47 protein-coding genes (1 of these 47 running past the window's edge) are annotated in these 57,671 nt (G+C 68.7%); 29 read left to right on the plus strand and 18 right to left on the minus strand.

Features of this window, described 5'->3' with window-relative positions:
* A partial coding sequence (locus BM009_RS18940; protein WP_093298869.1) for a cellulase N-terminal Ig-like domain-containing protein occupies positions 1 to 1,854 on the minus strand: 1,854 nt, incomplete at its 3' end.
* 601 nt (positions 1,855 to 2,455) lie between these two features.
* Here BM009_RS18940 and BM009_RS18945 point away from each other — a divergent pair.
* The 4 genes from BM009_RS18945 to BM009_RS18960 are packed head-to-tail and all read left to right on the plus strand — an operon-like array spanning position 2,456 to position 7,095.
* Entirely contained in the window at positions 2,456 to 2,962 is a 507-nt protein-coding gene (locus BM009_RS18945; RefSeq protein WP_093298590.1) for a 2Fe-2S iron-sulfur cluster-binding protein, read from the plus strand.
* On the plus strand, positions 2,959 to 3,948 hold the full coding sequence (locus BM009_RS18950) for an FAD binding domain-containing protein (RefSeq protein ID WP_093298591.1): 990 nt from the start codon (positions 2,959 to 2,961) through the stop codon (positions 3,946 to 3,948). The genes BM009_RS18945 and BM009_RS18950 overlap by 4 nt, the downstream gene beginning before the upstream one ends.
* Positions 3,945 to 6,284 carry a xanthine dehydrogenase family protein molybdopterin-binding subunit gene (locus tag BM009_RS18955; RefSeq protein ID WP_093298593.1) on the plus strand — a complete coding sequence of 780 codons (2,340 nt, stop codon included), beginning with the start codon at positions 3,945 to 3,947 and terminating at the stop codon, positions 6,282 to 6,284. Before BM009_RS18950 ends, BM009_RS18955 begins: the two co-directional genes overlap by 4 nt.
* A 52-nt stretch (positions 6,285 to 6,336) precedes the next feature.
* Positions 6,337 to 7,095 carry an HAD-IIB family hydrolase gene (locus BM009_RS18960; RefSeq protein ID WP_093298594.1) on the plus strand — a complete coding sequence of 253 codons (759 nt, stop codon included), beginning with the start codon at positions 6,337 to 6,339 and terminating at the stop codon, positions 7,093 to 7,095.
* A gap of 18 nt (positions 7,096 to 7,113) precedes the next feature.
* Here the strand turns inward: BM009_RS18960 and BM009_RS18965 are convergent, their stop codons facing one another.
* Positions 7,114 to 7,950: a 23S rRNA (adenine(2030)-N(6))-methyltransferase RlmJ gene (locus tag BM009_RS18965; protein WP_093298596.1), complete on the minus strand. Its 837-nt coding sequence runs from the start codon at positions 7,948 to 7,950 to the stop codon at positions 7,114 to 7,116.
* Between the two features lie 175 nt (positions 7,951 to 8,125).
* Complete coding sequence (locus tag BM009_RS18970) at positions 8,126 to 8,704, minus strand: pseudouridine synthase (RefSeq protein WP_093298597.1); 579 nt, start codon at positions 8,702 to 8,704, stop codon at positions 8,126 to 8,128.
* A gap of 159 nt (positions 8,705 to 8,863) precedes the next feature.
* Here BM009_RS18970 and BM009_RS18975 point away from each other — a divergent pair, with 159 nt between their 5' ends.
* The 6 genes from BM009_RS18975 to BM009_RS19000 all read left to right on the plus strand — a co-directional run bounded on the left by BM009_RS18975 (position 8,864) and on the right by BM009_RS19000 (position 16,765).
* Positions 8,864 to 9,448, plus strand: coding sequence for an RNA polymerase sigma factor (locus BM009_RS18975; RefSeq protein ID WP_254772359.1), 585 nt, complete (start codon positions 8,864 to 8,866; stop codon positions 9,446 to 9,448).
* Positions 9,445 to 10,422: a FecR family protein gene (locus BM009_RS18980; protein ID WP_254772360.1), complete on the plus strand. Its 978-nt coding sequence runs from the start codon at positions 9,445 to 9,447 to the stop codon at positions 10,420 to 10,422. Before BM009_RS18975 ends, BM009_RS18980 begins: the two co-directional genes overlap by 4 nt.
* A gap of 124 nt (positions 10,423 to 10,546) precedes the next feature.
* A complete protein-coding gene (locus BM009_RS18985) occupies positions 10,547 to 13,726 on the plus strand; it encodes a TonB-dependent receptor (RefSeq protein WP_254772361.1) in 3,180 nt (1,059 codons plus the stop codon).
* Between the two features lie 108 nt (positions 13,727 to 13,834).
* Positions 13,835 to 15,370: a tryptophan halogenase family protein gene (locus BM009_RS18990; RefSeq protein WP_093298599.1), complete on the plus strand. Its 1,536-nt coding sequence runs from the start codon at positions 13,835 to 13,837 to the stop codon at positions 15,368 to 15,370.
* 25 nt (positions 15,371 to 15,395) lie between these two features.
* Entirely contained in the window at positions 15,396 to 16,112 is a 717-nt protein-coding gene (locus tag BM009_RS18995) for a SapC family protein (RefSeq protein WP_093298600.1), read from the plus strand.
* A complete protein-coding gene (locus BM009_RS19000) occupies positions 16,109 to 16,765 on the plus strand; it encodes a DUF6445 family protein (RefSeq protein ID WP_093298874.1) in 657 nt (218 codons plus the stop codon). Before BM009_RS18995 ends, BM009_RS19000 begins: the two co-directional genes overlap by 4 nt.
* A 43-nt stretch (positions 16,766 to 16,808) precedes the next feature.
* On the opposite strand, the gene BM009_RS19005 is transcribed toward BM009_RS19000, so the two are convergent.
* Both BM009_RS19005 and BM009_RS19010 read right to left on the minus strand, forming a co-directional pair.
* Positions 16,809 to 17,699: a LysR family transcriptional regulator gene (locus tag BM009_RS19005; protein ID WP_093298602.1), complete on the minus strand. Its 891-nt coding sequence runs from the start codon at positions 17,697 to 17,699 to the stop codon at positions 16,809 to 16,811.
* A 30-nt stretch (positions 17,700 to 17,729) separates the two neighbouring features.
* Entirely contained in the window at positions 17,730 to 20,012 is a 2,283-nt protein-coding gene (locus BM009_RS19010; protein WP_093298603.1) for a S9 family peptidase, read from the minus strand.
* Positions 20,013 to 20,150: 138 nt separating this feature from the next.
* Here BM009_RS19010 and asd point away from each other — a divergent pair, with 138 nt between their 5' ends.
* The 5 genes from asd to treF all read left to right on the plus strand — a co-directional run bounded on the left by asd (position 20,151) and on the right by treF (position 27,038).
* A complete protein-coding gene (gene asd, locus BM009_RS19015) occupies positions 20,151 to 21,002 on the plus strand; it encodes an archaetidylserine decarboxylase (RefSeq protein ID WP_093298605.1) in 852 nt (283 codons plus the stop codon).
* A 106-nt stretch (positions 21,003 to 21,108) separates the two neighbouring features.
* A complete protein-coding gene (locus BM009_RS19020) occupies positions 21,109 to 21,624 on the plus strand; it encodes an RNA polymerase sigma factor (RefSeq protein WP_254772362.1) in 516 nt (171 codons plus the stop codon).
* Complete coding sequence (locus BM009_RS19025; protein WP_093298608.1) at positions 21,614 to 22,603, plus strand: FecR family protein; 990 nt, start codon at positions 21,614 to 21,616, stop codon at positions 22,601 to 22,603. Before BM009_RS19020 ends, BM009_RS19025 begins: the two co-directional genes overlap by 11 nt.
* 102 nt (positions 22,604 to 22,705) lie before the next feature.
* Positions 22,706 to 25,393: a TonB-dependent receptor gene (locus BM009_RS19030; protein WP_093298609.1), complete on the plus strand. Its 2,688-nt coding sequence runs from the start codon at positions 22,706 to 22,708 to the stop codon at positions 25,391 to 25,393.
* A gap of 73 nt (positions 25,394 to 25,466) precedes the next feature.
* On the plus strand, positions 25,467 to 27,038 hold the full coding sequence (gene treF, locus BM009_RS19035) for an alpha,alpha-trehalase TreF (protein ID WP_093298611.1): 1,572 nt from the start codon (positions 25,467 to 25,469) through the stop codon (positions 27,036 to 27,038).
* 16 nt (positions 27,039 to 27,054) lie between these two features.
* Here treF and BM009_RS19040 read toward each other — a convergent pair whose 3' ends face one another.
* The 6 genes from BM009_RS19040 to BM009_RS19065 all read right to left on the minus strand — a co-directional run bounded on the left by BM009_RS19040 (position 27,055) and on the right by BM009_RS19065 (position 35,440).
* Positions 27,055 to 28,227: a sensor histidine kinase gene (locus BM009_RS19040; protein WP_093298612.1), complete on the minus strand. Its 1,173-nt coding sequence runs from the start codon at positions 28,225 to 28,227 to the stop codon at positions 27,055 to 27,057.
* Positions 28,228 to 28,234: 7 nt separating this feature from the next.
* Positions 28,235 to 29,056, minus strand: a complete 822-nt coding sequence (locus BM009_RS19045) for an alpha/beta fold hydrolase (RefSeq protein ID WP_093298614.1) — start codon at positions 29,054 to 29,056, stop codon at positions 28,235 to 28,237.
* Positions 29,057 to 29,921: 865 nt separating this feature from the next.
* Positions 29,922 to 30,857, minus strand: a complete 936-nt coding sequence (locus BM009_RS19050) for an alpha/beta hydrolase (protein WP_254772363.1) — start codon at positions 30,855 to 30,857, stop codon at positions 29,922 to 29,924.
* A gap of 30 nt (positions 30,858 to 30,887) precedes the next feature.
* Positions 30,888 to 32,564, minus strand: coding sequence for a GH39 family glycosyl hydrolase (locus BM009_RS19055; RefSeq protein ID WP_093298615.1), 1,677 nt, complete (start codon positions 32,562 to 32,564; stop codon positions 30,888 to 30,890).
* A 91-nt stretch (positions 32,565 to 32,655) separates the two neighbouring features.
* Complete coding sequence (locus BM009_RS19060; RefSeq protein ID WP_217644223.1) at positions 32,656 to 33,192, minus strand: DUF3142 domain-containing protein; 537 nt, start codon at positions 33,190 to 33,192, stop codon at positions 32,656 to 32,658.
* Positions 33,193 to 33,364: 172 nt separating this feature from the next.
* The gene (locus BM009_RS19065; RefSeq protein WP_093298618.1) at positions 33,365 to 35,440 is read right to left on the minus strand and encodes a PA5441 family protein; all 2,076 of its coding nucleotides are present in this window, start codon (positions 35,438 to 35,440) and stop codon (positions 33,365 to 33,367) included.
* Positions 35,441 to 35,696: 256 nt separating this feature from the next.
* Here BM009_RS19065 and BM009_RS19070 point away from each other — a divergent pair, with 256 nt between their 5' ends.
* The 14 genes from BM009_RS19070 to der all read left to right on the plus strand — a co-directional run bounded on the left by BM009_RS19070 (position 35,697) and on the right by der (position 50,517).
* Positions 35,697 to 36,617 carry a hypothetical protein gene (locus BM009_RS19070; RefSeq protein WP_093298620.1) on the plus strand — a complete coding sequence of 307 codons (921 nt, stop codon included), beginning with the start codon at positions 35,697 to 35,699 and terminating at the stop codon, positions 36,615 to 36,617.
* A 216-nt stretch (positions 36,618 to 36,833) separates the two neighbouring features.
* On the plus strand, positions 36,834 to 38,096 hold the full coding sequence (locus tag BM009_RS19075; RefSeq protein WP_254772364.1) for a YceI family protein: 1,263 nt from the start codon (positions 36,834 to 36,836) through the stop codon (positions 38,094 to 38,096).
* Between the two features lie 78 nt (positions 38,097 to 38,174).
* Positions 38,175 to 39,626, plus strand: a complete 1,452-nt coding sequence (locus tag BM009_RS19080; protein ID WP_093298621.1) for an aldehyde dehydrogenase — start codon at positions 38,175 to 38,177, stop codon at positions 39,624 to 39,626.
* 9 nt (positions 39,627 to 39,635) lie between these two features.
* Positions 39,636 to 40,109 carry a DUF3237 domain-containing protein gene (locus BM009_RS19085; RefSeq protein ID WP_093298622.1) on the plus strand — a complete coding sequence of 158 codons (474 nt, stop codon included), beginning with the start codon at positions 39,636 to 39,638 and terminating at the stop codon, positions 40,107 to 40,109.
* Positions 40,110 to 40,135: 26 nt separating this feature from the next.
* Positions 40,136 to 40,972 (plus strand): p-hydroxycinnamoyl CoA hydratase/lyase, encoded by an 837-nt coding sequence (locus BM009_RS19090; protein ID WP_093298624.1) that lies wholly within the window; start codon positions 40,136 to 40,138, stop codon positions 40,970 to 40,972.
* Between the two features lie 17 nt (positions 40,973 to 40,989).
* The gene (locus tag BM009_RS19095; RefSeq protein WP_093298625.1) at positions 40,990 to 43,125 is read left to right on the plus strand and encodes an acetate--CoA ligase family protein; all 2,136 of its coding nucleotides are present in this window, start codon (positions 40,990 to 40,992) and stop codon (positions 43,123 to 43,125) included.
* A gap of 42 nt (positions 43,126 to 43,167) precedes the next feature.
* Positions 43,168 to 44,466: an MFS transporter gene (locus tag BM009_RS19100; RefSeq protein WP_093298627.1), complete on the plus strand. Its 1,299-nt coding sequence runs from the start codon at positions 43,168 to 43,170 to the stop codon at positions 44,464 to 44,466.
* A gap of 32 nt (positions 44,467 to 44,498) precedes the next feature.
* A complete protein-coding gene (locus tag BM009_RS19105; protein WP_093298628.1) occupies positions 44,499 to 44,909 on the plus strand; it encodes a GNAT family acetyltransferase in 411 nt (136 codons plus the stop codon).
* A gap of 6 nt (positions 44,910 to 44,915) precedes the next feature.
* The gene (locus BM009_RS19110) at positions 44,916 to 45,263 is read left to right on the plus strand and encodes an ArsC family reductase (RefSeq protein WP_093298630.1); all 348 of its coding nucleotides are present in this window, start codon (positions 44,916 to 44,918) and stop codon (positions 45,261 to 45,263) included.
* Positions 45,264 to 45,401: 138 nt separating this feature from the next.
* Positions 45,402 to 45,779, plus strand: a complete 378-nt coding sequence (locus BM009_RS19115) for a hypothetical protein (protein WP_093298631.1) — start codon at positions 45,402 to 45,404, stop codon at positions 45,777 to 45,779.
* Positions 45,780 to 46,047: 268 nt separating this feature from the next.
* Complete coding sequence (gene panB / locus BM009_RS19120; protein ID WP_093298633.1) at positions 46,048 to 46,908, plus strand: 3-methyl-2-oxobutanoate hydroxymethyltransferase; 861 nt, start codon at positions 46,048 to 46,050, stop codon at positions 46,906 to 46,908.
* A 73-nt stretch (positions 46,909 to 46,981) separates the two neighbouring features.
* Positions 46,982 to 47,698 carry a tetratricopeptide repeat protein gene (locus BM009_RS19125; RefSeq protein ID WP_093298634.1) on the plus strand — a complete coding sequence of 239 codons (717 nt, stop codon included), beginning with the start codon at positions 46,982 to 46,984 and terminating at the stop codon, positions 47,696 to 47,698.
* Complete coding sequence (locus tag BM009_RS19130) at positions 47,695 to 49,026, plus strand: PQQ-like beta-propeller repeat protein (RefSeq protein WP_093298636.1); 1,332 nt, start codon at positions 47,695 to 47,697, stop codon at positions 49,024 to 49,026. The genes BM009_RS19125 and BM009_RS19130 overlap by 4 nt, the downstream gene beginning before the upstream one ends.
* Positions 49,027 to 49,149: 123 nt before the next feature.
* On the plus strand, positions 49,150 to 50,517 hold the full coding sequence (gene der, locus BM009_RS19135; protein WP_093298637.1) for a ribosome biogenesis GTPase Der: 1,368 nt from the start codon (positions 49,150 to 49,152) through the stop codon (positions 50,515 to 50,517).
* A 172-nt stretch (positions 50,518 to 50,689) separates the two neighbouring features.
* Here the strand turns inward: der and bfr are convergent, their stop codons facing one another.
* The 7 genes from bfr to BM009_RS19170 form a co-directional block, all read right to left on the minus strand.
* The gene (gene bfr, locus BM009_RS19140; protein WP_093298639.1) at positions 50,690 to 51,172 is read right to left on the minus strand and encodes a bacterioferritin; all 483 of its coding nucleotides are present in this window, start codon (positions 51,170 to 51,172) and stop codon (positions 50,690 to 50,692) included.
* 70 nt (positions 51,173 to 51,242) lie between these two features.
* Complete coding sequence (locus tag BM009_RS19145) at positions 51,243 to 51,413, minus strand: (2Fe-2S)-binding protein (RefSeq protein ID WP_010545522.1); 171 nt, start codon at positions 51,411 to 51,413, stop codon at positions 51,243 to 51,245.
* Positions 51,414 to 51,446: 33 nt separating this feature from the next.
* A complete protein-coding gene (locus tag BM009_RS19150; RefSeq protein ID WP_093298640.1) occupies positions 51,447 to 52,691 on the minus strand; it encodes a DUF418 domain-containing protein in 1,245 nt (414 codons plus the stop codon).
* A gap of 9 nt (positions 52,692 to 52,700) precedes the next feature.
* A complete protein-coding gene (locus BM009_RS19155) occupies positions 52,701 to 53,354 on the minus strand; it encodes a nitroreductase family protein (protein ID WP_254772365.1) in 654 nt (217 codons plus the stop codon).
* A gap of 54 nt (positions 53,355 to 53,408) precedes the next feature.
* Complete coding sequence (locus BM009_RS19160; RefSeq protein ID WP_175488126.1) at positions 53,409 to 53,825, minus strand: hypothetical protein; 417 nt, start codon at positions 53,823 to 53,825, stop codon at positions 53,409 to 53,411.
* A gap of 92 nt (positions 53,826 to 53,917) precedes the next feature.
* On the minus strand, positions 53,918 to 54,949 hold the full coding sequence (locus BM009_RS19165) for a sensor histidine kinase (RefSeq protein WP_175488127.1): 1,032 nt from the start codon (positions 54,947 to 54,949) through the stop codon (positions 53,918 to 53,920).
* 112 nt (positions 54,950 to 55,061) lie between these two features.
* A protein-coding gene (locus BM009_RS19170; RefSeq protein ID WP_175488128.1) for a sensor histidine kinase crosses the window boundary here: on the minus strand, positions 55,062 to 57,671 show its 3' portion. Its footprint extends 303 nt past the window's final position; 2,610 of the gene's 2,913 nt are visible here — the last part of the coding sequence; its start codon lies beyond the right edge, outside the window; its stop codon occupies positions 55,062 to 55,064.

Raw genomic sequence — 57,671 nt, forward strand, 5'->3', positions numbered from 1 at the left:
CTGCGCAGAGCGCGGCGAAGTCGAGTCGTCGCGGCCGTCGCCGGCCTTGATGACGCCCTGCTGCTGCTTGGCCCAGAGTGCCTCGGCGGCGTGGAGCGCTTCGGCTGCCATCGCCGGATCGCTCTGGGCAAGCGCGCGGCTCGCACCGGCGAGCCCCGCCGCGACCATCAGGTTGTTGGCCGGAAGGTCGGTGGTGAACGCCCAGCGGTCGTCCTGCGCGCCCGAGGCGCCGTTCTTGCGCTCGGCGGGCTTGAGCGACGGATCATAGGTCAGCCCGTCGGTCTGCGAGCCGGCGTCGCCGAGATGCGCATATTGGCGCAGCGTCGGGTCGACGATCCCGACGATCGCGTGCCCGAACACCTTGTACTGCGCGAGCAGCTGCAGCGCGCCGTGGCGGATCTGCTGCAGCGAGTCCTCGACGCCGTCGGGCTTGCGGATCTCGACCGCGCGCGCCGCTTCGTCGACACTGGTTTCGTCCCAGTCGAGACCGAACAGCTCGCGGGCCCAGACCAGGTCGCGCACCACCATCGCGTTTTCGGGGGTTTGGATGTCATAGTCCCCGGCGTCCTGGAAGCCGCCCACGGCGAGGCCGGGGATATGCTCGCCGGCCTTGAAGGGCGAATCCAGGTTGGCGCCCATCTTGTAGCCGTCGAAATGCGTGATGTTGGGCGGTGCCTGGCGTGCGTCGTCGAGATGCGAGGGCGCCGACCAGACGCGATATTGCTCGCGGATGCCGACATGATCCATCTGCTCGGCGAGGAACGTGTCGAGCGAGGTCTGCCAGATGCGCGCATAGGCATCGGGCGCGATGCGGAACGGGTTGGTCGTGACGCCCGCATAGCGGATGGCGTAGATGCCGGGCGTGCGGACGCTAGAGAAGTCGAACGCCGCATAGTCGTAGCGGGTCCAGTGTCCGCGCGGCAGCGTGCGCGCGCGCAGCACCGGCTCTTCGCGGCCATCGGCGGTGAGCCGCACCAGCTCGGCCTCGGCCGGTGCCTTGAAGTGCGGATCCAGCTCGATCAGCGCTACCTTGGGCCGGTTGGGCGTATAGCCCGCCTGGTTGAACGAGACGACCGGCGCGCGCACCCAATCCTTGATGACATTGGGCCGGACATGCCAGACGATGGCATTCTCCTTCGCGCCCTCGGCGATCATCGATCGGACGACGAACCAGCCATTCTGCGCGCGCGCACGGGCATCATAGAGTGTCAGCGGGCCCTGATCGGAGGTGATGGTGACGCGGGTCATCGGGTCTTCGGGGGCCAGCGTGACCGATTTCCCGCCCGACGTCAGCGGCAGCGGGTCTCCCGAGCCGTCCTTGGCCATCGGGCCGGTCGGGTGGCGCGGGAACAGCCCGGGGGCGGCGTCCATCAGATAGGTCTTGCCGAAATAGGCGCTCGGCAGGAAATCGAGGTTGAAGCCGGCCTTGCCCACCAGCGCTGCGGGCAGCGGGCGATCGAGATCGACGGCGATGCGGAAGCCGTCGCCCTCGGCGGTGACCTTCACCGTATAGTCGAGCTTCACGTCCTTGTAGGTGGAACGGACCACCAGCTGGTTGGGCTCCGTGCCGCGGGTGCGGCTGACAAAGGCGGGGACGGGGGCCCATTGTTCGGGCGTCTTGTCGAGGCGCACCGCGCCATCGGTAGCGATGCGGTTGCCGTGCAGCACGATCTGGATGCCGGCATTCTTCTCGTCGAAGAAGATCGGGCTGAACTGGTTCTGGTCGGCGATGACCGTCAGGCCCTGCCTCTCGAGCGTATCCGCCGGCGTGAGCGTCAAGGATTGGGCCATGGCCACGCCCGAGACGGCGGCCGCTGCCGAGGCGAGCAAGGCGGACAGAACCTTACGGTGCATGCATCTCTCCTGTGATTTTATCGTTGCCGGTGTCGCGCTCGATGGGTGGGCAGCCGGTCGGAAGGGGGGCGGGCACGCGTATCGCCGCGCCTGTTTCTGCCAGCCACGCTTGGCCGCGCAGCCATGGATGCCGTGGAATCAGCCGCTGCCGGGTGTCCGTTCGCGGCGCATCGAAGCCGCTGGCGCCGGACTTCGGGCGTTGCACGGCCATCGCAGCGAAGTTGAGGCGCGCCGGTTCGTATCTTGGACGATCGCATGCATGTCGACGCGCGACACAGCCCTTTTGCCAAATTCGCGAATCACGACCGCGCTCTCCTGATGGCTTTTGTTTTTTGCCATGCTAAGGGTAGCGCTACCATTCGGCAATTAGCTTTGTGTCGTCTTGCCTTGATTGCCGCGGGCCGGTTGAATTCGCATGATTGCGAAAGTATTTGGCGACAGTTCGTCGAAGCATCCGGCTGCTCCGCGTCGCGCGCCGGAAACCGCCACCTCGACTGCGTCGATCTTCGCACGTCGCGGCGAGAGCAGGACATGGCGAGGGTGGCACCAATTGCCCTGCCTGACGTTACCACCGCGCGGGATCTGCCGCCGGAGAATCGCGATGTCGCTGACCGTGAATGGAGCGAAAGTATCGGCACCCGCCGATCCCCGCACCTCGTTGCTCGACCTGTTGCGGGAGGAACTGCACCTCACCGGCACCAAGAAGGGGTGCAACCAGGGCGCGTGCGGCGCCTGCACCGTCTTGGTCGATGGCGAGCGTGTCCTCGCGTGCCTGACCCTGGCCGTGCAGGTCCAGGGCCGTGCAGTCACGACGATCGAGGGACTGGCGGGCGCAGGCGCGCTCCATCCGTTGCAGGTCGCCTTCATCGAGCATGACGGCTTCCAGTGCGGCTATTGCACGCCGGGCCAGATCTGCTCGGCGATCGGCATGGCGGCGGAGGCGGAGCGGGGCGTGCCGAGCCACGTGACCGACGATCTTTCCGCCACGGTGGCGCTTACCCGCGAGGAAATCCAGGAGCGCATGAGCGGCAATCTGTGCCGCTGCGGCGCGCATAACGGGATCATCGATGCCATCCGCGCCACGCTGGCGACGGAGATCGTCGCATGACGCCCTTCACCTATCTGCGTGCGGCCGATGCACCCGAGGCGGCGCGCCTGGGCACGGACGCCGGCACCGCCTATCTGGGCGGCGGGACCAACCTGGTAGATTTGCTGCGGGAGACGGTGGCCCGGCCGGAGCGCCTGGTCGATGTCAGCGCGCTGCCCGCGAGCATCGAGGAGACGGACGGCGGCGGCCTGTTGATCGGCGCGGCGGTGCGGAACACGGCGCTCGCCGAGCATCGCGCGGTGCGGGCGCGCTACCCGATGCTGGCGCGGGCGATCCTGGCGGGCGCCTCGGCGCAGATCCGTAACATGGCGACCGTCGGCGGCAATCTGCTGCAGCGGACCCGCTGCACCTATTTCTACGACACCGACGGTGCGCGCTGCAACAAGCGGGTGCCCGGATCGGGCTGTGATGCCCGCGAGGGCTTCAACCGCATCCACGCAGTGCTGGGCGCCTCCGAGGCGTGCGTGGCGACGCATCCGTCGGACATGTGCGTGGCGCTGGCGGCGCTGGATGCCGCCGTCCATGTGACGGGGCCTGACGGCGATCGCAGCATCGCGTTCGGCGATCTGCATCGCCTCCCCGGCGACGCGCCGGAGCGGGACACGAGCCTGGCGCCGGGCGAGCTGATCGTCGCGGTGGAACTGCCGCCGCTCGCCTTCGGGCGCACGTCCACGTACCGCAAGGTGCGGGATCGGGCCAGCTACGCCTTCGCGCTGGTCTCCGTCGCCGCGGCGCTGGAGCTGGATGGCGATCGCGTCGCCGATGTGCGGATCGCGTTCGGCGGGGTCGCCCACAAGCCCTGGCGCGCGGCAAAGGCGGAGGCGGCCCTGCGTGGGGGCCCCGCCACGCACCAGGCCTTTCTGGACGCCGCGGCCGTTGAGTTCGAAGACGCCCGGCCGCTCCGCGACAACGCGTTCAAGCCGGCACTCGCCGGCCGTGCGCTCGCAGCCGTGCTGCAGGCCCTCGCATCGGGAGAGACGGCATGAGCATCGTCGAGAATGCCAAGCAGGCGGCGCAGGGGCTGGTGCAGAGCGCGATGGAAAAGCTGGTGCCGCTCGCGCCGGACAGCTGGATCCCCGGCGGCGTGCCGGACCCGCTGATCGCGCGCAAGCACGGGCTGATCGGCAAGCCCCTCTCCCGCCTGGATGGCGCGCTGAAGGTGACCGGTACCGCGCCGTTCGCGGCGGAGTATCGCTTCGAGAACATGGTCTATGCCGCGCTCGCCTATGCCACGATCGCGCGCGGCCGCATCGCGGAGATCGACAGCGCGGCGGCGGAGGCGGCGCCCGGCGTGGTGCTGGTGATGACCCACCGCAACGCACCGCGCATGGCGACGCCGCCCGCGTTCGGCTCCTCGCCGACCGGCGTGGGGCCCGCCGACCTTCCCGTGCTGCAGGATGATCGCGTGCACTGGAACGGCCAGCCGGTCGCCTGCGTGCTCGCCGAGACCCAGGAGCAGGCGGACCACGCCGTGACCCTGCTGCGGATCACGTACGACGTGGAAGCGTCGACGACGTCGCTCGCCGAGGCGAAGGCGAAGGGGATCGAGCAGGGACTCTTCATGGGCCATCCGCTGCTGAACGAAGTGGGCGATGCCGAGACCGCCTTCGCGGCCGCGCCCCACCAGGTCGACCAGATCTATCGCACGCCGCGGCACAACCACAATCCGATCGAGCCGCACGCCGCGACGATGGCGTGGATCGGCGACACGCTGATGATCCACGATGCCAGCCAGATGGTGTCGCAGCAGGCACAGACGCTGGCGGACGTCTTCGGGCTGGAGACGGAGCAGGTCCGGCTCACCTCGCCCTATGTCGGCGGCGGCTTCGGCAGCAAGGGGCTGTGGGATCACCAGATCATCGGCGCGGCGGCGGCGCGTCTCTCGGGTCGACCGGTGCGCATCGCGCTCTCGCGCGAGGGCGTGTACCGCGTGGTCGGCGGGCGCTCGCTGACCGAGCAGCGCGTGGCGCTCGGCGCGCGCGCGGACGGAACGCTCGAGGCGCTGATCCACACCGGCCTGTCGGTGATGACGCCCCACAACAACATGCCCGAGCCGTTCATCCTGGGCAGCCAGGCCGCCTATGCCGCGCCCAACATCCTGCTCAAGGTGGAGGTGACGCGGATGAACATGCTCGCCAACACCTTCATGCGCGCGCCGGGCGAGGCGGTGGGCACCTTCGCGCTGGAATCCGCCATCGACGAACTCGCGGTGCAGCTGGGCATGGATCCAGTCGAACTGCGCCTGCGCAACGAGCCGGAAAAGGACCCCATCAACGGCCGGCCCTTCTCCTCGCGCCACATCGCCGAGGCCTGGCGGAGCGGCGCCGAACGCTTCGGCTGGGCCGATCGTCCGGCCGCCGCCACGCGGCGGGACGGGGAGTGGCGCATCGGCCTGGGCTGTGCGACCGGCACCTATCCCTATTACCGCATGCCCGGCGCCGAAGCCCGGATCACGCTGTCGCGCGACGGCGAGGACGTGCGCGCCAAGGTGGAGGTCGCCGCCGCCGAGATGGGCATGGGGACGGCCACCACCACCGCACTGGTCGCGGCCGAGCGGCTCGGTCTCGCCGTCGAGCAGGTCGAGGTCGTCTATGGCGACTCCGCCATCCCCGGCGCGATCATGGCGGGCGGGTCGCAACAGACCGCAGCCATCGGCGCCGCGATCATCGCCGCGCACGGCGAACTGGTCGGCGAACTGCTCAAGCTGGCCGGCAACGACTCGCCGCTCGCCGGCCTGTCCCCCGACGAGGTGGGGTGTGCCGACGGGAGCATGGCCGCGCTCGCCGACCCGGCGCGGCGCGAAAGCTATGCCTCCATCCTCGCGCGATCGCAGCGCGAGGGCCTCTCGGTCACCAAGGCGGGGTCGATTCCGCTGGAGACGATGCACTGGTCGATGCATTCGCACAGCGCGCTTTTCTGCGAAGTGGGCGTCAACAGCGTCACCGGCGAAATCAGGGTCCGCCGCTTCCTCGGTTCCTTCGATTGCGGCCGGATCCTCAACCCGAAGACCGCCGCCAGCCAGTTCCGCGGCGGCATCATCATGGGCCTGGGCATGGCGCTGATGGAGGAAACCCAGTTCGACGAGCGCAACGGCCGCATCATGAACCCCAGCCTCGCGGAATATCATGTGCCGGTGCATCTCGACGTGCCGGAGATCGACGTGATGTGGACGGACATCCCCGATCCGCACACCCCGATGGGCGCGCACGGCGTCGGCGAGATCGGCATCACCGGAGTCGCCGCCGCGGTGGCCAACGCGGTCTACAACGCCACCGGCCAGCGGGTTCGGGACCTGCCGATCACGCTCGACAAGCTGCTTTGATGCACGCGCAGGCAGCTTTTTGGTCCGCTGGATGGCGGCGCGGGAGCACGGCATGAAGCAGCTGGTCGCCTTCGATCTCGACGGTACGCTCGCGGAGAGCAAGCAGCCGCTCGACGCGCATATGGCGGCCTGCCTGCGCTCGCTGCTGGATCTGGCATTGGTCTCGGTGATTTCCGGCGGCGACTGGAAGCAGTTCGAGACGCAGGTCATCGCCCGCTTGCCAGCCGACGCGGATCTCGGCCGGCTGTTCATCATGCCGACCACGGGCGCGAAACTGTATCGTTTCGTCGAGGGCGGATGGCGGCAAATCTATGCGGAGACGTTCACCGCTGCCGAACGCGGGCAGATCCTCACCGCGCTGGAGCGCGCCGTGGACGATGCAGGCGTCCGGCCGGACAAGTTATGGGGCCCGCAGATAGAAGATCGCGGCACGCAGATCACCTTCTCCGCCCTGGGGCAGCAGGCGCCGATCGACGCGAAGAAGGGCTGGGATCCCGATCAGGCCAAGCGGATCGCGCTGCAACGGCAGCTCGTCACCCAGCTGCCGGGCTTCTCGATCCGGATCGGCGGGACCACCTCGCTCGACATCACGCGCGAAGGGGTCGACAAGGCCTATGCCATCGATCGGCTGATCGAACATGCCGCAGTCCCGCGCGAGGCGATGCTGTTCTTCGGCGACGCCATTTACCCTGGCGGCAACGACGATCCGGTGCGGGCCGCGGGTGTGGATAGCGTGCGGGTGCGCGACCCGGCCGAAACCGCCGCGATCCTGGAATCGCTCATCGCCTGGAACCGGCCGCTCCCCGGATGACGGGATCCGGACCGACGTTCATGCTGCATCACCCAGCCAATCGGCAGTGATCTCTCCGCTATGCCCATCCGGCGCCAGTGCGGCGCGTAGCGCTTCCAGCAGCGGCGGCAGCGCCTGGGTGAACGCGTAGGGCGGATTGACGATGAAAAGGCCCGCGCCGTTGTAGATGCCGGGCTGATCGGCATCATACAGCCAATGCTCCACCGAAAGGAATTTCGGGATGCCCAGCGCACGCAGCTTGTTCTTCCAGCGCTGGTGCGTCGCGCGGTCCTTCAGCGGATACCAGATCACCGTCACGCCGTGCGCCCACTTGCGGTGCGCCGCGGCGAGGGTGGCGGTGATGCGCTCGCGCTCGTCGGTCTGCTCGTAGGGCGGATCGACCACCACCACGCCGCGCGCCGTTCGGGTCGGCAGCATCGCCAGCCACAGCTCATAGGCATCACGTTCGTGCACGGCGGCAGCCGACCCGCGCATCGCGCGGCGCAGGATAGCGGCGTCCTCGGGATGCTTTTCATTGAGGATCAGCAGGTCCTGCGGGCGCAGGAGCTGCGCCAGGAACTGCGGCGAGCCCGGATAGAGGTGCGGCTCCGCCCCCACATTCACCGCCTGCACGGCGGCGCGATAGTCGTCCAGCAACGGGTTCGCATCGGCAAAGGCCCGCAGCACGCCGTGGGCGGCTTCGCCGGTGCGCTGGGCCTGCTCGCCGCCGAGGTCGTAGAGCCCGCAGCCCGCATGGGTGTCGATCAGGGTCAGCGCACCCTCTTTCTGCTGCAAGGCGCGAACCAGGGCGATCAGCAGGCTGTGCTTCACGACATCGGCGCTGTTGCCGGCATGGAAGGAGTGACGGTAATTCATTGAAGTCCAAAAACCTGCCGAAATGCCCCTTGTACAAGCTTCCGGGCAAGAAAGCCGATCGCGAGACGCTGGAAGCACGCCTCGAACCAGCTTTCGCGGTCGGCGGCAACCGGCAGCGGGGTCAGCGGTGATCGGCAACCCGGCCAGCCGGCGCACCTGCATCCGCCGAACGGCATCATCGTCCCTGCGTGCCGCGGCCATCCGGGCCCAGGCTGGAGGTCTCGAACTGGCCCGGCGCGATTCCCGCAACGGACCAGTCGCCGATCGACCAGCGGACCAGCCGCAGGGTCGGCAACCCGACCGCCGCGGTCATGCGGCGCACTTGCCGGTTGCGTCCTTCGCGGATGGTGATCTTCAGCCAAGTGTCGGGGATGGACTTGCGCTGGCGGATCGGCGGATCGCGCAGCCACAGGTCGGGCGGGTCGATACGCGCAACCTCGGCCGGCAGGGTCATGCCGTCGTTGAGCAGGACGCCCTGTCGCAAGCGCTCCAGTTCCGGTTCCTGCGGATCGCCTTCAACCTGCACGAGGTAGGTCTTGGGCATCTTGAAGCGCGGATCGGCAATGCGCGCCTGCAGCCGCCCGTCATCGCACAGCAGCAGCAGGCCTTCGCTGTCTCGATCGAGCCTCCCGGCGGGATAGACGCCCTTCACCGCAATGAAATCCGACAGGGTCGAACGAAGTGTCGGCGATCCGCGATCGGTGAATTGCGACAGGACTCCGAAGGGTTTGTTGAACAGGAGCAGCCGGGGCATGCTGCGCTCATAGCGTGCGGTTGCGGCCCTGTCGCTTGGCGCATGCCGGCGCCGCCAAGAAATCCTCGTGCTGCCGCGAAGGATTTCGCTATCCTTGGTCTCTCTGAGGGCAAACAGAATATCTGCGCGCGGCCATAGGAGGGTACGGCGACACGCGACGTGAAATCTGCGCTGGAGCGCCGCCAGCTTCTGGCGCGATGGGTCGCGTGCGAGATCGTTCCGCACGAGGGCCGCATCCGCGCCTGGTTTGCGCGCAGACGGCTGGCGCCCGAAGATGTGGATGAGCTGATGCAGGAAGCCTATTGCCGGATCGCGACGCTGGACTCCGTCGATCATATCGATTGCGGCCACGCCTATTTCTTCTCGATCGCGCGCAACCTGTTGCTGCGCAAGCTCAAGCGCCAGCAGGTCGTCCCCTTCGAGGCGATCGGCGAGATTGAGAGCTACCGCGACACGCAGACGCCTTCGCCCGAGGAGCAGGTCTCTACCCGGCTCGCCTATGAGCGGGTGATGGGCCTGATCGCAGGCCTGCCCGAGCGCTGCCGGCGCATTGTCGAACTGCGCAAGATCGAAGGCTGGTCGCAGAAGGAGATCGCCGCGCATATGGGCATGACCGAAAAGGCGGTTGAGAAACAGGTCTGGATCGGGGTGCGCGCCATCCGCGAGGGCTGGTCTGCCGCCACAGGATCGCCCGAGGCCGATGCGCCCGCGCCGGCGCCCGGCCGCAAGGCGGGCCTCCTGTGAACGAGCCCGCCCGCCTGGCCGAGGAGGAAGCCGCGTCGCTGTGGGTCGCCCGCATGGATGGCGGCGCCTGGAGCGAGGCCGACGAGGCGGAGCTGCAGCGCTGGCTGGCGCAGGACCCACGTCGCCATGGCCTGCTGCTGCGCACCCACGCCTTGTGGCAGGTGCCGCATATCGAACCGCAAGCCGTCGCCTTGGAAGAGGACGCGCCCCTGGATATTCGCACGCCGGGCTGGCGGCGGCGCGGGGTGCTGGGCGGGCTGCTGGCGGCCTCGGCTGCCGGGATCGTCGGGGCCTTGCTCTTCCCCGGGCGCGGCGTCGGCTATGTCACCAAGGTGGGCGAGATCCGGCGGGTGCCGCTGGTCGACGGATCGGTGATGACGATCAATTCGGGCACCGAGCTGCAGGTGCGCATCGCCAAGCGCGCCCGCGAGGTCGAGCTGGCGCAGGGCGAGGCCTGGTTCGAGGTCGCCAAGGATGCTGCCCGCCCGTTCGTGGTCGCCTCGGGCAAGGTGCGGGCGAAGGCGATCGGCACCGCCTTTTCGGTGCGCAAGCGCGACAACGGCGTCGAGGTGCTGGTTACCGAAGGCGTGGTCGAAACCTGGTCGGATGGCGAGGAGGCGCAGCGGGTGCGGCTCAGCGCGGGGCAATGCGCGCTGATCAACGACCACGCCATCGTGCATTACGAAACCGACAAGCCCTTGTCGGTCGATCGCGCGCTGGCCTGGCGCAGCGGCATGATCGATCTCGACGGTACCACGCTCGCCGACGCGGCCGACGAGTTCAACCGCTACAACGACCGCCAGATCGTCATCGCCGATCCCGATGCGGCGGGCGAGCGCTTCGACGGGCTGTTCCGGATCAACGATCCGGAGGGGTTCGCCGAGGCCGTCCGCAACGCGCTCGACCTGACCGTCAACACCAGCGATCCCCGCTTCATCCGCATCCAGCGCGGGACCAAGCCGCAGACCCTGTAAGTGGCGGATCGAAAAAATTCGTGTCGTGGAAGAATTTGCGCGAAGGAAAATGCAAAGCCGGGTCTCTAGGTACGTACAGGTCGCAAAGGCCTGACAAAAAGTAGAATGAACAGGGAGGGGTTTCATGGCGAACGCCACGTTGCGTGGAGCGCTTTTCGCGTCCACGAGCATCGTCTGCATGGTCGCGATGCCTGCTGCGGCGCAAGCAGCCGCGCAGACCAAACGTTTTTCCATCGATGCACAGCCGGCGGAGACTGCGATCGGGTTGTTCGGTCATCAGGCCGATGTCCAGATCATCGCGGCGCGCCGGCTGACGCAATCGGTCCGCACCAACGGCGTGCGCGGCGAATATACCGTCGGCGACGCGCTCAATCGCCTGTTCGCCGGCACCGGGCTGGTCGCGCGCCAGACCGGTCCGCGCACCTATGCCGTCGTCCCGAAACCCACCTCGGACCGGTTCGTGCCCGCCACAGGCACGAAGCTCGCGCTGTCGGCGCCGGGCGGGGGGACGCAGGCGCAGTCCCCGACGCCTGCGTCCTCCCAGTCCGCCGCCGCGGCCGCGCCGCAAGTGGCCGGCGAGGACGATCCCGCCATCGTCGTGACCGGGCTGCGCGCCAGTCTCGACAATTCGCGCGGGATCAAGCGCGAGGCATCGGGCATCGTCGATGCGATCTCGACCAAGGACATCGGCAAGCTGCCCGACGCCAACCTGGCCGAATCGCTCCAGCGCATCACCGGCGTGTCGATCGACCGCTCGGGCGGTGAGGGCGCGTTCATCACCGTCCGCGGCTTCGGGCCGGAGTTCAACACGGTGCTGGTCAACGGCCGCCAGATCGCCACGCCGACCGACCCCAGCCAGGCCTCGGGCCGCGCCTTCGCCTTCGACACGCTGGCGTCGGAGCTGGTCTCCGGCGTCGAAGTCTACAAATCCTCGACCGCGCGCTACCAGTCGGGCGGCGTCGGCTCGACCGTGAACATCAAGACCGCGCGTCCCTTCGACTATAAAGGGCTGAAATTCGGCGCGACCGTCGACGTCAACTATGACGAGAATGCCAAGAAGAGCGCCCCCGACGCCTCCTTCCTGTTCGCCGACACCTTCGCCGACGGCACGCTGGGCGTGCTGCTTTCGGGCAGCTACCAGCACCGCTTCACCCGGCTCAAGCAGGCGCAGACCGATGGCTGGCTGGTCAACCCCGCCATCCCCGCCAATCAGGTCAATGGCGGCGCCGGGCTGGTCGGCTCGGGCAACCCGCAGGGCAACATCTTCATCCCGCAGAATTTCGACACCAAGGTCACGCGCGAGGATCGCGAGCGGATCGGCGGCACGCTGGTGCTGCAATATCGGCCGAGCGACGCGGTGACGGTGACCGCCGACGGGCTCTACACCAAGTTCACCAACACCACCGATGCACGTTCCTACGGCCATTGGTTCACCGCCTCCAGCCTGACCAACGTCAAGACCGACGCCAACGGCACCGCGATCGACCTGACCCAGGCGACCGGCATCGCCACCGACTTCCACGACAAGAAGTTCGACAAGCGCACCAACACGCGTGCCGTCGGCCTCAACGTCGAGTGGCAGGTCTCGCCGACGATCACCGCCAGCCTCGACGGCACCTATTCGCTCGCCAAGGAAGACCCCAATGGCGGCAAGGAAGCCTATCTGGCGCTGCTCGGCTATCTGACCGGCTCGTCGCGCTATCAGTCGGACGGGTCGCGGCTGCCCTGGCAGACCGAGACGCTGCCGACCTTCGCCGACCCGACCAACCGCTGCGGCAGCGCCGTCACCGATTCTGGCCGGCCGGGCAGCACCACCGTGGTGGGCGCGGGCCAGCCGATGTGCCAGCACGTGATGCTGCTGCGCGGCTATGGCATCCGCGACGAGGTGAAGCAGGGCCGCGCCGACTTCACCTACAAGGGCGACAGCCTGGAAGGGCTGGTGAAGGCGAGCAGCGGCTTCTACTGGTCCGAGGACAAGAAGGACACGTCGCTCTATTCCAACGACGGCGGTACCGGCTGCACGACCTGCGGCTACAATCTGCCGGCACCTCCCGGCGTGGCGATCACCACCTTCAACGCCGGCAGCAACTTCCTGTCGGGGGTGAGCGGATCGAACCGGCTGCCGACCCAGTGGCAGACCTTTGACGGCCCTGCGCTGTTCAACGCCATCACCGCGCAGCAGGGACCGGGCTTCACCTTCGCGCCGCCGCTGGTCAACGACACCATCGTCAAGGAGCGGGTGATCGGCGGCTATCTCGAGACCGAATGGCACGGCGCGGTTGCCGGCCGGCCGATCTCGATCGTGGCGGGGGTGCGCTTCGAGGATACCTCGACCAACGTCAACGGCCTCGCCACCGCCTATACCGCGCTGGTCAAGCTCGCCAACGACCAGACCCAGTATGGCTCGACCGCCTCGGGCACGACCCGCACGATCGGGACGACCCATTATACCGACATCCTGCCCAACATCGCGCTGAAGTGGCAGGTCTCCAACGCGTTCACCGTGCGCTTCGCCGCCTCGCAGACGATCACCCGGCCGACGCTGGAGCAGCTTTCGCCGGTGACGACGCTGGTGACGCTGCGCCCCGGCAACTTCGCCGCCAGCCGCGGCAATGCCGACCTCAAGCCGTTCAAGGCGAGCAATCTCGATGTGTCGTTCGAATATTATTACGGCCGCTCGAGCTATGTGTCGCTGGGCGGCTATCTGAAGAACGTCAACAACTTCATCGTGCTCAACCAGACCACCGGGCCCGTCGCCGGAACCACCGGCTCGCTGCTGGATCCGGCCACCGGGCTCCCGGCGCAGTTCACCATCACCGCCCCGGTCAACGGGCAGGATGCGACGGTGACCGGTCTGGAGGCCGCGTGGCAGCACGCGTTCGGCGACACCGGCTTCGGCTTCCAGCTCAATGGCACGCTGGTCGGGTCCAACCGCCACCTCAACCCGCAGGATCTCAGCAACAAGTTCGCGCTGACCGGCCTGTCCAACTCGGCCAATGCGGTGGCCTTTTACGACGCGCACGGGATCGAGGCACGGGTGGCGTTCAACTGGCGCGACCACTTCCTCCAGTATCTCGCCCCGCCGCCGCTCAACGGCGCAGGCCAGGCGGTCACCCAGGTGCGCGCCTATTCGCAGGTCGATGCCAGCCTGACCTACCACTTCACCCCGCAGGTGGCGGTCTTCGCCGAGGGCGCCAACCTGACCAAGTCGATCGCCTTCAAATATGCCTATTACGCCAACCAGTTCCTCAATGCCGAGGATACCGGGCGGCGGTTCAAGCTGGGCGCCCGGATCAGCTTCTGATCGGACGCAACGGGGGATCGGGGCCGGGCAGGGAAACCTGTCCGGCCGCCTTTGTCGGCGGCGCAATCATGCTAGACCGGCGCGTAAGAGAGGGATGTCGGGGATCTGATGAGTCGGCATATTCAGTCGGTCTGCATCGTCGGGGGCGGCTCGGCCGGGTGGCTCACCGCGGCGCTGATCGCCGCGCGGCACGGGCCCGATCTGCAGGTCACGCTGGTCGAGAGTGTGCGGATGGGGATCATCGGGGTAGGCGAGGGGACTTGGCCGACGATGCGCAACACGCTGCGCAAGATCGGCATTTCCGAAACCGACTTCCTGCGCACCTGCAAGGCCTCGTTCAAGCAGGGCGCCAAGTTCGCCGGCTGGCGGACCGGCGCGGCCGATGATTTCTACTATCACCCGCTGGTCCTGCCCGAAGGCTTTCCCAGCGTGGACCTGGCGCCGTTCTGGAATGCGCAGGCGGACGCGGCGGGGACGCCGTCCTTTTCCGATGCGGTGTGCTTCCAGGAATTCCTCTGCGAGCACCATCTCGCGCCCAAGCAGATCACCTCGCCCGAATATGGCGGCATCGCCAACTATGCCTATCATCTCGACGCGGTGCGGCTGGGCGAGATGCTGCGCGACCACTGCGTCGGCAAGCTGGGCGTCCGCCATGTCGACGACGACATCATCGAGGTCGAGCAAGCCGAGAATGGCGATGTGACCGCCGTCATCGGCCAGCGGCACGGGGGCATCGCCGCCGACCTGTTCGTCGACTGCAGCGGCTTTTCCTCGCTGCTGCTCGGGCAGACGCTGGCCGTGCCGTTCATCGACTGCAGCGACGTGCTGTTCATCGACCGCGCGCTGGCGGTGCAGGTGCCCTATGAAAGCGAGGACGCGCCGATCGTCTCGCACACCGTCTCCACCGCGCAGGACCATGGCTGGATCTGGGACATCGGGCTGCAGAACCGGCGCGGGGTGGGCTATGTCTATTCCAGCCGGCATGCCGGCGCCGATCGGGTGGAGGAGGCGCTCGCCGCCTATGTCGGCCCGGCCTTTGCCGAGCTTACCCCGCGCGAGATCACCATCCAATCGGGCCACCGCGAAACCTTCTGGAAGAACAATGTCGTCGCGGTCGGGCTGGCGGCGGGGTTCCTCGAGCCGCTGGAGGCCTCGGCGCTGGTGCTGATCGAGCTTTCGGCCGACTATATCGCCAGCGCCATGCCCGCGACGCGCAGCGCGATGGACATCGTCGCGCGCCGCTTCAACGAGATGACGCGCTATCGCTGGGACCGGATCATCGAGTTCCTCAAGCTCCACTATATGCTGTCCGAGCGCGAGGACACCGCCTTCTGGCGCGACAATCGCGACCCCGCGACCATCCCGCAGCCGCTGCAGGACCTGCTCGAGCTGTGGCGCCACACCCCGCCCGGCGAGCATGACTTCGCCAGCGCGCACGAGATGTTTCCGGCGGCGAGCTACCAATATGTGCTCTACGGCATGGGCTTCCGCACCGCCTCCCGCCCCGGTGCTCTTGCCGCCCGGCACGCCGCGGAGGATGCGTTCGAGCGCGTCGCCGCGATGAAGCAGCGGCTGGGTGCCGCAATGCCCACCAACCGCGCGCTGCTCGACAAGCTGGCGCAATATCGCTTCCAGCCCGTCTGACCCCGCCTGCCGTGAAAGAGAGCGCATGAATCTGGTGCAACTGACCCGCAAGGACCATGCCGGGCTGCGGCTCGATCCGCCCCGCGCGCTCGCGGCGGCGGCGAGTGTGCACCTCGTGCCGCTGGTCGCGGGGGAGATCCGCAAGGTGGCGAGCCAGTTTCCCGTCTTCCTCGCCAAGGATGCGGAGACCGGCCAGTTCTACCCCGCCGCGCTGCTGGGGCTGGAACCGCAGGAAAATCTGTTCTGGGACGGCACGACGTTCGATGCCGATCATGTGCCGCTCAACCTGTTGCGGCTGCCCTTCTTCGTCGGCAGCGGGCACCTCGAAGGACAGGTCTGCATCGACAGCGACAGCGCCGCGATCACGCCCGAAGGTCCGGTCGGCATCGTCGAGGCCGACGGGAGCGACAGCGCCTATCTCCAGTCGGTGCAGGCGATCCTCGGCCAGCTGGTCGCGGAACAGGCGCCTACCGCGGCGCTGGTCGCGCTGGTCACCGAACATCGGCTGGTCAGCGAAGTGAAGCTGGACGTTGCCTTCCACAACGGCACGTCCGCCGCGCTGTCCGGCCTCTACGGCATCGACGAGCGCGCGCTGGGCCGCAAGGCGGCGGCGCTCGGCGACTGGGACCAGGTGATGCTGCTCGCGGCGATGGCGCTGTCGCTCGATCATGTGGCCGGACTGGTGCGGCGCAAGAATGCCCGGCTCGCGGCCGAGGCGGCGTGGTTCGCGCCGGGCGCATGACCGCCGCGGCAACGCGGATGGGGGTGGAGCAGGTGCCGCTGTGGCAGCGCGACGATGCCCATCCCGCGCCCGCCGCGCTGGTCGGCGCGGCGGAACGCCTCGCGTTCGGGCGGGAAGAAGGCGACCTCTACCCCGGCATGCGCGCGCCGGTGCCGGAAGGATATGCCGATTGGCTGATGCGCACGGCCGCAGACCTGCTGGGCGGCGCTCCCGCCGTCCTGCGGGCGAGCTTCGCGGTGGCCAGCGACGATCCCGCTCGGCTCGCCCCCATCCAGCGCATCCCGCATTTCGACGACTGCTCGGACGCGATCGTCGCGGCGATCCATTATCTCTGCGCCGCGCCCCATGGCGGCACCAGTTTCTACCGGCACCGAACGACCGGCTTCGAGCGCATCACCGCCGACCGCCTGCCGCTCTGGCGCCAGGCACTGTCCCGCGACGGCCAGGCCCATGGCCTTCCCCCCAAGGCCTATCACGATGGCGACAGCCCTACCTTCCTCCGGATCGGCCAGGCCGCGATCGCGTTCAACCGCCTGATCCTCTACCCCGCCAATTGCCTGCATGCCGGCGACGTCGCGGGCTCCTGGCAAGCTGCCGCCGCGAGCCCCCGCCTGACCGTGACGTCGCTGCTGCGGCTCGATCGACCCGCCTGACCAGGCCCGCGTCCGCCCGCTCTCACCCGACCCGCAGAAGCGATCAGATCACCCAGTCCGGCTGCGCGTCGAAGCTCTTGATGGCGTCGAGCAGCGCATCGGCCGCCTTGCTGCGATAGCGCTCCTTCTGCCGCAACCCGTGGAAGCGGCGCGGGGGCAGTGCGAACGGCAAGGCGAACAGCGCGCCGGCTTCCAACAGCGATGCGACGACCAGTTGCGACAGCAGCGCCGTGCCGACGCCGGCGCGGACCGCCGCCAGGACGGACTCGTTGGAAGGCAGGGTCAGCACGACGTTGAGCGTGCGCGGGTCCAGCCCGCGGTCGCGGATCGCCGCCTCGAAGGTGGAGCGGGTGCCGGAGCCGGGCTCCCGCATCACCCAGGGCGCGTCGGCCAGCCAGGCGTTGGTGACCGCCTCCGCGGGCGTGCTGCTCACCAACAGCATCCGGTCTTCGCCGACCTTCCAGTGCGCGAGCGACGGATCGTCGACCGCGCCTTCGACGAAGCCCAGCTCAGCCTCGCCGTCGCGGACGCTGCGCGCGGCGCCTTCGGTGTTGGCGATCGCCACGGTGAGTTCGATCTGGGGATAGCGACGATGAAAGGCGGCCAGTCGCGCCGGCAGCCAATAGGCGGCGATGGTCTGGCTGGCGACGAGCCGCAGATGGCCGCGCTTCAGCCCCGCATAGTCGCCCAGCGCCAGCTCGGCTTCTGCCGCCCGCGCAAGGACCGCGCGCGCCTCGCCGAGGAAGAAGCGTCCGGCATCGGTCAGCTCGATGCCGCGGCCGACGCGGTGGAACAGCTTGATGGCGTGGCGCGCCTCCAGCGTGGCGATGGCGGCGGACGCGGCGGACTGGGTGACCCCCACCGCCTCGGCCGCGCGCGTCATGTGCTCGCGTTCGGCAACGGCGACGAAGATGCGAAGCTGCTCGAGAGTCATGCCGGGAACGTAGCGATTTTCTCGGCATTGTCATCGCGGGCGGGCGACGCCGCCAGGCGGCAGGTTGGTTTCCAGGTAGCGCGTCATCAGCGTGTAGAGGTGCAGGGTGGTATTCTCGCCCTCGTAGATGCCGTGGGTGCGGTCCGGATAAGCCATCATCGTGAACTGCCGGTTGGCGCGGATCAGGCGATCCGCCAGCTGCTCCTGGTTCTGATAATGGACATTGTCGTCGCCGGTGCCGTGGATCAGCAGCAGGTTGCCCTGCAGGCGATCGGCGAAGGTGATCGGCGACCCGTTTCTGTAGCCGTCCTTATTGTCCTCGGGCAGGCCCATATAGCGTTCTTCGTACACCGTATCGTAGAGCCGCAGGTCCGTCGGGCCGGCGACGGCGATGCCGGTCTTGTACAGCTCGGGATAGCGGAACAGCGCGTTCTGCGTCATCGCGCCGCCGCCGCTCCACCCCCAGATGCCGATCCGCGCCGGATCGATATAGGGGCGGTCCACCAGCATCTTGCGCACCGCCGCGGCATAGTCGGCAGAGGCCTGGATGCCGATCTGCCGGTAGATGCTCTTGCGCCAGTCGCGGCCGCGCGGGCTGGCGGTGCCGCGCGGATCGATGCTGGCGACCAGATAGCCCGATTGCGCGAGCATCCGGTGCCACAGGCCCTGCGATCCCTGCCAATGGTCGGCGACCGTCTGCCCCCAGGGCTCGCCATAGACGTAGAACAGGATCGGGTAGCGCTTGGCGGGATCGAAATCGGCGGGCTTGATCAGCCAGCCGTCGAGCTGCGTGCCGCCGCCGATGTCGACGCGGAAGAACTCGGTGGGGGAGAGGCCCGTCTCGGCGATGCGCCTGGCCAGCGGCTTGTTGGTCACCAGCGTGCGCAGCGGCACCTGCCGGGTGAGGTCCAGCATGTCGGTGACCGGCGGGGCATCGAAGCGCGACACGGTGTGCAGCGCCCAGTGCGCGCCGGGCGCGATGTCGTAGCTGTGCGTGCCGGGCTGGCCGGCCGGGGTCAGCCGCTCCACCTTGGGCGCGCCGGACAGGGTGGTGCGGTAGAGATAGCGCTGCGTCGGATTGTCGGGCGAGGCGATGAACCAGGCATAGCCCGCCTTCTCGTCGATCTTGAGCAGATCGATCACGTCGAAGCTGCCCGGCGTGCGCAGGGTGGCGCGGCCGGTGGCGCGGTCGATCGTGTAGAGGTGTCGCCAGCCGTCGCGCTCGGACAGCCAGGTGAAGCTGCGGCCGCCCTTCAGCCATTCGGGCGCGGCGTTGGCCTCCACCCAGGCGGCGTCGCGCTCGACCAGCACCGGCTTCACCGCGCCGGTGGCGGGATCGCCGAGCAGCACCTTGTAGCTGTTCTGCAGCCGGTTCGACTGCTGGAGGAACACCGCATCGGCGCCGCCCGCCCAGCTCAGCTGCGGCACATAGTTCTGGCGCGGATCGCCCTCCAGCTTGAACCAGCGAGTGCGGCCATCGGCGACATCGACCGTGCCGACCGTCACCGCCGAGTTGGTCGTGCCCGCCTTGGGATATTGCAGCGGGATCGGCTGCGAATATTGGCCGCCGGTGTTCTTGATCATGAAGAAGGTGCCGACGCCGCGCGTATCGAAGCGCCAGAAGGCGATGCGCGTGGAATCCGGGCTCCATTCGAACGCCCGGTGGAGCGAGAATTCCTCCTCATAGACCCAGTCGGCAAGGCCGTTGACGACATAGTCGTCGCCGTCGCGGGTCAGCTGGACCGGCGCGCCGCCTTCCACCGGCTCGACATAGAGGTTGTTGCGATAGACATAGGCGATCCGCCGGCTGTCGGGCGAAAAGCTCGCGTACAGCACGCTCGATGCCGCCGCATCGCCGCCGATCTTGCGAAGCGCCTTGGTCGTCGTGTCGTAGAGCCAATGGTCGGCGAGCGCGTTGGTGCGCCGGAAGGGCTTGCTGTTGGTCTGGATCAGCAGCAGCCGGTGGTCGGGCGACCAGCTATAGCCGTCGATCGCCAGCGGCTTGTCCATGCCCTTGGGGACCAGCGCCGTGGCGGGCACCACGACGTTGCGGGCGCCGTCCCGGATGCGGTAGCGGACGATGTCCTGCCCGCCCTTCGGCGCGTCTTCCACCGCCAGGTAGCTTTCGCCGTCCTCGCCCCATCGGCTGTCGCGCAGCCCTTCGCCGCGCACCGCGCCGCGACCGAAGATCGAGTCGACGGTGAGCTTGACCGGGGCGGCCGTCGCATCGCTGGCCGGTTGCGCGATGGCCGGCGCCAGGCCGATCAGCGGGGTGGTCGCAAGCAGGCCGGCAATCAGCAGGGGGGTACGCATCAATTGGTCCGTTCGTATCCGAGGAGGAGGTACCGTAACGACGATGAAAGGAATCGTATACGGTCTTGCATGGGCCGGTGCCTCGCTTTGCATCGCAATTGGCTGCTACAGCGGCACTCCGAAACTCGAAAGTCTCCGATGTCCGAACGCCTTGCCGTCCTGCTGCAACACGCCCTGCCGAAGCAGCGGCTGACCCTTTTGGCGGGGCGCGTCGCCAGCGCGCGGGGCGGGGCGGTGACGCGCTGGCTGATCCGCCGGTTCGTCGCGCGCTACCGCGTGGACATGGCCGAGGCAGCGGATCCGGACATGGCCGGCTATGCCAGCTTCAACGACTTCTTCACGCGACCGCTGCGCGAGGGCGCCCGTCCGATCGCCAACGCCGATTTCGTCAGCCCGGTGGACGGCGCAATCAGCCAGCTGGGGGCGATCGACGACCACCACATCGTCCAGGCCAAGGGGCATCGCTTCACCACCACCGCGCTGCTCGGCGGCCATGCGGAACTGGCGGCGGCGTTCCGGCACGGCAGCTTCGCCAACCTCTACCTTTCGCCGCGCGACTATCACCGGATCCACATGCCGTGCACCGGCAGGCTGACCCGGATGATCCACGTGCCCGGCAGCCTGTTCTCGGTAAACCCGGTCACCGCGCGCGGCGTGCCGGACCTGTTCGCCCGCAACGAGCGGGTGGTGTGCGTGTTCGAAAGCCCCGAGCACGGGACCTTTGCGATGGTGCTGGTCGGCGCGACGATCGTCGGCAGCATGGCGACGGTGTGGCACGGCGTCGTCAACGCCAAGCGCACCGGCAAGCCAAGTGCATGGCGCTATGATGACCGGGACATCGTGCTGGAGCAGGGGGCGGAAATGGGCCGTTTCCTGCTCGGCTCGACCGTGGTGATGCTGTTCCGCCCGGGCACGATCGCGTTCGAGGAAAGCTGGGCGCCGGAGCGGGCGGTGCGGCTCGGCGAACGCATGGGCGATCGTCCGGCCTGACGCGCCTCCGTCGCGCCCCGGTCGCGCCCTTGTCTTGGCGAGCGCAGGCGCGCACAAGCGCGTGCCAGGGAGCACGACAAGGATGCGGCCGGACAGGAAGAGGGGGATGCAGGGCGAGCGCGGTGCGTTGCTGGACCAACTCGCGCGCCGCTATGCGCGGCCGCTGGCGCGCTTCTTCGAGCGACGCGTGGCGGTGCGGGACGACGTGCCCGACCTGGTGCAGGACGTGTTCCTCAAGCTCAGCCGCATGCCCGATCCCAGCGCGATCGACCAGCCCGATCGCTTCCTGTTCGTCACCGCCGCCAATGCCCTGCGCGACCGCGCCCGTCGCGAGGCGGCACGGGGTGGCATCCATGAAAGCTGGGACGACGAAGCGCATCCCGGTTCGGATTTCTCGCCCCAGCGCGTCTTGGAGGGTAGGGAAGCGGTGCTCCTGCTCCGCGATGCCCTGCTCGAACTGCCCGAGCGCACCCGCGACATCTTCGTGCTGCGCGTGCTGGAGGGACTGAAGATCGGCGATATCGCCCGGCTGGTCGGCATCTCGACCCGGGCGACGGAGAAACATGTGGCGCGTGCGATGGCGCATGTGACCACGGCACTGGAGGCGTGGCGTGAAGACTGACTCAACCGCCACGACGTCGATCGCGACCGAGGCCGCGCTCTGGCACGAGCGACTGGCGCGCACCCCCGACGTCGCACCGCCAGAGGCGTTCGAGCGCTGGCAGGCGGCGGACCCTGCCCATGCCGAGGCCTTCGCGCAGGTGGAGGCCGCGCACGCATGTGCCCGCGCGCTATCCGCGCACCCCGAGCTGCTGGCCCTCCGCCAGGCGACGGCGACGCGAATCGCGGTGCATCGTGCACGCGCGACGGCGCGCAAGCAAAAGGCAGGGGCGGCACTCGCCGCGCTGGCGCTGGTCGCGTTGCCGCTGGCCGGCTGGTATGCCGCCGAGCGTCGCGGGCCGGCCGGCACCGACGTCGCGCAGACCAGGCTGTTCAGCACCGGCGTCGGCCAGCGGCTGTCGATGATGCTCGACGACGGCTCGCGGCTGACGCTCAACACCGCCACGTCGGTGCGCGTCGCCTATACGCCGGCCGAACGTCACCTGATCCTCGAGCGCGGCCAGGCCTGGTTCGAGGTTGCCAAGGGCCAGCCGCGGCCGTTCCGCGTCACCGCCGGCGCGCACGACGTGATCGCCCACGGCACCGCCTTCGACGTGCGGCTCGATGCCGATCGGACCACGGTGCTGCTGGTCGAGGGCAAGGTGACCGTCGGCACGGTGGCGATGGTGCCCAACGACCTGCTGGTCGCCCGCGGCGACCGCCTGACGCTCCGCCACGGCGGTGATGCCCGCCAGCTCGAAGCGTGGCGCGAGGGGCTGGTGGTGTTCGCCGATACGCCGCTCGCCGAGGCCGTCGCCGAGCTCAACCGCTATGCGCCGCATGCGCTGGTGGTGAAGGATGGCCGTGCGGGCGCGCTGCGGATCAGCGGCGCCTTCCGTACCGGCGAGAGCGCGACCTTCGCCGAGGCGCTGGAGACCAGCTTCCCCGTGCAGGCGCTGACCCGTAGCGACGGCACGATCGAGCTTTCCAGCCGCCGCTGAAATTTTTCTGCGGGCAGGTTCGGGTTTTCGGATCGGCTGCGTCATGGCGGGTAGAAGCGCTGCAGAAGACGGCGCCTCGTGAACCGATTTGGGAGGATCCTGATGCCCCGCACCCTTTCCACGCTCGTCCGCAGCCTGGCGCTCGCCGGCGTCGCCGCCTGCGCCCTCACGCCCGCGCTCGCCGCGCCGGTCGCCGAACCTACCGTCAGCCTGGCGATCGGCAGCCGCGATCTCGGCGCCGCGCTCACCGAATTCGCGCGGCAGAGCGGCCGCCAGATCCTATTCGCGCCCGACCTGGTGCGCGGCAAGCGCGCGCCCGAGCTGCGCGGCCGCTACGGCGTCGATCGCGCGCTGGCGATGCTGCTCGCCGGCAGCGGCCTGCGCTACCGCACCACCGCCAGCGGCACCTTCGTCGTCGAAGGCGGCGGTACCGAGGGAGCGGCGGCTGCACCCGCCGTGCGGGCCAGGCCGGCCCAGACCGCCGCGGCGGAGCCGCAGGACGTGCCTGCCGCCAACGACCCCGAAATCGTCGTGACCGGCACCGCCGGTGCGGGGACCCGCCGCCAGGATGCGTCCTTCGCCGTCACCACGATCAACGACGCTGCGATCGCTCGGCTGGCACCGGCCAGCACCGCCGAGGTGCTCCGCGTGGTGCCGGGTATCAGCGTGGAGAGTTCGGGCGGCAAGAATGGCGCCAATATCTTCGTGCGCGGCTATCCTTCGGGCGGCGACGCCGAATATGTGACCATCCAGTCCGAAGGCGTGCCGATCTTCTCACCGCCGACGCTCTCCTTTCTCGAAAACTCGCAGCTGATCCGCATCGATTCGACTCTGAAGCGCGTGGAAGCCGTGCGCGGCGGCACCGGGGCGCTGTTCTCCTCGGGCCAGCCGGGCCTGACGATCAACTTCGTCCAGCGCGAGGGCGGATCGACGCCGGACAATCTGCTCAAGCTCGGTGTCGCCAGCTATGGCGACGTGCGCGCCGACGGCTATTTCTCCGGGCCGATCGGCGAGGGGACGACCTATATGGTCGGCGGCTATTATTCGGCGGGCAACGGCGTGCGCAACCCGCGCTTCACGGCCGAGAAAGGCGGGCAGATCACCGCCAATGTGCGACACGACTTCGACAATGGCTCGGTGCTGGTGTTCGGGCGCTACCTCAACGATCGCGGCCAGTGGCTGCTGCCGATCCCGGTGGTGCAGAACGGCAAGAAGATCAGCCAATATGGCAGCTTCGATGCCGGCACCGGCACGCTGGCCGGCGGCGAGACGCGGCTGGGCGTGCTCAACGACGGCACCCGGGTCGACCTCGCCGATGGGCGCGGGGCCGACGTGGTCAATCTCGGCGGCAATTTCGAATATCGGCTGGGCGACGGCTTCAAGCTGCGCGACCGCCTGAGCTGGCTGAAGGGCGATGCCAACACCACCGGCCTCGTCCCCGGCGGCACCCCGCCGCAGAGCGCCTCGGCCTATGCGGCGAACAGGGGCGGCACGATCGGCAGCCTCAGCTTCGTCAATGGCGGCCAGGCGGTGCCCGGCACCACCCAGGTGGTCGAGGCCGGGCTGTGGCGCGTGCAGAAGAGCATCGAGAATTTCTCCAACGATCTCGCGCTCGAATGGAAGAAGGGCGGCAACACGTTCACGGCGGGCGTCTACTACGCCGCCTATTCCTCGCGCGACCTCTGGAATCTCGGCAACAGCCAGCTGCTCACCGCGGAGCCCAATGCGCGCCGCCTGAACCTGACGCTGGCCGATGGCCGCATCGTCACCCGCAACGGCTTCACCAGCGGCTCCACCTTCAACGTCAACGCCGATTATGACGGCAAGGACGCGGCGGTCTATGCGGTCGACGAGTTGCAGGTGAACGACCAGCTCCGTCTCGACGCCGGCCTGCGCTACCAGCACCATTCGGTCGACGGCACGCTCGAGAATAACGGCACCGCGCCGGCGGGCGGTCTCGATGGCAATCCGAACACCCTCTACGACAATGGCGACGCGGTGTTGAACGGCACCTTCTCGACGATCCGCTATCGCGGCGAGAAATGGTCGTGGACGGCGGGTGCGAACTACGACTTCACCCGCTCGATCGGCCTGTTCCTGCGCTACAGCCGCGGCAACAGCTTCCCCTTCTTCGACAATCTGCGCGACGGCATCACCGTGGCGCCGCGGGTCGATACCTATGAGGGCGGGTTGAAGGTCTCGACCGATCTGGCGAGCGCCTATCTCACCGTGTTCCACAACGACTTCAACGGCCTCGCCACCACCGTGATCACCAGCGGCGCACCGATCGCCTCGATCGGCGGCGCCAAGGCCACCGGCGTCGAGCTGGAAGGCGAGCTGCGCCCGGTGCGCAACTTCACCATCGGCTTTTCGGGCACCTATCTCGACAGCAAGTATCGCGACTTCTTCACCGACAATGGCGCCACCAACCTGACCGGCAACCGGGTGCAGCGCCAGCCCAAGTGGCAGTGGCGCGTCTCGCCGGCCTATTCGGTGGAATTCGGGTCGGAGAGCAAGGCGACATTGTTCACCTCGGTCACCTATATCGGCGACCGCTTCTCCGACGTGCAGAACGCCCAGCTGCTGCCCAACTATTACAAATGGGACGCGGGGCTGACGGTGGACGTCACCAAGCGGATCACGCTGCAGGCCTCGGTCGACAACATCACCAACACGATCGGGCTGACCGAGGGCAATCCGCGCACGATCGGATCGCAGGGGAGCGGGGTGATCCTCGCGCGGCCGATCCTGGGCCGCTCGGCATTGTTCAGCGCCGCCTACCACTTCTGAACACCCCCGAGAGGCCGGCCGGGCGCAGCGCTCGGCCGGCCTCGTGCGTTATGCGCCCGATGAGGATGACCCGATGATCCGCCGCCTGCTCCCGCTCGCCGCCCTGTTCTGCGTCGCCGCGACCGATCCCGAGCCGCAAAGCCCCGCCCAGCGGTTCGGCCCGCTGTTCGATGCGGTGCAGATGGCGCAGGTGTTTCCCGACGGGAAAACCTTCGTCGATGCGGTGCCCAAGGGTGATCCGGCGGCGATCCTCGCGGCCTACCGCAAGGCGAAGCCGACGACGCGGGAGGCGCTGAAGGCGTTCGTCGAGGCGCATTTCACGCTGCCCGCGCAAGGCAATGGCGCGCTGGCGTCGCAGGAGAAGCTCGGCCTGCGCGCGCATGTCCAAGCGCTATGGCCGGTGCTGTCGCGTCCGGCGCTCGTCCCTGAGTCTGGCAGCTCGGCGCTGCCGCTGCCGGCGCCCTATGTCGTGCCCGGCGGGCGGTTCCGCGAGATCTATTACTGGGACAGCTATTTCACCATGCTGGGCCTCAGGGTCGACGGCCAGCAGGCGATGGTCGAGCACATGCTCGACGATTTCGTCAGCCTCATCCAGCGCTACGGCCATATCCCCAATGGCACCCGCAGCTATTATCTCAGCCGGTCGCAGCCGCCCTTCTTCGCGCTGATGCTCGACCTCTCGGACGCGCGCGATCCGGCGGTGCTGCGCACCCGGCTGGCGGCGCTGCGCGACGAATATGGCTATTGGATGCGTGGGAAGGGCTGCATCACGGCGGCGCAGCCCGCCTGCGAGCATGTCGTGCGGATGGCGGACGGCAGCCTGCTCAACCGCTATTGGGACGCGCGCGAGACGCCGCGCGACGAAAGCTATCGCGAGGATGTGAACACCGCCAAGGCGGCGGCAGGGCGTCCGCTCACCGCGGTCTATCGCGACCTGCGCGCCGGGGCGGAAAGCGGCTGGGACTATAGCTCGCGCTGGCTGGCCGACGGCAAGACGCTGGCGACGGTGCACACGACGGACATCGTGCCGATCGACCTCAACAGCCTGCTCTGGGCGATGGAACGCGGCATCGCGCAGCGCTGCGCGACGCTGGCCGATGCGGACTGCGCCGCCGACTTCACCCGCCGCGCCGCCCAGCGGCGCAAGGCGATCGACACCTATCTCTGGCTTGGCGCGGAGCAGCGCTATGCCGATTATGACTGGCGCCAGCAGCACGCGACCCCGGTGCTTTCGGCTGCGACCCTGTTCCCGCTGTTCGTCGGTGCGGCGAGCGCCGAGCAGGCGAGCGGCGTCGCCGCCACCGTCCGTACCAGGCTGGTCGCGCCCGGCGGGCTGCGCACCACGGGCAACCGGACGGGCCAGCAATGGGATACCCCCAATGGCTGGGCGCCGCTGCAATGGGTCGCGATCGACGGGCTCGCCGGGTACGGCGAACGCGATCTGGCGAAGGACATTGCCGGGCGCTGGCTGGCGACGGTCGACCGCGCCTATCGCGCAACCGGCAAGATGCTCGAGAAATACGACGTCGAGGAGCAGGTGCCCGGCGGCGGCGGTGAATATCCGTTGCAGGACGGGTTCGGCTGGACCAACGGGGTGACCAGCGCGCTGCTCGAACGCTATCCGGACCTGATGCCGGCAAGCTGAGACGTCGCGGGCGGCATCAACCCTCGACGGGCAGGCGGATCCGGAAGATCGAGCCGCCGCTGGAACGCGGGACATGGTCGATCGTGCCGCCATGGTCCTCGACGATCTGTCGGCAGATCTTGAGGCCGAGGCCCAGGCCGCTCGCCTTGGTGGTGTAGAACCCTTCGAACAGCCGGTCGCGATCGGCGACGGGAACGCCGGGGCCGGTATCCTCGACGTCGATCTGGACGAACCCGCCATCGGCACGCGCGCGCAGCTTCAAGGCACGGTTCCAGCATTGCGCGTCGGCCATGGCCTGCGCCGCGTTGATCAGCAGGTTGATCAGTACCTGGCGCAGCTGCACCCCATCGGCCTGCACCGGCGGCAGGCCGCCGGCGATGTCGAGCACCAGCGTCGCCTGGCGGCTGGCAAGTTCCGGCCGAAGGAAATCGGCGGTTTCCTCGATCAGCGGGCGGAGCGCGCAGCGGCCGCGGGCCTCGGATCGGCTGGCGGCGAGCCCGCGCAGCCGCGCGACGGTTTCCTCGGCCTTGGCGCCGCCGAGGACGATCATGTCCAGGCACTGCTCGACCTGCGCCAGGTCGGGCTCGGCGCGCCGCAGCCAGCGCAGCGCCGCCTGGGCCGAGGCGAGGATGACGCTGAGCGGCTGGCGCACCTCGTGCGCGATGGTCGCGGTCATCACGCCCAGGGTGGAGAGACGATCGGCATGTGCCATCTGCGTGCGCTGGCGGATCAGCGCTTCCTCCGCCGCGACCTGGTCGCTCCGGTCGAGCAGGCCGAAGGTGATCTGCCCGGCCGGATCGGCTTCCTCGCACCAGCTGGTATAGTGGACGGGCAGGGTGCCGCCGGGCACCTTGAGCTCCAGCTGGGTGCGGAAGCAGGCATCGGGCTCGCCGCGCGTCTGGAGCGATTCCACCAGCTGGTCGGCCCGGGCGAAGGGCCAAAGCGCCGATGCGGCGAGCGGCAACGCGTCCTCGCCGATGCCGAGCAGCTTGCCGGCGCGGCAGTTCAGCGCGACGAGCCGCACTTCTCCGAGCAGCCGCCGCAGCAGATCGTCGCGCCGCGCCTGCGGCAGCTCGCGCGCGGCGAGGCCGTCGAGCAGCGCCGCGGCGCCTGCCCCGACGTCGAACCGCCCGAGCGCGAGGCCCATCGCATCCACGGCCCGCGTCGCATGCTCGAAACCCTGTACCATCAATGGCTCAGCGCGTGAGGAACTGCAGCAGATCCTGGTTCAGCTGGTCCTTGTGGGTGAACAGGATGCCGTGCGGCGCACCGGGATAGACCTTGAGCGTGGCATCCGGGAACAGGGCTGCGGCCTGGCGCGCGGTCGCATCGAAGGGAACGAAGGCGTCGCGCTCGCCATGGATCACCAGCACCGGCACGTCGAACCGGCCGATATCGTCCCGATAGTCGGTCTCGGCGCAGGCGGTGACGGCGTCGTGCGCGGCCTTCAGTGAACCCTGCAGCGCCATCTGGTGGACATGGGCGAGCCGGCCTTCGGACACGTCGTCGTCGTCGCTGCCGGTGGAGAAGAACAGCCGAGCGAAGCCGCGGAGGAACTCCGCGCGGTCTTCCATCAGCCCGCTGCGGACATTGTCGAACACCACCTTCGGCACGCCGTGCGGATAATCCTCGCTCTGGCCGAGCTTGGGGGTGGTCGCGCCGATCAGGACGACGCCGGATATGCGTGCCGAGCCATGTCGGCCGACATAGCGGGTCACCTCGCCGCCGCCCATCGCATAGCCGACCAGCGTGACGTTCTGCAGATCGAGATGCGCGAGCAGCTCGGCCAGATCGTCGGCGAAGCTGTTATGGTCATAGCCATGCCAGGGCTGGTCCGATCGGCCGAAGCCGCGCCGGTCATGGGCGATGACGCGATAGCCCTGGGAGGCCAGGAACATCATCTGGTTTTCCCACATGTCGCCGTTGAGCGGCCAGCCATGCGCGAACACCACCGGCGCGCCCTGGCCCCAATCCTTGTAATAGAGGCGCGTCCCGTCGCGCAGATCCAGCATTGGCATTGTCGATCCCTCTCGGCAGGTCCGTACCCTAGCCCCGATGGTTGAAAGGTGCCCGCCCCGATCGAGGGGGCGTGCGTGGCCACGAAAGAGGGCGAGGCCCATTTTGGCGGGCGGAGGGGGCCAGGGATTGAAGCAAAGCCCGCTTTCTTGGCGATTTCGCGCGCCGAGCTGCGGGCGCATCGAATCATGCCGGGGGACGGGCGCTGGTGCCGCGGCCGACAGCTGCGGCAGCGGACACTCCGATGCCGCAAAACATCTCAATCTTCCTCCACCGCGTCTCAAATGCGGTGCGCGATCTTGACGCTCGCGGCGCGACGAGGCCTGCCGCGCGAGCATTCGGACGGATCATGGGGGGGCATGATGCCGAGCGGGGACACGGCACGGCCTTTCGGGGGAAAGGCCTTGCTGCGCTGGCCAACAGGGGGGCGACGATGGCGCTGCGCGTACCGGGGTGGCGCGCGCCATCGTCGACCGATGCGCTGCCAGCCTCCGTGCTGAACCATCCGGTGCCGGTGCGGCTGCGCGTCGCGTGCCATGTCCGCTCGTGGGCGAGCGGAGAGTATGTCGACGCGCCGCCGCGCCTTGCCGTCGGTCGCAAGGCCGTCCTGCCACCGAGCGGAGCTGCCGCTCGCGGCGCCTCGCTTCCAGCGGGTGGAGGTGGTGTTCGAGTCCGGGCGGTGCGCCGGCGCGCCGGACATGCTCTGTGTTGTCACCCCTCTGGACGGCGGCCCTGCCGGCAGGCGCAGGCGCGGACTGGACGCCGGGCGGGCACCTTACGGCTTTCGGGGGATGTCGGCGCGGTCATCAAGGCGCCTGGCGCTACCCGGCCGGTGGACCCTTCGTGCTTCGAGGGCCCGCGCCATGGTCAATCGATGCGCTTCCTGCGCACCGTCCAGGCAGGATCGGTGCAGAGCCGGCAGTCGGCGCCCTGGAACCAGCGCGCCGCACCCTTGTCGCCGCGCAGCTGCCATTCCAGCCAGGCGACGTCCACCGGCGTCACGCGGCCGCCATTGGCATCCTGGAAGGTGCCGCCATGGCCGACATCGATGCTGGCGAGCATCGCCGGCACCGTGTCGATCCGCTCGAAATCGTCGGTGCCGTTGGGCCAGGCGATGTCGGACGGGCCGCCCATGATGTAGAGCACCGGCGTGTGCAGCCGGCGCAGCGCCGCCTTGTCGATGGTGATGCCGCGGATCGGGTTGGTGCCGTCCTTGAACACGCCGCTATTGTGGACGATCACGGCGTGCACGCGCGGATCGGCGGCGATCTCCAGCGCCTGGAGCCCGCCGCAGCTATGGCCGGAAGCCGCAACCAGCCGCGGATCGATGCGGCCGAAAAAGGGGCTGCCGCGCCGTATGTTCTCGGCCAGCGCCCAGTCGATCCCGGCGGCGACCTGCGCGGTGGTGGTCTTGATTCCGAGCGGGCCGGGTGGGGGCGGCGTCTGCGGGCGCGGCGGGGCGCCGGGGCCGGTAAGGATGCGCCCGGGTGCGATCACCAGATAGCCGTGCGAGGCGATCTCGGCGAGGTGGAAGCGCACGCTCGCACCATCGTCGCTGCACGCACCATTGCCCCACACCAGCACGCCCAGCTTCTTGCCCCCGAGCTTTGACAGGTCGGCGGGCTGGTAGAGAACATGGTCGGGGAATGCGGGGTCGGTGCGCTTGACGGCGGGGTAGGGGCCGGTGCCCGCAGTGTCGGGCATCGCCTCATAGGCTTGCTGCGAGGCTTGCGGGGCGGAGGCACTCGCCGCGCCCAGCGTTCCCATGGCGACGATCGCCGCCATTGTTGCTGCGAGCTTCATCCCGTTCCTCCCCCTGTTTTCTTGCGGGCGCTATACACCGTTTCGCGGCGTAACGACCAGCAGCGAGATGCCTTGCCGCGGCAGGCGAAAGCGAAGCGTCGAGCCCGATAGTGGCGAGGGCGCCGGGTCGATCGTCGCCAGTGTCGCGGCCTTCAGCAGCGTCGCGCGCTGGGCGTCGGTGGGGGCGATCGGCGATCCCATCGCGCGCCACGCCGCGAAGGCGTTCGAATGTGCTTCGTCGATGCGATAGTGCGCCAGCCGGGCCCCCTTCGCGAGCGCCGGCGAGAGGCCGCGAAGCTGCAGCGTCACCGCCGCATCGGGACCGGGCAGGTCGTCGTCGTGGTAATGCCAGACGAGGATCGACAGCGTGTCGCCCTGCAGGCTGGCGACGCTGCCGATATCGGGATCGCCGCGCACGCCTTCTTGCAGCACCGTATCCAGCGGCGCCTGATGGTCCGAGGCGGCGTGGACATAGTGGCCCTGCATCTTCGCGAGCAGCTTGAACAGGTTCATCACCGGCAGGTCGATCCCGGCGGAGGTGAGCTGGCGGAAACCGGCGAAAGGCGGCTGGTCCTCGAACTCGAACGCCCAGGAGAGCACGCCCTCCAGCGTCAGGCCCCGTCGGGCGGCCAGCACCTGGAGGCGGGGAAGCGCGGCGGCGGTGTAGCTCGAATACATGGTGCCGTTGCGGTAGGCATTGGCCGGTCCCTGGCAGGCGGCGCAGCCTTCGGGATCGGATTCGCCGATGATGATCGGCTTGGTCCGCCCGACCGGATCGGCGGCGATCGCGGCGAACTCGTGGTCGGCGGCGCGCAGATGCGTATTCAGCCCCATGCGGACATGGCTGCCCTGCGCGTCCGTCACCACCACCGGCTGTCCCTTGGCGTGGAAGGACAGGAAGTCGGTGGGCGTGCCGGCCGCCTTCACATGGGCGAGGAAGGCGGCGAGGAAGTCGTCGCCGGCGCCCGCGCTGTCCGGGCCCCCGACGCGCGCCTCGGCCAGCGCCCGGCGCACGCCGCGGATCGCGTGATCGTGCAGGCGGAAGAACTCGTCGCGGGTGCCGCCCCAATAATAGCGGGGCAGATTGGCTTCGTTCCACGTCTCGAAATACCAGCTGGCCACCTCGGCGCGGCCATAGCGCGCGACGCAGTGGCGCACCCATTGGAAGACCAGTTCCTCCCACTTCGCATAGTCGCCCGGCGGATAGGCCCAGCCGGTGCGCAAGGTGCCGCTGCCGGGGCGCCAGTCGTGCTGATAGGGCTGGGGCCTGGTCGACATCGCCTCGGGCATGAAGCCCAGTTCGACATAGGGCTTCACGCCGCGCGCGCGGTAGGTGTCGAAGATGCGGTCGACGATCGTCCAGTCGTAGATCGGGCGGCCCTGGGCATCCTCGCGGTAGATGCCGGTCGAGCCCCATTTGAGCGCCGGCGTGCCGTCGCCCGAGGTGAACAGGTTGTGCGTGCGGAAATAGACATGGTCGGGCATCAGCGCGCCCAGCGTGGCGAGCGTGGTGCGGCCGTCCTTCATCGTCGCGTAATTGGGCTCGTCGGCGCCGAAGAAGCGCCAGACGGGGGCTACGGGCCCTTCGTCGCGTGCTGCGTCGACCGTGATGGTGACGGGGATCGGCTCGGGGTCGGCGGCGGCGAGGCCGGGCAGAAGGAGGAACGCTGCGGCGAGCGCCCGCGCTGCGAACCAATGCCTTGCCATCCGCCCCGCTCCCCACCTGTTTCCACCATGGATAGGCCGATCCGGCGAACGCGCAATCGCTTGTTTCCATTGGCGTTGTTGGGGGCGGGTCTCAGGGCTTCAGCAGGAACACCACATAGCCCTGGAAGCGGGGATTGGCGGTGAGGCCCGGCGGCGGCGTCCATTCGCCGCCCTGAAGCAAGCCGATCCGGAACGGGATGGGCAGTCGACCCAGCTTGGCGACATAGCCCTGATAGCCAGGGATCACGTGCCGACCCTGGTAGATCTGCACCACCACCTCGTCGACCACGCCGGCCAGTGCCGCCAGCCCTGCGGGGTCGCCATTGGCGCTCCAGTCGAGCAACCCGGTGATGCCGAGCTTGTACTGCGTGGGGAGCTTGGCCCGCAGTGCCTTGAGAAAGGCGGCATAGCGCTCCAGATGCCGCGTCCGCGCGTCGAAATCGATCTGGACGCCGGCGACGCGGTTTCCCGCCCGCTGCCAGCGGTCGAGCGCGGCGAGCAGTTGCGCGTCTATCTGCGGGGTCCAAGCGAGCGTCTCGACCCGCAGCACCATCCACAGCTCGGCATGGCGCACCTGCGGGACCGCCGGGCGCTGCGCGATCAGCCGCGGCGCGTCGCCGCCGACCACCGCCCCCTGCAGCAGATAGATCCGGCGGGCGCGGGCGAGCGCCGGCTGCGGCTTGACGCCTGCCCAGAGCCAGAAGGCGTCGTAGCGGGTCGCGTCGACCGGCGCGCCGGGCTGCGTCTGCGGCGGCGTTGCCGAAAGCAGCAGCGGCAGCGCCAGCAGCAGACCGAGGCCCCTACCAATAATAGCGCAGCTCCTGCGCCCAGCGCGACTTGGGATAGTCGCGCTTCAGTCGCTGGAACCAACCCTTGCGGACGGCGGGCTCGACGCCCTTGCCGCCACAGGCATTGTACGCGCTCGGCGCATAGCAGTTGACTGCGCGGAACAGCGCATAGGCCTTGTCGTCGGGCGAGGCGGTAGGGGAGGCCATCACCGCCTGATAGGCATCGAGCCGGGCATAGGGTGTACCGGCGAACCGCGTGGGCGTGCCGCCCAGTTCGTCGGCCGCGGGCTGGGCGTCGAGGAAGAACCCGTCAAAGCCGTTCACGCGCGTGAACTCGCCGAGGCAGAGCATCGCGTTCGCGTCGCCAGGCGCGGCGGCTAGGCGGCGTTGCGTCTCGGGGAAGGCCGGGCAGCCATAGTCGCCGAGCTTCTTGCCCTTGACGAACACCGCCGTGGGCAGCGGCTTGGTATCGCTGAAATCGAAATAATAGTCCGCTTCGGCGGGCGTGCCGGCCGGGACCAGCCGCATATCTTCGACGAAGTCGCGGTGCGAACCGCGCGTCGCTTCCTTGTAGAGCAGGGTGAACAGCGCGACGTCGCGCTCATGCGCCGAGGCGCCCGCCGCCTGTGCCTGCTGCCGCAGCAGCTTCGCATCGGCGACGTTCATCAGCAGCCGGTCGCGGATCTCCTGCGAGCGGATCGGCGAGTCGGGCGCGAACACACGCCCGAGACCGTCATGCCGCTCCTCGTGCAGCGCCAGTGCCAGCTCTACCACCGGGCGCTGGCCGGGCGCCTTGGCGCCGGACAGCAGGTCGACCCAGAAGCCGCGCACATTGCGGTCGGCCCGCGCCTCCAGCGCCATGCCGCGTAGCATCTGCCGGCTGAACTCGAGATAGCTGAAGTTCGCCTGGTGCGATGCATCGGGGAGGAGCTGCAGCGTCTCCTGCGGCTGCCCGCCGAGATGATAGGCATGGGTCGCCTGGAGGAAGGCGAACAGCGCCGGGTTGCGGGCGAACTTCGTCCGCTGGGCGTCGAGGGCGGCGCGGGAAAGGGGCTGGCAGCAGGGGTCGCTGCCCTCCGCCGCGCGCATGTGCATCAGGTCGAACGCGGCGAGCAGGATCGGATCGTGCAGCGTCTCGGCGGTCGCGGTCGCCAGCAGCTTGGCGTCGATCTCCTGCGCCAGCGACACCGCGTCGATGCCGCGCTGCGCATCCGGCAGCGCGATCAGCGCGGCATATTCGGCCTCGAGCTTCTCGCGGTCCTGCGCCAGCCAGTAGACGCGGCGCAGCAGCCCGCGCGCCGAGAAGAAATATTCACCCTTGGGATAGGCCTTCATATAGCCGCGCAGGGCGTTTTCCGCCTCGGCGACCAGCTTTGGCGCGACCTTTGCGCCGTCCTTGGGCGAGCCATATTCGTCGTAATAATCGACCTGCGCCCGGTTCACCGCGACCCGGCCGAGCATGTAGCGCCCGGTCTCGCGCAGCCACGGATCGCGGGCATTGCCGAGCGCGGCGAACCGAGCAGCGGCGCCGTCGAAGTCCCCGGCATAGAAAGCGGCCGCGCCGTCGAGATAGGCGGCGAAGGCCTTGCCGGCCTCCGACTTCGCGCCGTTCACTGCCGCGACCAGCGCGGTCGAGCCGGCGGTGCCCTGCGCGCAATCGGGCTGCAGACCCTGCCGGGCGGCGATCAGTGCGGCCCGCTCCGCTTCGGGCACCTTGGCATTGGCGCGGATGGCGGCCTCGAAACTCGACGCGCCCGCCACGTTGCTGCGGCAGCGCGACCCCTCGCCGTCGGAGAAATACGGGCTGCCGCCATCGGCCGAGCGCGGCATCAGCAGGGCGATGTCGAGGAACACCGAGGGCTTTGCCGGCGCCACCAGGCGGGCTGCGCCTGGCAGATCGGCGAGCAGCAGCGCGAGATTGGTCCGGCTGTCGTTGCGGGGGCCGAGCATCGGCAGGTCGTCGCAACCGCTATAGGCGGCGGCGTTGAGCTTCCAGGCGGGGCCGCAGCTGTAATCGCCGCTCGCATGCGCAGGTACGCTCCAGAGCGCGCCCAGACCGAGCAAGAGGAAGAGAACCGTTCGGACCATGCTGCACGCCCCCGTGAAAGTTGCGGGCGTGCGCCTACCGCAGCGGCAGGCGCCGCGCCATAGCCCTCGCGGCGCGCAGCAGCAGCTCGTCGCTTGTCCCCGGGACCACGCAAGCAACGCGCTCGGATCCCTTGGCGTCAGTGTCCTGCCGCCGCCGATACGGCCGCTAACCCTTTGTGAAGGTCGTTCTTTAGCGGGGTCGTAAGCCAAGGTTCGCCACAGCCGGGAAGAGTCGTGGGGCGAGGGGGCAATGGCAATGATCGACGAAGAGCTGGACGCGTTCGAGACCGATCCCGTGCGAGGGGGGCATCCGCTGCTCGCCACCATCGGTTGTGCGGTGCTGCTGCTGCTTTCGCGTTGCGGCGGGGGGAGCAGCGAAGCCGGCCTTTCGTCGGACGCCATGATGACCGGCATCGTGGTGGGTGGGGGCCTTATCGGGCTCGTGTTCTGGGCGATCGCTTACGCCATCACCATTCGCCGCGCCTCGCCGCGGTGGAAGATTGCATCGCTGCTCGTGCTGGTCTGCGTCGGGCTCTGGACGGGAGCCGCCGATGTGGCGGCGCGGAAGCAGGCGTTCAGTCGCGACGTGGCTGCGAGTAGGGTGCTCTTCCAGCAAGCGCGGGTGCGCAAGCCGGGCACCGCGCTGCCGGTCCCGGCGGGCGCGGGTACGTTGACGCGCATGGCTGCCGCCCACGTGAATGCGGCGTTCGCCGACCTCGATCGCCAGTCCGCTGCGCAGCTTCAGGCAGGCATGGCGGAAATCCTGCAGCTGCGAGGACTGCGCAAGACCTCGGCGGTGCTGGACCAGTGCGATCGGTTCGATGCACTGGAAAACAGCGCGCGGGCCGTTCGTGCGAAGCCTACGCGCTATCTCGATGCGGCACGTGCGATGGCCGATGCGGACGTCGCGGCCGGCACGATCGATCGGCCGCTTACGGACAGCGTCCTGGAGGGCATGCTGCGAAACCGCGCTGCCATGGAGCGGCGCTGGGATAGGCTGGCGGCCCAGGCGCGGACCGCATCGCAGGTCTGCAGGATCCTGGCGCGGCGCCATTGGACCACGGCACCGGACGGCACGGTCGCGTTCACCAGCCATGCCGAGGTGGCGGCAGTGAATGCGGTGCTACGCCAGCTCGATCCGGTACCCGAGACTGTGCCCGCCAAACCGACCGCTTAGCCAAACGGTCCCGCGTCCGGCAGGCGCCGCGACCGCGCTGCCGGGCAGAAAGGATCGGCCGACGCCCTGGGAACGCACCGTTTCCAGCTGGCGCACTTGCCGATAGCCCAGCGCTCGGCGCAACATCCCATCGTTGCGCTATCGACTCGGGCATCGGGTCCCGCGCTTCCGTGCGCCGCACCGGGCTGCGCGCGTTCCCGAAGAACGAGGCTGGGCGTGGCAGGGCTGAAACAACGATATAGCGGGATCGCGATCCTGCTCCACTGGACGCTGGCGCTGTTGCTGCTGTTCCAGCTGGGGCTCGGCTGGTCGCTGGAGGATCTGCCGAAATCCTCGCTGTTCGTGGCCTTCCAGTTTCACAAGTCGGTCGGCATCCTGATCCTGGTGCTGTCGCTCGCGCGGCTGCTGACCCGGCTGTTCGTCGCCCGTCCGCCTGCCGAGGGGGCGCCGGCGCTGAAGCTGCTGGCGAGCGTGGTGCATTGGGGCCTGTACGGCGTGATGATCCTGGGGCCGATCACCGGCTGGATCATCGTCTCCACCGCGCGGGTGAAGCTGCCGACGCTGCTGTTCGGCACGATCCCGCTGCCGCATCTGCCGCTGGGCGCGGCGTGGAACGAGCCGGCCGAGACGATCCACGGGCTGATCGGCTGGCTGCTCGCCGGGCTGTTCGTGCTGCACGTCGCGGGCGCGCTGCGGCACCATCTGCTGCGCGACGATCTGATCGGGCGGATGATGCCGGCAGCCGTGTCGCAGCGCCCGGCGCTGTCGATCGCGATGGTGGTGGCGCTGGCGGCGTGCGTGTCGGCCTTCTTCGCCGGTTCGTGGCGGTACAAGGGCCATGCCGAGGTGCCCAAGCCCTCCGCGCCGCTGCCCACGCCGGGCTCGACGCCCGAGCTGCCGGCCGCCCCGGCACCCACCCCGGAAGCCTCAGCCAGCCCCGAGCCCACCCCGTCGCCGTCGGCCTCTGCGACCGATGCCGCCATGCCGGTGCGCAGCTGGAAGGTGGCGCCGGGCGGTACGCTCGCCTTCCGCACCGTCTATAGCGGCGAGACGATCAACGGCCGCTTCGCCCGCTGGACCGCCGACATCCAGTTCAGCCCCGACGATCTCGCCCATTCGAAGATCGCGGTCGACATCGACCTCGCCTCGGTGAGCAGCGGCGATTCGGAGCGCGACGACACGCTGAAGGGCGACGATTTCTTCGGCGTCGCCGCGCATCCCAAGGCCCGCTTCACCGCGGCCCGGATCCGCAAGCAGGGCAGCGGCTATGTCGCCGACGGCACGCTGGCGCTGGCGGGCGCAACCAAGCCGATGCCGGTGAGCTTCACGCTCAAGATCGACGGGGACCATGCCCAGGCCAGCGGCACCGCCACCGTGAAGCGCTTGGCGTTCGGCGTCGGCAAGGGCCAGTGGAGCGATCCGAGCACCATCCCCGACGCGATCGCGGTGACGTTCCGCTTCGCCGCCGACGCAAAATAAGCGGCCGCAATTCGCCTCTTGCCTGCCCTGCGATAAAAGCTATGGTACATAACAATAGCACGCAGGACAGGAGAGGTCATGTCTGCAAGCCGAGTATCGCTGAGCGTGGGCGGTGCCCCGCGCGAGGCCGCGCGTAGCTTCGAGCGCAGTAACCCTGTTACCGGCGAGGTGGCGACGATCGCCGCCGCTGCGAACACCGAAGACGCTCTCGCCGCCGTCGCGGCTGCACAGGCGGCGTTCCCCGCCTGGTCCGCACAGGGCCCCAACGCCCGCCGTGCGCTGCTGACCAAGGCCGCTGCAGCCATGGAATTCCGCGCCGACGCCTTCGTCGACGCGATGATGGCCGAGATCGGCGCGACAGAGGGCTGGGCGCGCTTCAACCTGATGCTCGCCGCCTCGATGATCCGCGAGGCGGCCGGGCTCACCACCCAGATCAGCGGCGAGGTCATCCCGTCCGACAAGCCCGGCTGCATCGCCATGGCGGTGCGCGAGCCGGCGGGCGTGGTGCTGTCGATGGCGCCGTGGAACGCGCCGATCATCCTCGCCACGCGGGCGATCGCGGTGCCGCTCGCCTGCGGCAACACCGTGGTACTCAAGGCCAGCGAGCAATGCCCGCGCACCCATGCGCTGATCGTCGAGGCGTTCGTCGAGGCCGGGTTCGGCGGCGGCATCGTCAATCTGGTCACCAACGCGCCCGAGGATGCGGGCGAGGTGGTCGGCGCGATGATCGACGCGCCTGCCGTGCGGCGGGTGAACTTCACCGGATCGACCGGGGTGGGGCGGATCATCGCGGTGCGGTGCGCGCAGAACCTCAAGCCGGTGGTGCTCGAACTCGGCGGCAAGGCGCCGCTGATCGTGCTCGACGATGCCGATCTCGACGAAGCGGTGAAGGCCGCCGCGTTCGGCGCGTTCATGAATCAGGGCCAGATCTGCATGTCGACCGAGCGGATCATCGTCGTCGATGCAGTGGCGGATACCTTCGTCGAGAAGTTCAGGGCCAAGGTCGCGACGATGGCGGTCGGCGATCCCCGCGAGGGCAAGACGCCGCTTGGCGCGGTGGTCGATACCAAGACCGTCGCGCATGTGCAGAGTCTGATCGACGATGCCGTCGCCCAGGGCGCGGCGCTGGTGAATGGCGGCGCGGCGAACGGCGTGCTGATGCCGGCGCATGTCGTCGACAAGGTCACGCCCGCCATGAAGCTGTTCCGCGACGAGAGCTTCGGCCCCGTCGTCGGCGTGATCCGCGCCCGCGACGAGGCGCATGCGATCGAACTGGCCAACGACACCGAGTACGGCCTGTCCGCCTCGGTTTTCACCCGTGATGCGGCGCGGGGGCTAAGGGTGGCGCGGCAGGTCCAGTCGGGGATCTGCCACGTCAACGGCCCCACCGTGCACGACGAGGCGCAGATGCCGTTCGGGGGCGTGAAGGCCTCCGGATACGGCAAGTTCGGCGGCAAGGCGGGGATCGAGAGCTTCACCGAACTGCGCTGGATCACGCTCGAGACCCAGCCCGGCCATTTCCCGATCTGAGCCGATAGCATGACTGGCCCCTCCGCTCCGCCGCCTGGCCTCGTCTTCGCCTTCTCGGCCCATGTCGAGATCGCGCCGCCGGTGGACCGTGGGGAGGTGGATGGCGGCCGGGCGCGCTTCATCGCGATTACCGGCGGCCGGATCTCCGGACCCCGGCTGACCGCGACGGTGCTGCCGGGGGGCGGTGACTGGCAGACGATCCTGCCCGGCGGCGTCACCCGCGTGCTCGCCCGCTATTTCCTCCAGGCGGACGACGGCACCGTGATCGGTATCGAGAATCCGGGCCTGCGCGTCGCCAGCGAGGCGGTCACCGAGCGGCTGGCGCGCGACGAGCCGGTCGAGCCCGACGCCTATTACTTCCGCACCACGCCGCGCTTCGAGGTGGCCGAGGGGCCGCACGCCTGGCTGGCGCGCACCGTCTTCGTCGCGCGCGGCATCCGCCGACCGACTCATGTGACCATCGACTTCTACTGCGTCGAATGACGCGCGATTTTTCTGAAAGGCACAGCATGACCGATCCGATCCAAGCCGCCACCGTCGCCTATGACGTGATCGACGGCATCGCCTGGGTACGCTTCAACCGTGCGGACAAGCGCAACTGCATGTCGCCGCGGCTCAACCGGCGGATGATGGAGGTGCTCGACGAACTCGAATATCGCGACGATGTCGGCGTGCTGGTGCTGAGCGGCGAGGGCACCGCCTGGTCCGCGGGCATGGACCTGCAGGAATATTTCCGCGAGAACGAGGCCAAGGGGCTGGGCGCCACCCGCGCCGCGCAGCGCGAGGCCTATGGCTGGTGGCGGCGGCTGCGCTGGTACCACAAGCCGACCATCGCGATGGTCAATGGCTGGTGCTTCGGCGGCGGCTATGGCCCGCTGTTCGGCTGCGACCTCGCCTTCGCGGCGGAAGAGGCGCAGTTCGGGCTTTCGGAGATCAACTGGGGCATCCTGCCCGGCGGCGGTGCCTCCAAGGTGATCGCCGAGCTGACCGGCTTCCGCAACGCGATGTACCACGCGATGATGGGCGAGAATATCAGCGGGCGGAAGGCCGCCGAATGGGGCCTGGTCAACGAGGCGGTGCCGCTGGCAGGTCTCAAGGACCGCGTGACCGAAGTCGCCAAGGTGCTGCAGGCCAAGAACCCGGTGGCGCTCAAGGCGACCAAGGACGCGATCCGCCGGGTGCGCGAGATGACCTATGACAATGCCGAGGACTATCTGATCCGCGCGCAGGAAGCCGCCAACAGCTACGACAATGAGGGCCGCAAGGAAGGCATCAAGCAGTTCATCGACGACAAGACGTACAAGCCCGGCCTCGGCGCGTACGACAAGTCCAGGCACAACGCCTGAAACCGGGGAGGGCACCGATGACCGTCGATACGCTTTCCCCGCCATCCGCCGCCACCAACGGCCTCGCGCTAGACCGGCTGTTGCGGCCGAAATCGGTCGTGATCGTCGGCGCCTCGGACAAGCCCGGGGCGCTCGGCGCCTCGGTGCTCGCCAATCTGGAGCGCAACGGCTTTGCCGGCGCCATCCACCTGATCAACCCGAAGCGCGAGACGATCGGCGGGCGCCCCTGCCTGCCCTCCGTCGAGGCCTTGCCGGAGGGCGTGGACGCCGCGGTGCTCGCCATTCCCCGTGCCAGCGTGCTCGATGCGATCCGCGCGCTGGCGGTCCGAAAGGTGGGCGCGGCGATCGTCTTCTCGGCGGGATTCGCCGAAGGCGGCGAGCAGGGCCTGGCCGACCAGCGCGAGATCGCCCGCATCGCCGCCGAGGCGGGGATGGTGATCGAAGGACCGAACTGCCTGGGCATGGTCAATTATGTCGACCGGGTGCCGCTCACCTTCGTCGAGACGCTGGTGCCCGAACGCGGGCCGGGCAGGGGGATTGCCATCGTCTCGCAGAGCGGGGCGATGGCGGCGGTGCTGTCGACCACCCTGCTGTCGCGCGACCTGCCCGTCACCCTGTCGGTCTCGACCGGCAACGAGGCGGCGAGCGGTGTGGAGGATTATGTCGACTATTGCGTGAAGAATCCGGACACGCAGGTGATCGCGATGATCGTCGAGCAGTTCCGCAAGCCGCAGCGCTTCCTGGCGGCGGCGCGCGCGGCACGCGCGGCGGGCAAGCTCGTCGTGCTGCTGCACCCCGGCAAGAGCAGCGCCGCGCGCGAATCCGCGGCGACCCACACCGGCGCAATGGCCGGCGACTATCAGCTGATGCGGGCGATGGTGGAGCGCGCCGGCGTGGTCTTCGCCGAGACGCTGGAGGAGCTGGGCGACATCACCGAGATCGCCGCGCGCTGCCCGGCGCTGCCGGGTGGAGGCACCGCGGTGCTCGGTGAATCGGGCGCGTTCAAGGCGCTGACGCTCGACCTGTGCGAGGGGCTCGGCGTGGACCTGCCGGCGCTCGACGACGCCAATGCACCGGCGCTGCGCGGCGCGATGCCGGACTTTGTCGGCGTCAGCAACCCGCTCGACATCACCGCGCAGGGGCTGATCGAGCCCGATATGTACTATCGGCTGCTCAAGGCGCTGGGCGCCGACGACCGCTTCGGCTGCGTCGTGGCCGGCATCATCCTCACCGATCCCGCGACCGTCGCGATCAAGCTGCCGCCGATCCTGCGCGCGGTGGAGGAGGCGCCGCTCACCAAGCCGCTGATCTTTGCCGGACTGGACGAAGGCGCGCCGCTCGGGGCGGAGAACATCGCCCGGCTGCGCGCGGCGGGGGTTCCGTGTTTCGGCGCCACCGAACGCGTGTTCCGCGCGATCGCGCGGCTCTCCGCGCATGCGGCGCGGGATTTCGCCACTTGCGACGCCGATCCGCTCGCCTGCGAGGACCTGCCGCTGGGCGGGGTGGTGCCCGAATATCGTGCCAAGGCGGTGCTGGCGCCGCTCGGCCTGCCTTTCCCCAAGGGCGGCTTCGCCCGCACGGCGGACGAAGCCGTTCGGATCGCCGGGGAGATCGGCTATCCCGTGGTGCTCAAGGCGCAATCGGCAGCGCTCAGCCACAAGAGCGATGCCGGCGGCGTGGTCCTCAACCTCGCGGATGAAGACGCGTTGCGCGCAGGCTGGCGCAAGCTGCACGGCGATGTCGGCCGGCACCGGCCGGACCTGACGCTGGACGGCGTGCTAGTCGAGACCATGGGCAAGCGCGGCGTGGAGCTCATCGTCGGGGCTAAGCGCGATCCCGAATGGGGCCCGGTGATCCTCGCCGGCTTCGGCGGGGTCACGGCGGAGATCCTGCAGGACGTGCGGCTGCTGCCCTGCGACCTCACCGAAGAGGCGATTGCGCGCGAACTGCACCAGCTGAAGAGCGCGGCGATCCTGCGCGGTTGGCGTGGTGCGCCCGCGCTCGACGTGCCCGCCGTCGCCGCGCTGATCGCCCGGCTCGCGCAGGTGTTGATCGCCGAACCGTCCATCCGCGAGGTGGATCTGAACCCGGTGGTGGTGCACCCCTTGGGCGAAGGAGTGGTAGCGCTCGATGCGCTGATGCTCACCGCCTGACGAACGACAAAGGGCGGCAAAAGCCCGAAGGAGAGGTCTGACATGGCGGAGTCGCCCGGAATCCTGCAGCGGCTCGACGAGGCGCCGCTCAGCCGCACGCAGGTGCTGGCGATCCTGCTCTGCCTGCTGCTCAACGCGCTGGACGGGTTCGACGTGCTGGCGATCAGCTTCGCCTCGCCGGGCATCGCGGCCGAATGGGGCATCGGGCGCGCGGCGCTGGGGCTGGTCCTGTCGATGGAGCTCATCGGCATGGCGGTCGGCTCGGTGCTGCTCGGCAGCTATGCCGATCGCGCCGGGCGCCGGCCGGCGATCCTGCTCTGCCTCGCGATCATGGCGGCAGGGATGCTGGCGGCGACCTTCGCGCGCGATCTGCAGATGCTTGCCGCCTTCCGGCTGTTCACCGGGCTCGGCATCGGCGGCATGCTCGCCTGCACCAATGCGATGGTGGCGGAGCTCGCCAACGCCCGCACGCGCAGCCTGGCGGTGGGGCTGATGGCCTCGGGCTATCCGGTCGGCGCGATTGTCGGCGGATCGATCGCGGCAAAGCTGCTGGTCGGCGGAGACTGGCGGCACGTCTTCCTGTTCGGGGCCGGCATGACGGCGCTGTTCCTGCCGCTCACCTGGTTCCTGCTGCCCGAATCGATCCGTTATCTGTTCCAGCGCCAGCCGGCGGGGGCGCTCGAGCGGGCGAACCGGCTGCTGGCGCGGATGGGGCAAGGTGCGATCGACGCGCTGCCGCCCCGTGCCGAGGCGGGGGCCAAATTGCCGCTCGCCCAGCTGTTCGCCGGGCCGCTGGCACGCACGACGGTCCTGCTGACCATCGCCTATTTCTGCCATATCATGACCTTCTACTTCATCCTGAAATGGGTGCCCAAGATCGTCGTCGATATGGGCTATCCGGCATCGCAGGCGGCGGGGGTGCTGGTCTGGGCCAATGTCGGCGGGCTGGCGGGCGCGGTGCTGCTGAGCCTGCTCAGCTGGCGGCTGCCGCTGCGGGGACTGCTGGTGGTGGCGCTGGTCGCGGCGACGGCGATGGTGGCGCTGTTCGGCCAGGGGCAGCGCGATCTGGGTGGGCTGGCGCTGGTCGCGGGGATCGCCGGGTTCTGCACCAATGCCGGCGTGGTCGGCATGTACGCGCTGATCGCGCAGAGCTTCCCCACCGCGGCGCGCGGATCGGGCACCGGCTTCGTGATCGGCGTCGGCCGGGGCGGCGCGGCGCTGGGGCCGATCGTTGCCGGGCTGCTGTTCTCGATGAATCTCGGGCTGCCGGTGGTCGCGCTGGCGATGGCCAGTGGCTCGCTGGTCGCGGCGCTGGCGCTGCTCGGGCTCAAGCGGGGATAGCGGGCTGCGTCTCTGGCCGATAGGCTGGGCCGATGATGATAGAGGAAGCAGGCGCATCGGATCGCGACGCCGTTACCGCGCTTTGGCAGTCCGCCGGACTGACCCGCCCATGGAACGATCCCGCCGCCGACTTCGATCGCGCGGTGAACGGCGCCGGCTCCGCCATCCTGCTGCTTCGCGACGGCGCTGCGCTGATCGGCACCGCGATGGTGGGCGAGGATGGGCATCGCGGCTGGGTCTATTATCTCGCCGTCGCCGAGTCGGCGCGGGGGCAGGGGCATGGCCGGGCGCTGATGGCGGCCGCCGAAGCCTGGCTGCGCGCGCGGGGCTGCCCCAAGCTCCAGCTGATGGTTCGCGCGGGCAATGATGCGGCGATCGGTTTCTATCGCGCGCTGGGTCTGGAGGTGCAGCCGGTTGTGACGCTCGGCCGTTTCCTCCACTAAGTCCGCATGACCATCGCGCTCTACGGAATCAAGAATTGCGACACGATGAAGAAGGCGCGGGCCTGGCTCGACGCCAACGCAATTCGCTATGTGTTTCATGATTATAAGGCCGAGGGCGTCGACCCCGCCCGGCTCGACCACTGGATCGCGGCGGAGGGCTGGGAGCCGCTGCTGAACCGCGCCGGCACCACCTTCCGCAAGCTTCCGGAGATGGACAAGATCGACCTTGATTCGGCCAAGGCACGCGCGCTGATGATCGCGCAGCCATCGATGATCAAGCGGCCGGTTTTGGAATATCCGGGCGGTTTGCTGATCGGATTCGCGGCAGAACGCTATGCCCGCGCGTTGCTCTGAGCACGAAAAATTAACGCGTTCGTGGCCTAACCACCGTGTTTATCCTAAATTAACACGATAAACGACACAGGTTACTGGGATCGCATGGCGTCTTATATTCGACAACGGCCAGCCAGCTGGTTTCGCACCGTCGCAACGATGCTGGTCCTGTGGGGGCTGCTCGGCTGCCTAGTCTTCTATGCGCATGCGACGCTGTCGCTCCCGCGCGGCGATGCGCCGAGCTTCTGGAACTGGGAATATTATCAGGCGGTGCCGCGCTGGTTCCTGGTCGATTACGCGATCGGGGTCGGCGCCAGCCTGCTGGGCTCGCTCGCCATGCTGCGGCGCTCACGCAAGGCCAATCTTCTGTATGTCGTCTCGCTCGCGGCGGTGATCGTGCAGTTCGGCTATCTGTTCGCGACCGGCGGGCTGTCCGGGCCGGTGCAGGCCTTCGTGATCCCGGTGTTCATCCTTGGCGTGGCGATCTTCCAGATCTGGCTCGCCGGCATGGCGACGCGGCGGGGCTGGCTGCGGTGATATCCTGGATTTTCCTCCAAAGGCCGGTCGTGACGGGCTGAGGGCGCGCGCTTCGTCAAAATACACGTCATCCCCGCGGAGGCGGGGATCCATTGGGGCTGAATTCGCGGTTCTTTTCACGAACGTACAGGGCAATGGATTCCCGCCTTCGCGGGAATGACGAGGATTTGGAGGCGTTGCCCCCCTTCGCCAGAGCGACTGCCGCTCCCGCAGGCAGGATTCCGGGTGCCTCTGGCAACGCCGCCCGCGACCCGCTAGACCGCGCGCCATGTCGCACCAGCTCACGCTCGATACCGCCACCAGCCGCGCCAACCCCACGCCCGCGCCGATGAAGCGCGTCAGCGTGCCGGCGATCCGCAAGCGCAAGGGCGGCGAGCCGCTGGTGATGCTCACCGCATACACCGTGCGCATGGCGCAGCTGATGGACGAACAGTGCGACATGCTGCTGGTCGGCGACAGCCTGGGCCAGGTGATCTACGGTCTGCCCTCCACCGTGCCGGTCACGCTGGAGATGATGGCGGCGCACGGCGCGGCGGTGGTACGCGGCAGCTATCATGCGCTGGTCGTCATCGACATGCCGTTCGGCAGCTATGAAGCCTCGCCCCAGCAGGCGTTCGAGAGCGCCGCGCGGCTGCTCAAGGAAACCGGTGCGGCGGCAGTGAAGCTCGAGGGCGGTGCGGCGATGGCGCCGACGGTGAAGTTCCTCAACGAGCGCGGCATCCCGGTGATCGGCCATATCGGCCTCACCCCCCAGGCAATCAACGTGCTCGGCGGCTATGGCGCGCGCGGCCGCAGCGAGGCGGAGCACGCCAAGCTGGTCGGCGATGCGGTGGCGATGGACGAGGCGGGTGCTTTCGCGATCGTCGTCGAAGGCGTGGTCGAGCCGATCGCGGTGGAGATCACCAAGGCGGTGAAGTGCCCCACCATCGGCATCGGCGCCTCCGCCCAGTGCGACGGCCAGGTGCTGGTCGCCGAGGACATGCTCGGCCTGTTCGAGCGCACCCCGCGCTTTGTGAAGCGCTATGACGATCTGGCCGGCCGCATTTCCGCCGCGGTTGAAACCTATGCGGGCGAGGTACGGTCGCGGGCCTTTCCGGGACCGGATCAGGTCTATGCGCCGAAGGACTGACGGAGTAGGGCGATTTGCGTTCACGGCACGCGACGCTAAGGTCCGCGGCCGCATCAGACCCATGGAGTAGATTTTGGCGCTTCCTCCTTCCGGTACCACCGACGAGGCCTTCCTTCGCGAAGTCGACGAGGAATATCGGCGCGATCAGCTGATCCGCGCCGGCCGTCGCTATGGCATCTGGATCGCGATCGCCGTCGTGGCCTTCCTGGTCGCCGTCGCAGGCTGGCTGTTCTACGATCACAGCCAGCGCACCGCCGCCGAGGCACGCGGCGAGGAATATGACGCCGCGCTCCAGCTCGCCGCGCAGAACCAGGTCGGCCAGGCACAGCCCGGGCTCGACAAGCTCGCGCAGGGCGAGGACGGCTATGCCGCGATGGCGCGCTTCACCCAGGGCAATCTGCTGTTCCAGCAGGGCGACAAGAAGGGTGCGGCGGCCAAGTTCGCCAGCATCGTGACCGACTCTAAGCTCGCCCAGCCGTTCCGCGACCTCGCGCTGGTCCGCCAGACGCAGGCCGAGTTCGATACGATCAACCCGCAGGACGTGATCCAGCGGCTCGGCACGCTCGCCAATCCCGATTCGCCGTGGTTCGGCAGCGCGGGCGAGATGGTGGCGGCCGCCTATCTGAAATCGGGCAAGCGCGGCGAGGCCGCCAAGCTCTATCGCCAGCTCAGCGAAGCCGGCGCCCGCGTGCCGGACTCGATCCGCGAACGCACCGCCGAACTCGCCAAGACGCTTTCGGTCACGCCCACGGCGCCGACCGCTCAGACCCAGGAAAAGCAAGCTAAATGAACACGAAGGTTCGCGTTGTAACGGCAGTTGCCGCGCTCGCGCTGGTGAGCGGCTGCGGCGTCTTCAAGGGCGGCGACGGGAAGAAGACCCCCGTTCTCGGCGAGCGCGTGCCGATCCTGGTGACCGAGAACGACATCACCGCCGACAAGACACTGGCGGGCATCGAGGTCCAGCTGCCCGAGGCGGCGGTGAACGAGAATTGGAGCCAGCCGGGCGGCAGCGCCTCCAAGGCGATGGGCCATCTGGCACTCGGCGAATCGCTGTCGCGCGTCTGGTCCAAGCAGGTCGCCAAGCCGTCGAAGAGCCAGCGCCTCGCCGCCTCGCCGGTGATCGAAGGCAACAAGCTGTTCGTGATCGACCAGGTTGGCACCGTGCATGCCATGGCGGCCGATACCGGATCCGAGCTGTGGGCCGCACGCACCGGCACCGGCGAGGACAAGCGCAGCCGCGGCGCGCTGTTCGGTGGCGGCGTCAGCGTCGATGGCGACCATGTCTATGCCTCGAACGGCCTGGGAGACGTGGTCGCGCTGCAGGTTGCCGACGGCAAGGAGCTCTGGCGCAAGCGCCCCGGCGGGCCGCTGCGCGGCGCCCCGACGCTCGCCAACGGCAATGTCTATGTGGTGACGCAGGACAACCAGCTGTTCGCGCTGACCCAGGACAAGGGCGACGTCTCGTGGACGGCGACCGCCAGCCTCGAATCGCAGGGCGTGTTCGGCGTTGCCGCCCCGGCTTCGGCGCAGGGCACGGTGATCGCGGGCTTCTCTTCGGGCGAGCTCAACGCCTATCGCTACGAGAACGGCCTGTCGCTGTGGGGCGACGTGCTGACCCGCAACACCATGACCACCTCGGTCTCGTCGCTGTCGGACATCGATGCCGAGCCGGTGATCGACCAGGGCCGCGTCTATGCGCTGGGCGAGGGCGGCCGGATGGTCGCGGTGGACATCACCAGCGGCTCGACGCTGTGGGAGCAGAGCATCGGCGGCCTGGCCTCGCCCTATGCCGTGGGCGAGTGGCTGTTCGTCGTGACCGACGATGCGCGCCTGCTCTGCCTGTCGCGCAGCAGCGGCAAGCCGCGCTGGATCGTCCAGCTCAAGAAGTACAAGAACGAGAAGAAGCTGAAGAACCCGGTCGCCTGGAAGGGCCCGATCGTGGCCGGCGGCCGTCTCGTGCTGATCAACACGCTGGGCCAGATCGTCTCGGTGTCGCCGAAGGACGGCAGCATCCTCTCCACCAAGGAGACCAAGGATCCGCTGTCGCTCGCGCCGGTGATCGCCAACAGCACGCTGTACCTGCTCGACGACAAGGGCCGCCTGAGCGCCTATCGTTGAACCTGCTGCTCCGGCCTCGCGCCGGGCAGACCACCCATAAGGGGGCCGGGGCGCAGCGCTCCGGCCCCTGTTGTTTTTCCGGCGGCTTTGCGTCGCCCTTTCGACTGCGTTAGAGAATCGATCATGCCTTTGCCCACCGTCGCCATCATCGGACGCCCCAATGTGGGCAAGTCGACGCTGTTCAACCGGCTGGTCGGAAAGCGCCTCGCGCTGGTCGACGACCAGCCCGGCGTCACCCGCGATCGCCGCGAGGGCGATGCGAACCTGCTCGGCCTCGAGTTCCGGGTGATCGACACCGCGGGCTATGAGGACGAGGATGCCGCGACGCTCCCCGGCCGGATGCGCGCGCAGACCGAGGCGGCGGTGCGCGAGGCCGATGTCTCGCTGTTCCTGATCGACTCGCGCGCGGGCGTGACTCCGCTCGACGAGGAAATCGCCCGCTGGCTGCGCTCCACCGATCGCCCGGTGGTGCTGATGGCCAACAAGGCCGAGGGCCGCGCCGGGGAATCGGGCGTGCTGGAGGCGATGGCGCTGGGCCTCGGCGATCCCATTCCCTTCTCGGCCGAGCATGGCGAGGGCGTGGCCGACCTGTTCGAGGCGCTGCTGCCGCATGTCGATCGCGAGGACGAGGAGCCCGAAGAGGATCCCGACAGCCCCGATGCGCCGCTCAAGCTGGCGATCGTCGGCCGCCCGAATGCGGGCAAGTCGACGCTGGTCAACCGCATCCTCGGCGAGGACCGGATGATCACCGGGCCCGAGGCGGGGATCACCCGGGATTCGATCTCGATCGACTACGAGTGGACCGACTTCGAGGACAAGCCGCGCAAGGTGCGGCTGGTCGATACCGCGGGCTTGCGCAAGAAGGCGCGCGTCGAGGAGAAGCTGGAAAAGCTCTCGGTCGCCGATACGCTGCGCTCGATCGACTTTGCCGAGGTCGTCGTGCTGCTGCTCGATGCGACGCGCGGGCTGGAGGTGCAGGACCTCAAGATCGCCGATCGCGTGCTGCAGGAAGGCCGCGCGCTGATCATCGCGCTCAACAAATGGGACGTGGCGGAGAATGCCTCCAGCCTGTTCAACGGCGTGAAGGGCGCGCTGGACGAGGGGTTGGCGCAGGTGAAGGGCGTGCCGCTGCTCACCGTCTCGGCGGTGACCGGCAAGGGCCTAGACACGCTGATGCGGGTGGCATTCGAGACGCGCGATGCCTGGTCGCGGCGTGTGTCGACCGGCCAGCTCAACCGCTGGTTCGAGCGCGCGATCGAAGCCAACCCACCGCCCGCACCCGGCGGCAAGCGGATCAAGCCGCGCTACGTCACCCAGAACAAGACCCGCCCGCCCAGCTTCGTGCTGTTCGGCACGCGGGTCGATCTGCTGCCGATGAGCTATCAGCGCTACCTGATCAACGGGCTGCGCCGCGAGTTCGATTTCGGCGCGGTGCCGGTGCGGCTGGTGCTGCGCGCGCCGAAGAACCCGTTCGATCGGGACAAGGATTGAGGAGGCGGGGCGGCAGCTGCCGCTCCCGTGCTCACTTCGTCATTCCCGCGAAGGCGGGAATCCATTTGCCAGGACGTGTCGGCTAGAGCCTTGACGACTCCATCAATGGATCCCCGCCTGCGCGGGGATGACGGTGGGGCGGAACGTGCGTCCGCCCCCCTTCAGTCGCAGCTTACTCCGCTTCCGCCGGCTTGCTGTTGAGCTGGATATAATTCTCCAGCCCCATGCGCTCGATCATGTCGAACTGGCGCTCCAGCGTGTCGACATGCTCTTCCTCGCTCTCGAGGATCTTGAGGAACAGGTCGCGGCTGACGAAGTCGCGGACGGTCTCGCAATGCTGGATCGCGTCGCGCAGCACGGCGATCGCTTCCACTTCCAGCGCGAGGTCGGCGCGGAGCAGCTCTTCCACCGTCTCGCCGATGCGCAGCCGGCCGAGCAGCTGGAAATTGGGCAGTCCGTCGAGGAACAGGATGCGCTCCGACAGCCAGTCGGCATGCTTCATCTCGTCGATCGATTCATGCCGCTCGAACTCGGCGAGCTTCTGCACGCCCCAATGGTCGAGCATGCGATAGTGCAGCCAGTACTGGTTGATCGCGGTGAGCTCGTTCTTGAGCACCTCGTTCAGATACTCGAGAACCTTGGCGTCGCCCTTCATGTGCAAATCCCTTTTCGTTCGGGCGACAGCCTAGCCGCGAAACGATCGGGACGGAACCGGGGAAGTGCCCTCAGGCGGCAGCCCGTTCCTCGGCGATGATGGCGCGGGCGAAGGGAACGCACTGGCCGCACTTGGCCTGGCAACCGAGCGCGCGATAGGCCTGGCAGGCGCTCTGCGCACCGGATCGCGCAGCTTCCCGGACTTCCCGTTCCCGCAGGGCATTGCACACGCAGACGACCATCGACAATCCCTCGATTCTCTCGCTGCGAGGGATCTAGTGCGATTGCGAGCGATTCGCAAGGCTATTGCGAATGGGTTGCAGGCTGCCCCGCGCCAGGCTGCGCCACAGCCATTCAAGCGGCCCATAGCGGAAGGCGGTGAGCCAGGGCTGCGACCAGAGCAGCAGCAGCGCCCAGACGCCGAGCACCACCGGGTAGAGCTGCCACCGCGAGAGATGGCCGAACCAGCCCAGGCCGTAGCCGTCGAAGAACCAGACGCAGAGCAGGCTGGTCGCGAGATAGTTGGAAAAGGCCATCCGCCCCGCTGCCGCGACACGCCGTGTGAGCCAGCCGTCAGGCCGCGCGACATAGAGGATCAGGCAAGCCCAGCCGAGGATCATCACCGGGCGTATCAGCCCAGGGAGCGTCACCGCCGCCATCAGCACGGCGAACAGGCCGAACTTGGCGGCGATCAGCCAAATCGCCAGCAGCACATAGATGGGCAGGGCGATGGCCCAGCACCGCAGCCACCAGCGGCGATAGGTTTCGCGCGGCCATGCGCCGGTAAGCAGCCCGCTACGTAGCGCCGCCATGCCGAACAGCATGTAGCCCAGCGTCTCCCATCCGTAGAGCGTCAGCATCGCGAAGGGGCTGGTCGCATAGGCGCCGAAGCGCTGGCCGACCACTCCGGCATAGTCGCCGCGCCGGATCGCCAGCTCGGCGGCGATCCGGGAGGCCGGCGGCACCCCGAACGCATCGACCAATGCGGTATATTCGCCCTGCACCTGCGGCGGCAGCAGCGACATCCGCCAGGCATCATGGGCGAGCATCCCGAACACGGCAGTGGTCGCCAGCACCAGCACCGCTCCCAGGCTCAGCAGCCTGGCGACCGGCAGCTTGCGCAAGGGAAAGGCGAGCATGCCGACCAGCGCGTAATGGGCGAGAATGTCGCCGTGCCAGACCAGCCAGAGATGGGCGAGGCCGAACAGCAGCAGCCAGCCCATGCGGGCATAATGCGCCCGCGCCGGATCGCGCCCCGCCGCCTCAGCCGCATCGGTGACGATCAGCAGCGAAGCACCGAACAGGAAGGAGAACAGCCCGCGCATCCGCCCGTCGAAGAACAGGAGGTTGACCAGCCAGGCGACGAGATCCGCGCCGTGCCATCCGCCATAGGCGCGCGGGTTGAAATAGGCCGCCTCGGGCATGCCGAAGCCGACGATGTTGAGCAGCAGGATGCCGAGCAGCGCGGTGCCGCGGACGAGATCGAGCGAAAGCAGGCGGGCGGAAATCGGGGAATGCACCCCGGGCGCTTAGAACCAGCTGGCGATCTGATCCAATGGTTTGCGCTCCAGTGCCGCTGCCGGCACGGTCGCATCGGGCGCGGGATGGCCGGTGACGATCAGCATGACCGGCCGCTCATGCTCGGGCCGCCGGCACAGCCGGTTGAGGAAGCGCGCCGGCGTGGCGGTGTGGACCAGCGTCGCCAGGCCCGCCATGTGCAGGGTGGTCAGCAGCAGGCCGCAGGCCAGGCTCACGCTTTCAGTGACATGCGGGTTGGGGAAGCGATCGGTCTCGTTCGCCTTGGTCTGGCCAAAGGCGACGATGATCCAGGGCGCGATCTCCAGATAGGGCTTGTCGGCCGTGGTGCCGAGATCGCGTATCAACCCCTGCCACTCGCTGCCGCCGATGCCGCCGTAGAAGTTGCGTTCTTCCTCTTCCACCGCCACGCGCAGCGCGGTCTTGGCGCCGGGCGCGGCAAGCGCTGCGAAATGCCAGGGCTGGCGATTGGCGCCGTTCGGCGCCGTGGCGGCGGCAGCGATCGCGGTTTCGATGATCGCACGCGGCACGGGTGCCGCCGAGAAGCTCCGGCAGCTGTGGCGCGTCGCCATCCGCTCGCAAAAGGCTGCGGCGTTTGCGATCCGCGCGTCGTCGGGCAGATCGATGTCAGGATTCCAAGGCCGCATATCTGGTTTCATAGAGGAAATCGGCGACAAGGTCGCCCACGGTGCGGCACTTGTCTATTCGGTTCTTGTGCGGAGCTGCGGGGATGTCGAGCTTTTTTCCGTTACCTCCGCAGCACGAGGGGTAAGCTTCACGCCGGACCAACCCTCGAAAGCGCAGCGGTCGCGCGCCTCCCAGCCGTGCGCGGCGGCGACATCGGCGACGGTATTTTCCCGCAGCTCGGAGGCACCTTCCTGATCGGGCCACGACACCCAGCAAAAGCCGTTGCTGGCGAGCAGGCCGCGCAACGCGCCCAGTTCGCGTTCGAGATGGTCACGCCGGGAGGCGAAGAGGTGCACGCCCTGTACCCCGTCCGTGGCACATCCCATTTCTTCCAGTGCGGCGCGTTCCGGCGCGATCGCGGCGCGCACCGCCGCGGGCATGTCGTGAAACCACACGCGCATGCCGGGCTTGAAGCCCAGCCGCGTCGCCATCGGGGTGCCAGAACGCTGTTCCATCGTGTCGCCGCCCTCCTTGGATCAGCCTACAGGATGCGCCGGATCGGCGCCAGCGGCCTTGATCGCGATCAGGCGACCGGGTGCACCGCCCTGTCGATCGGGATGTTGCGCAGCTCCACCAGCGTGCCGGGCCGGCCGGGAACGATCCGCAGCTCCGCATCCATGCCCTGCGCCAGGTTCCGCGCGATCCGCAGACCCAGGCTGTCGACTTCGGCAAGGTCGAAGCTCTCCGCCACCCCCGCGCCATCGTCGCGGATCGACAGCGACAGCCGGTCGCCTTGCGCGCAGACCTGGACGAGGATGGTGCCGGTCTCACGATCGGCGAAGCCATGCTCGATGGCGTTGGCGATCCCTTCGGCGACGATCAGCGCCAGCGGAATGGCGCGGTCGGGCGGCAACAGCAGCGCGCTGTTGGCTTCCACCACATGGCGGATGCTGGGCTTGCCGCTGCTTTCGGCCAGATCCTCGACGAGCGCGGTGATGAAGGCATCGAGCGCAAGCGGCTCGCCGCGGCTGCCGTAGAGCCGCCGCTGGATGCGGCCGATCAGCTGGAGCTTGGCGGCGGCATCGCCGATCGCGCGCTTGGCCTCGCCATCGGCGACCCCGCGCCGCTGGAGCGCCAGCATCGCGCCGACCATCTGGAGGTTGTTCGAGACCCGGTGCTGCAATTCCTCGAACAGGATCTCGGTCCGCGCGGCAAGGCTGGCGCTGCGCTCCCGCTCGACCATCAGCCGGGCATTGGCGAGCTGCATCCAGTGAACGAGCAGGATGTCGACCGTCACCACGCCGACATAGAAGAGCAGCGCCACCGGCGTCCCCCGCGCCAGCGCGAAGCTGTAGAGCGGGGGGATGAAGAAATACCAGGCGAGCAGCGCGCACAGCACCGCCGCCACGATCCCCGGACCGCGGCCGAACAGGAACGAGGCGAGGATCACCGCCGGGAAGAAGGTGAGGTACGGAAAGCCCGGCGGGAAGAAGGGATCGAGCACCAGCCGCAGCCACCAGGCGACGACGCAGAACCCCAAGGTGATCGCATAGGCCAGCGGCCGCCGCTTCTCGAGCAGGGGCAGATGTTCCAGCGTCCGATGGTAGGAGTTCATTGCCACCCGTTGCCCCAGTCCTGACCCGCAAACGCGGCATCGCCCCCCAGGGAATGGAGCGGCCAAGCGACTATCCTCATCGTTCAGAAACAGTGCAGACGCAAGCGCTCCGTCACCGTTCCACGATGAGCCGAACGGTGGTGCCGATCGGCGCGCCGCGGCGCACCTCCAGCGTGCCGCGAAGTGCCGCGGCGCGTTCGTGCATGCCCTTGAGGCCGTAATGCCCCGGGCGCTCGCCGGCGGCGGCGACGTCCGGCGGGATACCGCGGCCCTGATCGTCGATCTCGATCCGCAGCCGGCCGTCGCGGCTGTCCACCCGCACCTGCGCGAGCAGCGTCCCCGCATGGCGACGGACGTTCGCCAAGGCCTCCTGCACGATGGCGAGGATCTGTTCGAGCTCCTCGGGAGAGAAGCGCAGCGGCGGCCCCTCGCGGGTGACGGTGACGAGCAGGCCTTCCTCTTCGAGATAGCGGGCGAGCTCGTCGATCAGCGGCTGCGGATCGCCGGGCCCGGTGATGCGGCGGAGCGCCAGCACCCGGTCGCGCGCCTCCATCATCACGTCGTCGGCGCGTTCCAGCGCGCTGTCGATCAGCGTCTGCGCCTTGGAGCCCGGCTCGGTGGCATAGGCGGCGGCCTGGAAGCGCAGCATCAGCCCCTGCATGCTCTGGAGCAGCGTGTCGTGCAGCTCGCGGGCGATGCGCTCGCGCTCGGCGAGCTGGGCTTCGGCGCGGGCGCGGGTGCGGGCGATCTGCTCGCGCAGCCGCCAGGCATAGAGCAGCCACAGCAGGCCCGCGCCGGCGCCGATCGCCAGCAGCCGGAACCACCAGGTCTGGTAGAAATGCGGGGCGATGGTGACGGTGACGGTCGCGCCTTCGCGATTCCATACCCCGTCATTGTTGGCGGCGATCACCTGGAAGCGCCAGCTGCCGGGGCCGAGATTGGCATAATAGGCCTCGCGCGCGGTGCCCGCATCGATCCAGTCGCGGTCGACGCCGATCAGCCGGTAGCGGAAGTGCACCCGCTCCGCCTCGGCAAGGCTCAGCGCGGTATAGGCGATCCGCAGGTTGGCGGTGCCGGCGGGGAGCGCGACGTCGTGCGGTTCGGCATAGCTCCGGTCGTTCGCAGTCAGCCGCAGGATCGCCACCGGGGGCGGCAGCGGGTTGTGGACGATGCGTGCGGGATCGATCCAGCCGATGCCGACATTGTCCGCCACCCAGATGCGGCCGTCGCCACCACGGACGGCGGTGGTTTTCGGCGAGCCCTGCTGCGCGACGCCGGGAAGGCCGTCGGCGGCGGTGAAGAGCTGGCGCTGCAGCGGTGCATGCGGATCCGCGAACGCCGCGTCGAGGGCAGCCTTGCTGGTCTGCACCAGCCCGCGCACGCCGTTGATCCACACCGTCCCGCCCGGTGCCTGCACGATGCCGGTGATGCCGCCGAACTCGGGCACGCGGCTGTCCGGCAGGGCTCGCAGGCGCCCCTGTTCGAGGCGGGCAAGCCCGAGTTCGCCGCCGACCAGCGTGCCCGCAGGGCCGACCGACACCAGCGCGATGCTCCCGACCCGATCACCCGCGATGGCGTGGAGCCCGGTCTGGTCGCGTCGATACAGGCGATCCAGTCCGTAGAACCAGTTGCCCCCGCCGGCGCCGGATGCGGTGTAGAGGCGGTTTGCCGGCTGGTCGGTGGCGCCGATCGCGCGCCACCGGCGCCCCGCCAGCTGGAACACGCCGACATCCGCGACCGATATCCACTGCGTCTCTCCCTGCCGTGCCCAGGTGGCGGCCGGGCCGGGAAGCGGTGGTGCTGGTAACGTGGCGAAGTTGCCGCCGTGCAGCCGCACCAGCCTGTCCTGCAGAGACACGATCAGGTCGGCGCCATCGGCTTCGAGCATGGCGATCGCCTGGTCGAAGCGGCGCAGCCACCGCAACGGCTCGCCGGGACGGGCGCGGTAGAGATTGTGCGGGTTGGCGGCGTAGACGGTGCCGTCCTGCGTCACCGCGAGCTCGAAGCCGCCGAGCACAGTGTCGTCGACGCGCAGTGCAGCGGCGGCGCTGACCGGTCGCAGCCGGAACAGCCCCAGATTGGTGCCAATCCAGAGATTGGCCTCGCGGTCCTCGAGCAGCGGCACTGCGACGAGCGAGGGCAGGCCCTGCTTGGTGGTGAGGCGGGTGAAGGCCGGGGCGGCATTCCCCGGATTGCGGGTCTGGAGCACACCGCCGGCGAACAGAGTCCGCCAAAGCGCGCCGTCGCGGGTGAAGCCCATTCGATCGGCGGCGGGTGGGTGCATGCCCGCCGCCAGCGGTGCGATCCGGATGCCCGACGCGCCGGAGGCGGGGGAATGCGCGGGATCTCCGGAGGCCCAGACCTGCCCGTCGGGTGCCACGGCGAGGCGGGCACGATACAGGCTGCGCGCGACGGGCAGAAAGCGGCGCGCGCCGGGGCGAAGCACGCGAATGTCCGATTCTGTCGCGATCCAGATCGCGCCGTCGCGACCCGCGACGACGCTGGCGGCTCTGCCCGCGGGCATGCCTTGGTCGGCGCCTACCCGCACGATACCGGCAGCGCCGAGGCGGAACAGCCCGCCTTCCACACCGGACATTGCCACCCAGACGGTACCGTCCGGTCCGCGCGCGAATTGCTCGACCGCTGCATTGGGCGCACCGAAGTTCGTCACCCGGCCGCCCTGCAAGCGCGAGACCTGTCCGTCGAAATGGCCGATCCACAG

The sequence above is a fragment of the Sphingomonas sp. NFR04 genome (assembly GCF_900114095.1).
GTDB lineage: Bacteria > Pseudomonadota > Alphaproteobacteria > Sphingomonadales > Sphingomonadaceae > Sphingomonas.

Coding starts and splice junctions, on each gene's coding strand:
- BM009_RS18945 (WP_093298590.1), top strand. CDS start 2,456: ATGTCGCTGACCGTGAATGGAGCGAAAGTATCGGCACCCGCCGATCCC.
- BM009_RS18950 (WP_093298591.1), top strand. CDS start 2,959: ATGACGCCCTTCACCTATCTGCGTGCGGCCGATGCACCCGAGGCGGCG.
- BM009_RS18955 (WP_093298593.1), top strand. CDS start 3,945: ATGAGCATCGTCGAGAATGCCAAGCAGGCGGCGCAGGGGCTGGTGCAG.
- BM009_RS18960 (WP_093298594.1), top strand. CDS start 6,337: ATGAAGCAGCTGGTCGCCTTCGATCTCGACGGTACGCTCGCGGAGAGC.
- BM009_RS18965 (WP_093298596.1), bottom strand. CDS start 7,950: ATGAATTACCGTCACTCCTTCCATGCCGGCAACAGCGCCGATGTCGTG.
- BM009_RS18970 (WP_093298597.1), bottom strand. CDS start 8,704: ATGCCCCGGCTGCTCCTGTTCAACAAACCCTTCGGAGTCCTGTCGCAA.
- BM009_RS18985 (WP_254772361.1), top strand. CDS start 10,547: ATGGCGAACGCCACGTTGCGTGGAGCGCTTTTCGCGTCCACGAGCATC.
- BM009_RS18990 (WP_093298599.1), top strand. CDS start 13,835: ATGAGTCGGCATATTCAGTCGGTCTGCATCGTCGGGGGCGGCTCGGCC.
- BM009_RS18995 (WP_093298600.1), top strand. CDS start 15,396: ATGAATCTGGTGCAACTGACCCGCAAGGACCATGCCGGGCTGCGGCTC.
- BM009_RS19000 (WP_093298874.1), top strand. CDS start 16,109: ATGACCGCCGCGGCAACGCGGATGGGGGTGGAGCAGGTGCCGCTGTGG.
- BM009_RS19005 (WP_093298602.1), bottom strand. CDS start 17,699: ATGACTCTCGAGCAGCTTCGCATCTTCGTCGCCGTTGCCGAACGCGAG.
- BM009_RS19010 (WP_093298603.1), bottom strand. CDS start 20,012: ATGCGTACCCCCCTGCTGATTGCCGGCCTGCTTGCGACCACCCCGCTG.
- asd (WP_093298605.1), top strand. CDS start 20,151: ATGTCCGAACGCCTTGCCGTCCTGCTGCAACACGCCCTGCCGAAGCAG.
- BM009_RS19020 (WP_254772362.1), top strand. CDS start 21,109: ATGCAGGGCGAGCGCGGTGCGTTGCTGGACCAACTCGCGCGCCGCTAT.
- BM009_RS19030 (WP_093298609.1), top strand. CDS start 22,706: ATGCCCCGCACCCTTTCCACGCTCGTCCGCAGCCTGGCGCTCGCCGGC.
- treF (WP_093298611.1), top strand. CDS start 25,467: ATGATCCGCCGCCTGCTCCCGCTCGCCGCCCTGTTCTGCGTCGCCGCG.
- BM009_RS19040 (WP_093298612.1), bottom strand. CDS start 28,227: ATGGTACAGGGTTTCGAGCATGCGACGCGGGCCGTGGATGCGATGGGC.
- BM009_RS19045 (WP_093298614.1), bottom strand. CDS start 29,056: ATGCCAATGCTGGATCTGCGCGACGGGACGCGCCTCTATTACAAGGAT.
- BM009_RS19050 (WP_254772363.1), bottom strand. CDS start 30,857: ATGAAGCTCGCAGCAACAATGGCGGCGATCGTCGCCATGGGAACGCTG.
- BM009_RS19055 (WP_093298615.1), bottom strand. CDS start 32,564: ATGGCAAGGCATTGGTTCGCAGCGCGGGCGCTCGCCGCAGCGTTCCTC.
- BM009_RS19065 (WP_093298618.1), bottom strand. CDS start 35,440: ATGGTCCGAACGGTTCTCTTCCTCTTGCTCGGTCTGGGCGCGCTCTGG.
- BM009_RS19070 (WP_093298620.1), top strand. CDS start 35,697: ATGATCGACGAAGAGCTGGACGCGTTCGAGACCGATCCCGTGCGAGGG.
- BM009_RS19080 (WP_093298621.1), top strand. CDS start 38,175: ATGTCTGCAAGCCGAGTATCGCTGAGCGTGGGCGGTGCCCCGCGCGAG.
- BM009_RS19085 (WP_093298622.1), top strand. CDS start 39,636: ATGACTGGCCCCTCCGCTCCGCCGCCTGGCCTCGTCTTCGCCTTCTCG.
- BM009_RS19090 (WP_093298624.1), top strand. CDS start 40,136: ATGACCGATCCGATCCAAGCCGCCACCGTCGCCTATGACGTGATCGAC.
- BM009_RS19095 (WP_093298625.1), top strand. CDS start 40,990: ATGACCGTCGATACGCTTTCCCCGCCATCCGCCGCCACCAACGGCCTC.
- BM009_RS19100 (WP_093298627.1), top strand. CDS start 43,168: ATGGCGGAGTCGCCCGGAATCCTGCAGCGGCTCGACGAGGCGCCGCTC.
- BM009_RS19105 (WP_093298628.1), top strand. CDS start 44,499: ATGATGATAGAGGAAGCAGGCGCATCGGATCGCGACGCCGTTACCGCG.
- BM009_RS19110 (WP_093298630.1), top strand. CDS start 44,916: ATGACCATCGCGCTCTACGGAATCAAGAATTGCGACACGATGAAGAAG.
- BM009_RS19115 (WP_093298631.1), top strand. CDS start 45,402: ATGCTGGTCCTGTGGGGGCTGCTCGGCTGCCTAGTCTTCTATGCGCAT.
- panB (WP_093298633.1), top strand. CDS start 46,048: ATGTCGCACCAGCTCACGCTCGATACCGCCACCAGCCGCGCCAACCCC.
- BM009_RS19130 (WP_093298636.1), top strand. CDS start 47,695: ATGAACACGAAGGTTCGCGTTGTAACGGCAGTTGCCGCGCTCGCGCTG.
- der (WP_093298637.1), top strand. CDS start 49,150: ATGCCTTTGCCCACCGTCGCCATCATCGGACGCCCCAATGTGGGCAAG.
- bfr (WP_093298639.1), bottom strand. CDS start 51,172: ATGAAGGGCGACGCCAAGGTTCTCGAGTATCTGAACGAGGTGCTCAAG.
- BM009_RS19145 (WP_010545522.1), bottom strand. CDS start 51,413: ATGGTCGTCTGCGTGTGCAATGCCCTGCGGGAACGGGAAGTCCGGGAA.
- BM009_RS19155 (WP_254772365.1), bottom strand. CDS start 53,354: ATGCGGCCTTGGAATCCTGACATCGATCTGCCCGACGACGCGCGGATC.
- BM009_RS19160 (WP_175488126.1), bottom strand. CDS start 53,825: ATGGCGACGCGGCTGGGCTTCAAGCCCGGCATGCGCGTGTGGTTTCAC.
- BM009_RS19165 (WP_175488127.1), bottom strand. CDS start 54,949: ATGAACTCCTACCATCGGACGCTGGAACATCTGCCCCTGCTCGAGAAG.